Below are 53,183 nucleotides of genomic sequence, written 5' to 3' on the forward strand. Positions count from 1 at the left end.
CCTCGGGGTAGAAGATCCCGTAGACGAACAGGTGGCGGCCCGGCGTCAGCATGTCGCGCACGTGGTCGCCCGCGTCCACGTACGGCTCGCCCAGGTTGCGCAGCAGCTCGGCCGAGACCTCGCCGTCCAGGCGCACCTCGACCGTACGGCCGTCGATGGTCGCCAGCCGGAAGGAGCCGGAGCCGGCGTCGAACCGTTCGACCCGCCCGGCCACGGTGTCCATGAAGGTGAAGTTCATCGTTGCTCCTACAGCGTCTCGGCGAGCTGGCCGATGATGGTGTGGGCGAACAGATGGCAGTGGTACACGCTGCGCCCGGTGATGAGGTTGCCGTCGATGACCACGTCCTGGTCCACGTACTCGGCGCCCATGTTGCGCACGTCGCCCACGAGGTTGTTGTGCGCGACGACCTTGCGCCCGCGCATCGTCTCGGGGGCGGCGGCCATCAGCCACAGGCCGTGGCAGATCACGCCCGTGATGATCGACGGCTCCTCCAGCGCCCGCCGCACGAACGCGGTGGCCGGCGCCAGCCGGTTGACGTCGTCGGTGTAGCGCAGCCGGTCCGAGACGATCCCCGAGGGCACGATCACCGCGGCGTAGGAGCGCAGCTCACGGTCGCTGATGCCCTCGAACCCGCGGTCCACGGTGAACGGCACCCGCCACTCGTGGCCGGTGAAGGTGATCGACTGCTGCCCCCACAGGCGGGTCATGAAGTGCACCTCGGCGCCGGCCTCGGCGAAGCGCCGCTCGTAGTAGAAGATCTCCGGCTCGACGTAGTCGCTCTCCATCAGGACAGCGATCTTGCGGCCGTTCAGCGCCGCGCCGGCCCGTGGCTCGATGCCGCTCACAATGGCCTCCCCGGTTCGGTGACGAGGTCGATGAGGAAGGGGCCGTCGTGGCCGAGCAGCCGCTCGACGGCCTCCTCGATCTGGTCGGCCTTCTCCACCCGCAGCCCGTCCACGCCGCAGCCCCTGGCCAGGTCGGTGAACTGGAGGTCGGGATAGGAGAGGTCGAACGAGCGAGGAAAACGGTGACCGGGGATGCCCCGGCCGCGCCAGTACTCCTCGATGTTGTTGTCCAGCAGCCGGTAGCTGTGGTTGTTGCAGATCACGAACTTGGCGGCGATGTCGTACCGGACGGCGGTGGCCAGCGCCTGGAAGGTGTACATGCTGCCGCCGTCGCCGGTGAAGCCGATCACCGTGCGGTCCGGACGGGCGAGCTTGGCGCCGATCGCCCCAGGGATGCCCACGCCGAGCGAGCCGCCGCGGGTCAGGAACCAGCTGCCCGGCCCGCGCGGCGGGAAGTAGGAGCCGATCACGCCGGAGGCGGTCAGCCCCTCGTCGAAGACGATCACGTCCTCGGGGGCCCGCGCCGCCAGCTCGCGCATGAACGCGTTGAGTATCGAGTCCTCGGCCGGCGCCGGGCGCGGCGCCGCCGTCCGCCGGGCCAGCCGGGCCGCCGCCGCCCGCTGGTCGGCCTTGCTCAGCGTGCCCTCCAGCTCCGCCGACAGCGCCGCCAGCGTGAGCCGGGGGTCGGCCACCAGGCCCAGCGTGACCGGGTGGTTCTTGGCGATCTCGTACGAGTCCAGGTCGATGTGCACGATCCGCGCGTCCTTGCCGAACGGGCTGCTCAGCGACGGGAACACCTCGGGGAACAGGTACGTGCCCACCACCAGCACCGCGTCGGCGTCCTTGACCGCGTCCGCGCTGACCTGGCCGAACATGTGGCCGAGCTGGCCGCGGAAGAGCGGGTGCCGGCCGTCCATGTTCGCCTCGGAGAACTCCACGCCCCACACGTCCGCGCCGAGCTGCTCGGCCACCCGGGTCAGCTCCGCCTGCGCGCCGGAGACCGACACGCCGTCGCCGGCCAGGATGATCGGGGACCGGGCGCCGGACAGCAGCCCGGCGGCCCGGCGGACCAGCTCGGGGGCGGGCAGCGCGGCCGAGTGCGGCACCACCGACGGCTGGACCGGCTCGTGGTTGGGCTGGTCGAGCACGTCGAGCGGGAGCGCCACGAACACCGGGCCGCGCGGCGGCGTCATCGCCAGCTTGACCGCCCGGCGCAGCACCCGCAGCACCGAGCCCGGGTCGATCACGCGCATGGCGTGCTTGGTGACGGGCCGGGCCATGGCCACGAGATCGGCGGCCATCTGGGCGTCCATCGCGTCGTAGCCGACCCCGGCCTCACCGGCGACGACCACCAGGGGGGAGTGCCCCCGCTTGGCCTGGTACAGCATGCCGATCGCGTTGCCCAGCCCCACACCGCTGTGGAGCTGCAGCAGCGCCGGGCCGCCCGTGGCGCGGGCGTAGCCGTCGGCGATGCCGGCCGCCACCGTCTCCTGCAGGGTGAGGATGTAGTGGAAGTCCTCGAAGCCCTCCAGCGCGTCCAGGAAGCCCTGCTCGACCGTCCCCGGGTTGCCGAACATGTACGTGATGCCGTCGCTGAGGAACTGCTCGATGATCGCGGTGTTGCCGTCCCTGGCCATGGCCCGCCATCACCAGCCGAAGCGGCGCAGGCCGCCCTCGAGCACTTCGACGATCTTCTGCCCGGTCAGGAACGAGTCGGGCGTGGAGCGTCCGGTGACGAACGGGAAGTCCACGATGACCGAGGTCTCCCTGCCGAAGTTGCCGATGTAGCGGCCCTGCGGCCCGGTGGCGTCCCGCAGGATGTACTCCAGCGGGTACGGCGGCGGCCCCATGTTGAAGTCGGGCACGCCGAGGAACCCGGTGCCGTCCTTGTAGTCGTACTCCTTGCAGTGGCCGGTGACGTGCTTGCCCCAGATGATGCTCTTGCGGTCCTCCCAGTCGCGGGCGAAGGCCAGGCAGGCCACGCCGTAGCACTCGGCGGCCACCGGCTTGCCCGCCCGCACGAACGCGAGCACGATCTCGTGCACCCGCTCGTTGTTGGCCAGGTCCACGATCGGCCCGCTGCCGCCCACGATCAGCACCGCGTCGTAGGGCACCAGCTCGGCCTCCAGCTTGGCCACCGCCCGGTGGTAGGACTCCAGCCGGCGCAGGTAGTCGGGGCTGCTGGTGTAGGGGCGCTCGGGCGCCCAGGCCGACAGGTTGAGCGGGTTGGCCAGGCGGCCGGACTCGTCCAGGTCGCGGGTCAGCTTGGCCACCTCGGGCGTGGTGACCGAGCGGCCGAGCGGCGGGTCGACGTAGTCGGGGTCCATGCTGGGCGGCAGGGCGTGCGGCTGCTTGCCGGTCGGCGTGGCGAACACGACGTCGTAGCCGCGCTCGTCGAAGGCCGACAACGGGCCGACGAGCTCCTCCCCCCAGTAGCCGAACTCCGAGAGGATCACGAGAACGCGCTTGGTCATGCCGACTCCCCGGGGATGATCCAGTTTTCCTTGCAGGTCATGGAGAACACGTGGGCCGGGTCGGCGATCGCCTCCAGCTCCGGCTTGACCCGGCGGGCGTGGTGGGCCGAGGCCAGCGCGGCGCGCAGCGCGTCCACGTCGTCGAACCAGAGCTGGTCCACGGCGTCGAAGCCGGCCTCGCCGAAGGTGTACGCGCCGTCCACGGTGTGGCAGTGCAGGTGCCTGCGCAGGCCCGGCAGCCCGGCCACCGCTGCGGCGTAGGACTCCAGGGACTGCTTGCGGTAGGTGTCCAGCGGCATGCCGGGCCGCCGCTTGATCAGCGTGGTGACCTTCACCCAGCTGTCCGGCCGCGGCTTGGGGCCGGGCACCAGCTCGTGGGCGACGGTGTCCACCACGATCGTCGACCAGAACGCCGCCCAGTTGGGCTCGTCCAGCCGGGCGCCCTGGAGGAACTCCTCGCTCTGCAGCGAGGCGAGCTGCTCCTCGGCGCTGGCCAGCCAGATCTCGGCGATGCCCTGGTGCGGCAGCGGCGGCCGGCCCACGTCGCCGTCGAACGGGATGCGGGTGTCGACCAGGTACTGCCTGATCTGCTTGATCTTGCTCGCGTACTTCACCGCGTGCACGTCGACCCAGTAGTCCTGGAACTGCTGGGCGGTGAAGCCGGGCTTGGGGGCGCCGAAGATGAACTGGTGGATCATCGCGTGGCCTCCTGTCGGGCCGGGAGGAAGTCCGCCGCGACGAACTCGGCCGCGCGCTCGCCGATCATCACGGTGGTGGTGTGGGGGTTGGCCGAGACGATCGTCGGCATGATCGAGGCGTCGGCGACGCGCAGCCCCTCGACGCCGCGCACCCGCAGCCGGGTGTCCACCACGGCGAGGCTGTCGGAGCCCATCTTGCAGGAGCCGGCGAAGTGGTAGTACGAGCCGACGTTCTCCACCACCCAGGCGCTGAGCTGCTCCCGGGTGCGCACGTCCGGGCCGGGCGCGACCTCGGTCAGCCCCCAGTCGCGCCGGAAGGCGGAGCTGGCGTAGATGTCGCGGGCGATCTGCACCATCGTCACCGTGCGCTCCAGGTCCGAGCGTTCGGCGAAGTAGTTCGCGCTGACCCGCGGGTAGGCCGTCGGGTCGGTGCCGGCCAGCCGGACGCTGCCCCGTGACAGCGGGCGGACCAGCCCCGGCAGGGTGAGCACGATCTTCGGGTCGACCAGCTCGCGCACCGGCGTGAGCGGCTGCCCGGTCTCCACCCGCTTGATGACGTTGGCGAAGAACTGGTCGCCGAACGGCGCCCGGTGCACCAGGCAGATCTCCATGTCGGGCACCGGCAGCCCCGGCTCCGACCCCCAGAACAGGCCGACCTCGGTGACCTGGCCGCGCGGGTCGGGCGCGGCCTCCTCCATGTACCCGATCGGGCCGATGACCAGCGGGTGGTCGTGGAAGTTGGCGCCCACGCCGGGCAGGTCGGCGACCACCGGGATGCCGAGCGCGGCCAGCGCGCCGGCCTCGCCGATGCCGGACAGCTGCAGCAGCTTGGGCGACTGGATCGCGCCCGCGCTGACGATCACCTCGTGCGCGGCCCTGACGGTCCGCAGCTCGCCGTCCTTGAGGTACTCCACGCCCACGCAACGCTCGCCCTCGAACAGCAGCCGGGTGGCCAACGCGCCCACCTCGACGCTCAGCCGCTCCAGCGCCGGCTCCAGGTACGAGGCGCGCACCCCGCAGCGGGTGCCCTTGTCGACGTCGATGTCGACGTGGTGCCAGCTGACGCCGAAGCTGTCGGCGTTGAAGTCCTCGACCTGCGGGTAACCCAGCTCCACGCAGGCGTCCACGAACGTCTGGGAGACCGGGTTGCCCATGTCCCGGGCGTTGACGATCTTGATGGGGCCGTCGTGGCCCGCCGTGGGGTTGGTCGCGTCCCGCTGCCCCTCCAGGCGCTGGAAGTAGGGCAGGACGTCGGCGTAGGACCAGCCGGGGCAGCCGTCGTAGGCCCAGGCGTCGAAGTCCGCAGGACGGCCGCGCGTGTGGATCATGTGGTAGACGTTCGAGGTCCCGCCCAGGCCGCGGCCCGCCGCCGAGTAGACCTGGCGCCCGCCGAGCCCCGGCTGCGGCTCGCTCATGTAGGCCCAGTCCAGCTCGGTCAGCAGCACCTCGTTCCACCGGCTCGGGTCCTCGACCGCGTCCGTGACCTTCGTGTCGCCCGCCTCCAGGACCAGCACGCTGGCCCCGGGCAGCTCGCTCAGCCGGGCGGCGATGACCGATCCGGCCGTGCCGCCGCCGACGACGACGAAGTCGAAGCTCTGTGTCATCTCAGCTCACCTCCGCGCCGATGCGGCGACCAGGTCGGCGGCCTTCTCGGCGATCATGATCGTGGCCGCGTTGGTGTTGCCCCGGGTGATGACCGGCATGACCGAGGCGTCGGCCACGCGCAGCCCGTCCACGCCGCGCACCCGCAGGTCGGGCGTGACGACCGCCTCGTCGTCGCGGCCCATCCGGCAGGTGCCGGCCGGGTGCCACACGGTCGAGGCGCTGGCCCGCACGTACTCGGCCAGGGCGGCCTGGCTCGTCACGCCGGGGCCGGGGGCCAGCTCCCGCCCGCGCAGGGAGTCGAAGGCCGCGTCCGAGACCAGCTCCCTGGCCAGCACGACGGCCTCGGTCAGCAGCCGCAGATCGGCGGCGGCCGCCAGGTAGCGCGGGTCGATGATCGGACGCAGCGGGTCGCCGGGACGCAGCCGCACCTCGCCCCTGCTCTCCGGCTGCAGCAGGATCGGCGCGAAGGTGAACCCCGGGCCGTCCGTCTTGTACCGGTCGTCGATGAACTGCACCGGACCGAAGAAGAACTGCAGGTCCGGCCCGTCGCCGCCCAGGACGTTGGTGAACAGCCCCGCCTCGGCCAGCAGCTCGGGGAAGGGCAGCTCGCGCAGGCTCTCGTAGCCGATGCCGAACAGCACGTGGTCCTGCAGGTTGCGGCCCACGCCCGGCAGGTCGGCGACCACCTCGACGCCGTGCTCGCGCAGGTGCGCGGCCGGGCCGAGGCCCGAGCGCAGCAGCAGCGCCGGCGAGCCCAGCGCGCCGCAGGCCACGACGACCTCCTGCGCGGCCGTGGCCCGGTGCGCGCGCCCGTCCCTGACGTACTCCACGCCCGTGGCCCGGCCGCCCTCGACGGTGAGGCGGGTGACGACGGCGCCGGTCTCCAGCGTGAGGCCGGGCTCGCCGAGCACCGGCGCCAGGAACGCCTCCGACGTGCTGGAGCGGCGGCCGTCCTTGTCCCGGGTGGACTGGTAGAAGAAGGCCAGGCCCTCCTGCCGGGGGCCGTTGTAGTCGCCCGTGCCGTCGGCGCGGCCGCGGGCGATCGCCGCCTGCACGAAGGCGCGCGAGGCGTCCGACGGCGAGCCGTAGTCCACGACCTTCAGCGGGCCGCCGCCGCCCCGGTACTCCGGCGAGCCGCCCGGGTAGTCCTCCGAGCGCCTGAAGTAGGGCAGCACCTCGTCGTAGGACCAGCCGTCGTTGCCCAGCGCGGCCCAGCCGTCGAAGTCGCGGCGGTTGCCCCGCACGTACATCATGGCGTTGACCGAGCTGCCGCCGCCGGTCACGCGGCCCTGCGGGATGGGCACGACCCGGCCGCCCAGCTCCGGCTGCGGGGTGCTGGCGTAGCCCCACACGAACTCCGGCGAGCCCCACATCGACGTCATCGACGGCACGTCCGTCCGGTGCACGCACTCGGCGTCGTCCGGGCCGCCGGCCTCCAGCAGCAGCACCCGGCAGCCCAGCGCGTCCAGCAGCCGCCTGGCCAGGACGCACCCGGCGCTGCCCGCGCCCACCACGATGTAGTCGTAGGCGCTCACGACGGCTCCAGCAGCCGGGCCCGCTCCAGCGCGGGCAGCAGGTCGCCGACCAGGAACTCCAGGTAGTGCTGTCCCCACATCGTCCGCCAGAGCGGGAAGGTGGCGTCGAAGGCGTCGCCGCGCAGGTCGGCCAGACGCTCCTCCAGCTCCCACACGACGCCGTTGAAGTCGGCCTCGGAGAACGGCAGCCCGTGCTCGGCCGCGGCGGCGATGACCTCCGCCTTGCTCTTGTCCTTCAGCGACTCCAGCACGTCGGCGCGCGAGCCCGCCAGGCGCAGGAACGCGATCAGGTTCGTCCCGCTCATGCCACCGGCCGCCTCTCGTCGGCCGCGAACCCGCGCAGCTCCTCCGCCCCGAACCTGGCCACCACGTGATCGAGCAGGTAGTCCAGGTAACGCCTGCCCCACATGTGCCGCCAGAGCGTGCTGCCGCCGTCGACGGACTCGCCGTCCTTGGCGACGATGACCTCGATCTCCAGGGCACCGACCACCGACACCAGCTCCTCGGCGGTGAACCGGAAGCCCTCGTCGGAGGCGTGGAACAACAATTGACTGAGATTTCTCGCGCTATACTCAGCGCGTCTTTGCGGATTCTCCCGGAGATCGCCGAGGAATCTCACGAATTCGCTCTTCGCCATTGGCACCACCATTTCGTCCGGCGCTACGGAAGAATCATGTTCAGCCGCCGGAAAACGCGTCAACGCGCCGTCCGGCGGTGACCGGGCGGTATGGAGGTAGCCGGTCCCATTCCGTCAAGTCCGAACCCGCATTCACCGGAATTCCGGCGAATCCACTTGACTTGGATCGCGCTCGAAGGGCGACAATGATCGGTATGAGTCAGAGCCTGACGATCGCGGAAGTCGCAGCCGAGACCGGCCTCAGCGCCCACGCGCTGCGCTATTACGAGAAAGCCGGCCTGATGCGGGAGACGCCGCCGCGCGGCGGGAACGGGCACCGCCGCTACACCGAGCGTGATCTGGCCTGGATCCGCTTCCTGACCAGGCTGCGCGGCACCGGGATGTCCATCGCCGACGTCCGTCGCTACGCCGAGCTGGTGCGCGCCGGCGAGAGCACGACCGCCGAGCGCAAGCAGATCCTGCTCACCCACCGCGAGGAGGTGGCCAAGCGCATCGACCAGCTCAAGGACGACCTGGCCGCCATCGACTACAAGATCGACATCTACGAGAAGCTAGAGGAGAAGTACCAGCTGTGACCGCGCCGCCGCGGCCGGACAGCGAGCCAGGCCAGGCCGCCTTCGGCCCCCGCTTCGTCACGGCGGTCTCGGTCGGCTCGCTGCTCAACCCGATCAACTCCTCGATCATCGCCATCGCGCTCGTGCCCATCGCCCACCACTTCGGCGTGGGCGCCGACGCCACCTCCTGGCTGGTGTCGGCCCTGTACCTGGCCACCGCGATCGGCCAGCCGGTGCTGGGCCGGCTGGCCGACCGGCTCGGCCCGCGCCGCGTCTACCTGGCCGGGCTCGTCACGGTCGCGGCCGGCGGGCTGCTCGGCTACTGGGCGCCGACCCTCGGCCTGCTCGTGGCCGCCCGCGTGGTGATCGGCCTCGGCACCTCGGCCGCCTACCCGGCCGCCATGAGCATGGTCCGCCGCAGGTCGCAGCGGTCCGGCGGCGCCGCGCCCGCCTCGGTGATGGGCGCGCTGGCCATGGCCGGGCAGGTCAGCATGGTGCTCGGGCCGCCGCTCGGCGGGCTGCTCGACGCGCTCGGCGGCTGGCGCTGGATCTTCCTGGTCAACCTGCCGATGGCGGTGGCCGGGGTGGTCTCGGCGCTGCTGTGGCTGCCGCGCGACGAGCCGTACGAGCGAGCCGGCGCGGACGGCGGCGGCAGCCTGCGCGACCTGGCCGGCAACCGGCCGCTGCTGGTCACCTACCTGCGCAACGCGGTGACCTTCATGGCCACCTACGGCTTCCTGTACGGCTGGACCCAGTGGCTGGAGCAGGGCAGAGGGCTGACGGCGGCGATCGCCGGGCTGCTGCTGATGCCCACCTCGGCCGTGGGCGCGGTGGTCTCGGGGCTGGCCGCGCGGGCCGACGGCGCCTCAGGCAGGGCGCGCTGGATGTTGCCGGCCGGCGCCGCGGCCCTGCTGGCCGGCTGCGCCTGGCTGCCGGCGCTCGACGGCGGCGCGTCCATCCTGTCGTTGTGCCTGCTCAGCATGGTCTTCGGGGTGCAGAACGGGCTCAACATCGTGGGCAACCAGGCCGCCATGTACGCCCAGGCGCCGCCCGGCCAGATCGGCATGGCCGCCGGCCTGCTGCGCACCTCGCAGTACGCCGGGGCCATCTGCTCGGCGCTGCTCATCAGCGTGACCTACGGCGAGCGCGCCACCGACGAGGGGCTGCACCGGCTGGGCGTGGTCCTGACGGTCACCTCGGCGCTGCTGCTGGCCGGCACGCTCGTCACGGCGATCCGCCAGGGCCGCGCGGGCGGCGGGCGCGCGTGAGCGGGGAGGGGCCTGCCGCCCCTCCCCGCTCACGGGGTCCGCGCCGCCCGGCTCAGCGGGGGCTGATCACGTCACTGATCGCGAATCCGGTCAGGTTGGTCACGTTGGCGCCGCCCACCGACAGGATCGTGGACGTGCCGGGCACGCGGTCCAGCGCGTACGCGCCCGCGTACCCGGCCGACGGGCGGGCCGGGCCGCTGACCCGGGTCCACGAGGCGCCGTCGAAGTACAGGTAGGCGGGCGAGGTGGTGCCGCCGCCGGTCGGGATGACCAGGTGGCCCTCGCCGTCGCCGCTGATGCTGGCCGAGCCGTTGCCCGGGGCGCCGGGCAGCGCCGAGACGGTCCAGCGGGCGCCGTCGTAGCGGGCGATCGCCGGGGTCGCGGGCCGGTTGGGACGGGGCTGGTAGCCGCTGACCCAGATCCTGCCGGGGCCCTCGACGTACACGCCCCGCGGGTTGACGCCGGGCCTGCCCAGCGAGCGCAGGGCCGTGCCGTCCCACAGGACGACGCCGTTCTCGGCGGCGAAGACGATCTGGTCGCCGCCGTCCACGGCGCGCAGCAGGCCCAGGTTCTCGGTGCGCGGGTAGACCGTCCAGGAGCCCTGGCGCAGGCGCAGGATGTCGGTGCCGCCGCTGCTCTTGTACCTGATCGACCAGAGCGAGCCGTCCTTGGTGGCGGCGAGCGGGCCGGTCCACTCGTCGCCGGGCACCGGGGGCGTCCAGCCGGGCGGGGGCGGGATCTCCGACCAGGTTGAGCCGTTCCAGAACGCCGAGCGCGGCCAGGAGACGTCGGCGATGCTTCTGCTGCCGGTCACGTACACCTGGTCCGGCGCGACGGCCGCGACGCAGCACGGGCTCGGCACGTCGTACCCGGCGGTGAGCGGCAGCCTGCTCCAGGACGAGCCGTCCCAGCGCAGCACGGAGGTGTCCGGCGAGCCGTCGTAGCCGCGCCAGCCGACGGCGTAGGCGTGGGCGGCGTCCAGCACGTCGACGCTCCAGAGGGTGGTGGGGTCGCCGGGCGGGTCCACGGCCCGGAAGGACGGGGCCAGGAGCGCCTGGGCCGGCGTCGCCGCCGCCAGCGCGGCGGTGACGGCCAGGGCGGCGGCGGAGGCGCGGAGGACGCCACGCAAACGGGTCATGTCTTCTCCTGTGGGCGCGTTCCTGCGGAAAAAGGGGCACGAAGGAAGGCCGGGACGGGCCGCGGGCACGAGAAAGCGGGCCGGTACCGACCGGCCCGCCGGGGATCGCCCGCTCAGTCGTCGGATCTGCGCCCGTCGGGGCCGATCGGGCCGAAGAACGAGCTGAAGTTGGCGGTCCCGTCGCCGAAGATGCCGCCGCGGCCCTCCACGATGCGGCCGTTCTCCCACCGCATCAGGTCCACCCCCTCCATCTGCAGGTGCTCGTAGAAGGAGGTGCCGTCCGAGCCGGTGCGCTTGCGCACGGCGGTGCACCGGTTGACGTCGATGGTGTAGCCGTCCACCGGGTTGACCAGGCAGGCGATCTGCTCCATGCGCAGGGTGCCGCCGGCCAGCCGCTGCCAGGTCTTGATGAAGCCCATGAAGGCGTCCAGGCCGTCGTGCCATCCGGCGTACGGGTGGTTGCCGGGGGACTGGAACCGCACGTCGGGGTGCCAGTACTCCAGCGCGCGCTCGCGGTCGCCGGACCGCAGCGCCTGGTGTGCCGCCGCCAGTCGCTCAGCCGTCAGATCCGACATCGCTCTCCTCTCACTGCATCGGGTGCTACTGCATCGGGTGCTTGGCGAGGAAGGCCGAGACGCCTTCGCCGACCGCTCTCGGGTTCATGATCTGCAGGCCGTGGGTGGCGCCGACGATGCCGCAGCGCTCGGCCTGGGGCAGCCAGTTCATGAGGAAGTGCTGGGCCTCGCGGAAGCCGGGCATGGCCGCCTCGCTGTCCAGGCCCATCACGGCCAGCACCGGCATCCGCGGCTTCTCCGGCACGAGCTGGTCGGCCTTGGACATGCGGAAGCCCCAGCCGCCCAGCGCCGGGAAGTCGACCTTGAACGTGACGTCCGCGCACTCCTCGACCCGCTCCCACACGTCGAGGGGGCAGGTCATGTCCACGGAGCCGAGGTAGCTCGGGCCGCAGACGGCGGCCATGAAGTCGCAGGCGGCGGTGAGCTTGTCGCCCTTCTGCACCAGCTCGATGGCCGTCATCACGGCGTCGTTGTTGGCCTTCTCGGCCTCGGCGCCCTCACGCGGCAGGTACGGCTCCAGCAGCACCGCCGAGTGCGTGCGCTCGGGGTAGGAGAGCATGAACTGGAAGCCGATCACCCCGCCGAAGGAGTACGACATGACGTGCGCCTTGTCGATGCCGAGGTGGTCGAGGAGCTGCTTGGCGTGCTCGGCGCCCTCCTCGATGCTGAGGCTGTCCTTCTCCAGCGTGCTGCCGTTGTAACCGGCGCGGTAATAGCTGATGAACTGGTACTTGTCCAGCAGCTCCGGGTTGTACTTCAGGAGCGGCGTGATGAGACCGTCCGAAATGGAGGTGCAGTGGATGCACAGGACGGGCTCGCCGCGCCCCACGACGGTGTAACGAAGTTCCGCGTTGCTGACCTTGACTCGCTTGTCGTGGTCGAGTTTCCAGTCTCGACCGGCGTACAAAGCATTCGCGCTCATGCCATTCCTCTCACGCGATCACTCGACCGTTTCTCGTGCCCGCTTGGCCATACTCAAGAATGGTTGCCATGGGCCGTGGAGACGGTCAACGAGAGAGCCCGCGCCGGGGTATTCACCGCGAAATACGCCGGGGAACTCTGTCAAGTCGGCACGCGTGGGAAGGGCGCTGCGGTCAGGGGAAGGACAGCTCGTACTCGACCTGCTCGACGGGGTTGCCGTCGCCGTAGTCGTGGGTGCGGGCGGCGCCGGACTCGGTGAAGCCGCTCTTGGCGCAGAACCGGCGGGCCTGCGGCATGTCGCGCGGCGTCCACAGGTGCACCCGGGTGAAGCCCTCGTCGCGGATGCGGCGCAGGGTGTCGGTCATCAGGGCGGCGGCCACGCCCGTGCCCCAGCCGTCGGGGTGGCCGTAGAAGCCGAGGATCTCCGCCGCGCCCGCCCGGGACGGCGAGGGCCCGAAGGAGGAGAAGGCCAGCCGGCGCCCGTCGAGCGCGGCCAGCACCAGGCCCGCCGGGGTCTCGGCGAGCACGTCGTGCCATTTGCCGCGCCGGTGGCGCACGGCCCGGTCGAAGAAGTCGGGGGAGAAGAAGCCGGCGTAGGCGGCCTTCCAGGATTCGGCGTGGATCTCTCCCAGCGTCTCACCGTCGCCCGGCGAGGCTGGGAACACTGTGAAAATTCCGGTCACAAGATCACACTAGTCGAGAGGTCCCGCGGGTGTCCGGCGGCGGAGCGCGGGCACGTACGGGTATGCACGCACGCGGGGCGGCGCTCGGCGCGTCCGCCGCCGCACGAGGCGTTCGAGGCGTTCGAGGAGGTGCGGGCGGACAAGCTGCGCGAGACGGCCGTCCGGGCGTGGCGGCCGGGTCGGTCGATCACGCGATCCCGGCCGCCGTGCCGCGGCCGGAGGTCATCCATAGCGCGGGAGCGCGGAATGGAGGCTCGATGAGGTGGCTGGCTCGCGGGGAGGGGCAACTCCCGGCGGGGGAGGACCGGACGGGCGACGGGCGGCCCGCCGAGCACCCGCTCGCCCGCTGGACCGTCAGTCAGGCGCTGCACCTGGTCTGCCCCGGCCCCGCCGGCGACCCCGACGTGCGGCGCCGCCCCGACGGCGCGGCGCAGGCGTGGCGGGACGGCCGCCCGCTGCCGGTGGGCATCTCGATCACCAGCCGCGCCGGGTGGGCGGTGTGCCTGCTCGGCCTGGAGCCGGGGGCCGTCGGCTGCGACCTGCAACTGGTCGAGCCGCGCGGACCGGGGTTCGTCGCCGACCGGTTCACCCGCCAGGAGCAGCGGATAGCCGGCGACGACCCGCTGCTGGGCAGCCTGCTGTGGTCGGCCAAGGAGAGCGCCGCGCAGGTGCTGCGCCGCGCCGAGCACCGGGCGCTGGAGGTGTCGCTGGGCTGCGGCCGGCCCCGCGACGGGTGGAGCGGGCTGACCGTGCGCGCGGGCGGGCGCGGGGTGGCGCACGGGTGGTGGCGCCGGTTCGGGCCGCTCGTGCTGACCGTGGCGGCCGACCGTCCCACGCCGCCGCCGCGCGGACTGGAGGAGCCGTCGGCGCTGGCGTCGGCGGAGTCCGTCTCCTCACCGGCCGGTTCGTACGCCGGGTGCGCCTCGCGGGCCGGCTGACCCGCCACGGCGCTCAGGCCGTCTGCGACCGGTAGGAGTGGCCGAGCTCCGGGCCGAGGCCGAAGTAGTGGCGGAAGTTGTACAGCAGCGGGCTCCACGCCGACGGGTCCACGTGCTGGGTGCCGGGGACCACGATCCGCGGGTCGGCGTGCACCCTGCGCACGACGGCCTCGACGATGACGAAGTCCTCGGACTCGTTCGGCAGGATCCGCGCGGCGGCCGCCTCCAGCTGCAGGGGGCACTCGGCCACGCGCGGCGGCCGTACGGTCTCCGACGGCTCGGGGCGCAGGCCCGCCGCGCCGAACTTGTCCGGCTCGAAGCGGCAGCCGGCCGCCTTGGTGTCGGGCACCGGGTCGCGGCCGGTGAGCGGCGCGAGCCGTTCCACCTGCGGCCACAGGTGCGGGGCCGGCAGGTTGACGACCAGTTCGGGCCGGTCGGCCAGGTTGCGCGCGGTCTGCCCGTCGGCGCCGAGGCCGAGCACGACGGTCCGGCCGAGCGCCCAGGCCGACGACATCGGGGCCAGGTTGGCCGAGCCGTCGGGGTTCTCCGTGCTCAGCAGCACGACCGGGGTGCCGAAGTAGAGGATGCTGGGTTCGATGGCGACGTGGCCGAGGGTTGCCGTGTTCATGGCAGGAGCCTAGGAAGACGACGTTCAACCGCCGGCCGAAATGTCCCCGTCGTGCTGATCTACATCGTAAAGGCGCCTGGCTGGGCCACGTACGCCACACCCTTGCCGGACAGGCCGGCGCCCGCGACGGCCGGCACGAACGCCGACTCGCCCGGCCGCAGCGTCAGCTCGCCCCGATCCGGACCGAGGCGAGCCTCGCCTTCCAGGCACAACACGATCCGGGGCAGTCCGCCGGGCAGCTCGAAGGAGGCGGCCTCGCCGAGGTCGTAGCGCGTGAGGGCGAACTCCGGGGCGGGCGGGACGTAGCGACGCTCCCCGTCGGCCGGACGCTCGGGCTCGACCAGGTGCGGCTCGGCGGGGGTGAAGTCGACCACCCGCATCAGCTCGGGCGCGTCGACGTGCTTGCTGGTCAGCCCGCAGCGCAGGACGTTGTCGGAGCTGGCCATGATCTCCACGCCGACGCCGCCCAGGTAGGCGTGCGGCACGCCGGCGCCGAGGTAGAGGGACTGGCCGGGCCGCAGGTCGACGTGGTTGAGCAGCAGCGCGGCCACCACTCCCGGGTCGCCGGGGCAGGCCGCGGCGATGTCGGCGTACGGGGCCAGGTCCGGGTCGGAGCTGCCGGCGAGGGCGTCCTCGACCTGGGCGCGCAGCGGCGCGGAGGCGTCGTCCAGCATCTGCGCGAAGACCGCGCGCAGGGCCTGCCCGGCGGGCCGGACGGCGAGCGCGTCGATCCAGGGCTGCAGGCCCGGCACGCCGAGCCGGCCGAGCAGCCCGGCGGTGACCACGGGGGAGCGGAAGCCGCACAGCCCGTGGAAGGGCGTGACCGCGCAGACCATCTCGGGCTTGTGCGAGCGGTCCTTGTAGGTGCGGGCCGGGTCGCCGATCGGCACGCCGCGCGCCTCCTCGGCGGCGAACCCGGCCTCGGCCTGCGCGATCGTCGGGTGGACCTGGAGCGACAGCGGCCGGGCGACCGCGAGCACCTTCAGCAGGTACGGCAGCGCGGGCCCGAACCTGGCGACCACCGGGGCGCCGAGGGCGGCGACGGGGTCGCCCGCGATGAGCCGGTCGAGGGGCACGCCGCCGGCGATCGACGGGTCGGCGGGATGGGCGCCCATCCAGAGCTCGGCCTGCGGGCGGCCGGTCGGCTCGGTGCCGAACAGCTCGGGCATGGCGGTGACGGAACCCCAGTCGTAGGGCCGGATCGTGGTGTCCAGGCGCAGGGGCAGTTCGAACGTCGGCACAGGGCAGGAGCGTAGTCGCCGGCGGCCCTTCCCGTGCGGCCGGGGCCAGGCGGGGCTGCACGCCGGTATAGGATGCTTGTCCGGTGAACAGTCCGCTGTACGAATCGGTGGTGTGATGACAACCGTCCAGGACCCGGAGGACCTCACCGCGCGGGCCCGCATCCGCGACGCGGCGATCCGGCACATCGGCGAGCACGGGTTCGAGCGGGCCACGATCCGCGACATCGCCGAGTCGGCGGGCGTCTCGCTCGGCCTGGTCCGCCACCACTTCGGCTCCAAGCAGGCGCTGCGCGAGGCGTGTGACGAGCACCTGATGAAGACGGTGCGCCGGCTCAACGCCGAGGCCGCCGGCCGCCCGCCGGCCGGCTTCAACCCGGTCGCCGCGCTCGGCCCCTACCGCGCCTACCTGGCGCGGGCGCTGACCGAGGGCTGGGCCGCGCCGCTGTTCGACGAGATGACCCGGCTCGGCGAGCGCTGGCTGGCCGCCGCCGACCAGGAACGATCCGATCCGCCGGACGTGCCGCCGCGGGCGCGGGCGGCGGTGATGGCCGCGATGGCGCTGTCGGTCACGGTCCTGTACCCGCACGTCTGCCGCGGCATGGGGGCCGACCTGTCCACGCCGGAGGGCGAGCGCCTGCTGATGCGCACGCTGATCGAGGTCTACTCCCAGCCGGTGCTCGGCCCGGAGGCCGCCGCCGAGGCGCGCGCCTGGCTCGGCTGACCCTCGATCAGCGCGGCCCGGCTGCGCTCGTCCGGCCAGACCGACGCGAGGTCCACGTACGGACGGAGCAGGCCGGTCAGCTCGGGGTCGCCGCGGCCGTTGAGCTCCTCGGAGGCGATCTTGCGTGCCACTCCGGCGACGATGTCGGCCACCTGGACGCGGGGGTCGAGATGCGAGGCCACCAGCGTCAGGCTGGTCAGCACCAGCGGGCCGACGGGGCCGTTCGGGCGGGCGAGCAGCTGCCGCAGCCGCTCGACGCGCTCCTCGGTCAGCGTCGTCTGCCGGTCGTGCACCACCGAGACGGGCCGGCCGCCCGCGCCCCAGTGGGCGACCGCGTGCGCGATGGCCGGGATCAGCGGGTCGAGGGCGGGGAAGACGTGCGGGTCGTCGAGCAGGCGCGCGGTGAAGGCGTCCACGAGCGGCCGGGCGGCCCACAGCTCGTCCATGATCTCGCCGGCCGGGCCCGGGGTGGTGCGCAGGTCGGCGACCAGCTCGAAGGCCGCATCGGCGGAGATCTCGGGGCCGCGGCCGTTCCTGGCCCGCAGCAGGTGGTTGAAGGCGTCGAGGAAGGCCGTCCAGCGGGCGGGGCCGAAGGCGCGGCGGCCCTCCTGGTAGAGGGTGACCGCCCGGGCGGCCGAGCGTTCGTCCTGGTCGAGGCCGAGGCTGGAGTGGTGGCCGGCGAGCAGGTCGGTCACCTTGCTCACGGCGAAGTACGCCTTGTCGGTCAGGTGCACGCGGGCCCGGCCGAGGATGGGGCCCGACGGGCCGAGCAGCCAGACCAGGGTGGCCCGGTTCTTCTCGCGCAGCACGTGCCCGGCCTTGTACTCGGTGACCGGTGAGGGCGCCCTGAGGCGCAGCTCGCGTACGCAGTCGGCCGCGGCGGCGACGTCGAGGGAGACGCCGGCGTGGGCGAACACGTCGGTGTTGCCGCCGACGAGCTTCTCGCCCTCCGCGCCGGACTCGTCGCAGGCGATCTCGACAGGACGGCCGTCCGGCGGGACGCCTGCCGGCGCGCGGCTTCGCATGACTTCCATGGTCACTGGCGAACCTACCCAAACCGTCCTTGCTCCCGCGAGACATTTTCCGCCCGCCCACCGGAGGCGGAACCGGCGGGCGGACGGGTAAGGACCGGACGGTAGGTGCGGCAGGTCCGGAGGGAGAACATCGCGCGTGAGCATCAACGTGACCGTCTGGGGCGAGAACGTACACGAGCAGCGGGAGGAGGAGGTGCGCCGCCGCTACCCCGAGGGCATGCACGGCGCGATCGCCGGCGGCCTGCGCGAGCATCTGGGGGAGCGGGTGCGCGTGCGCACCGCGACGTTGCAGGACCCCGAGCACGGCCTCGACGCCGCGACGCTGGCCGGCACCGACGTGCTCACCTGGTGGGGGCACGCGGCGCACGAGGAGGTGGACGACGAGGTCGTGGCGCGGGTGTGCGAGCGCGTCTGGGCCGGGATGGGCCTGCTGGTGCTGCACTCCGGCCACTACTCCAAGGTCTTCCGCGCCCTCATGGGCACCACCTGCACGGTCAACTGGCGCGACAGCGCCGACCGCGAGCTGGTCTGGACGGTGGAGCCGGCCCACCCGATCGCCGCGGGCGTGCCCCAGCCGCTGGTCATCCCCGAGCAGGAGACCTACGGCGAGCCGTTCGGCGTCCCGGCGCCCGACGAGCTGGTGTTCGTCAGCTCCTTCTCCGGGGGCGAGGTGTTCCGCAGCGGCTGCTGCTACCGGCGCGGCAAGGGACGCGTCTTCTACTTCAGCCCCGGCGACCAGAACTACCCGGTCTTCCACCAGCCGGGCGTGCGGCGGATCCTGGCCAACGCCGTGTCGTGGGCGGCGCCCGCCGAGGGCTCGGGCGAGCCGCTGCGCAACACCCGCGTCGAGGCCGGCGACTGGTGACCTACCTCGTTCCGGGCATGACGATGACGACCTTGCCGGTCGCGTGGCCCGTCCGCAGGTGATCCATCGCGTCGGGGAAGCCGGCGAGCGGGAACGTCCTGCCGACCACGGGGGTGAGCTCGCCGGTGGCGGCGAGGCCGGCCAGGTGGCGCAGGTCCGCCGGATCGGTCCGGGTGATCGGGGCGCGCAGGGTGTGCCGGACGAACGGCGACAGCGCCGTCGCCCGGAGCTGGCGGCCGGTGCCGTGCAGCCACCGGCCGGAGGCGTTCTCGCCGCCGACGATCACGAGCGTGCCCCGGCGGGTGAGCAGCCGCCGCAGGTCCCGCAGGGGACGGTTGCCCGCGGTGTCGATGACGACGTCGTGGCGGCCGGCGGGCGGCTCCTCGCGGGTGTGGTCGACGACCTCGTCCGCGCCGAGTGAGCGGACGAGGTCGCCCTTGCCGGGGCCGCAGACGCCGGTGACGTGCGCGCCGCGCGCCTTGGCGAGCTGGACGGCGAACGTCCCCACCCCGCCGCCCGCGCCGATGACCAGCACGCGCTGCCCCGGCCGGAGGCGGGCGTGGTCGCGCAGCGCCTGGAGCGCGGTCAGGCCGCTGGTCGGGACGGCGGCGGCGGCCTCGAACGACAGGCCGGGCGCCTTGGGGACGAGGCGGTCGGCGCGGGCGACGGCGTGCTCGGCGAGCGCGCCGTCGCAGACGCCGAAGACCTCGTCGCCGGCCGCCAGGCCGGTGACTCCCCGGCCGACGGCCTCGACGGTCCCGGCGACGTCGCGGCCGAGGAGCGGCGAGCGGGGGCGGCGCAGCCCGGTGGCCAGGCGGACGGGGTAGGGCAGCCCGGCGCCGAGGTGCCAGACGCCGTGGTCGAGGCAGGCGGCGTGCACGCGCAGGAGCGCTTCGCCGGGGCCGGGGGCGGGACGGTCGAGGTCGGTGAGGGCCGGAGGGCCGTAGACGTGCCGGGTGATGGCCTTCAAGGCAGGTCTCCATGTCAAAGAAAGTAGACATGATGAACGTAAAAGAAGGCGGACATCGTGTCAATGATTTTGTACATCGCGCCGCTCGGGCCGGGCTGGTGGATGTGACGCACTAGAGCTTTCCGCCCGATAACCCGAAATATCGGTATCGCTACCGATAACGGTACGGATGGGAGGCGGAGTTACCCTCTGCCCACCCCCCACCACGGCGGGCCGCCTGTTCGCCGGCTCCGCCGGCCCCTGGCCGGCGCGGCCTACGCGCCCGGACCGGGCCCGGCTCCCGGCGACCGGCGGCCTGCTTCGGTCACCCCTCACGTGGAGGTGTCCCCCGCATGAGTCCTTCCCGATGGAGAGCGGCGGCCACGGCGTTGATCGCCGCGCTGGCCGTCGTCGCGCCGGCGACCCCGGCCCCCGCCCTCGCGCAGACCCCCGCCGCCGCACCGCTGCGGGCGCAGATCGACAGCCGGGTCTCCCCGGCCGGCGAGGAGGTGCTCGCCGACCTGTCCCTGCCCTACGGCGCCGCCGGACGGAGCTGGAGCACGCGCGTCACCCGCCCCGGCTCCCGCTACGTCAAGGTGCACTTCGCCGCGCTCACCCTCGTGCCCGGCGACTACGTCACCGTCTCCTCGCCGGACGGCCGCGAGGTCCACACCTACTACGGCGACCCCACCCGCGGGCGCTACCCGGCCGGCTCCGGGTACACGCTGCACGGCGTCCCCGGCTTCGCCGCGCTCTCCGTGGACGGCGACACGGCGGTCGTCACCCTGCACGCGTCCGGGCCGCGCAACGCCGTCCGGCTGGCCCGGCAGGGCTTCGGCGTGCGCATCGACCGGTACTTCCGCGGCTACACCACCGCGGAGGCCGCGGCCCGGACGCCGCGGACGTTCAGCGTCTGCGGCACCGACGCGCGGCGCGACGTGGTCTGCTACAAGGACAGCAACCCCACCGAGTACGCCCGCAGCCGCGCCGTGGCCCGCCAGCTGCTCAACGGCCTCGGCTACTGCACGGCCTGGCGGGTCGGCAACACCAACCGCATGCTGACCAACCACCACTGCATGGAGAGCGCCGCCGACCTGAGCGCCAGCGAGTTCCAGTTCGACTACGACTGCGCCACCTGCGGCGGCAACAACCCCGGCGCCGGGACGAAGGTCGGCGGCGGCCAGTTCCTGAAGACCAGCGCACTCGAAGCGCTCGACTACACGCTCTTCAGCGTCGCCGACTTCGCCGCGATCCAGCAGTTCGGCACCCTGTACCTCGATCCGCGGCCCCCGGTGGCGGGCGAGCGCATCTACATCCCCGGCCACGGCGACACCCTGCCCAAGCGTCTGTCCCTTTACGAGGACACGCAGGGCGGCGCGGCCTGCAAGATCGACGTGGTGTCGTCGGGCGTCAACACCGGCTACCGCTGCGACACCTCCGGCGGGAACTCCGGCTCCCCGGTGATCGCCGCCTCCAGCCACAAGGTGATCGCGCTGCACCACCTCGGCGGCTGCCCCAACTGGGGGACGCGCATCACCGAGGTGTACAACGAGATCTCCGGCCTGATCGACAACACCCCGCCGAACGGCGGCGGCGACGACTTCGCGATCTCGCTCTCGCCCACGAGCGGCGGCGTCACACCGGGCGGGTCGACCACGAGCACCATCTCCACCGCCGTCACGCGCGGCGGGCCGCAGCAGATGCAGTTCGCGGCCTCCGGGCTGCCGGCGGGGGCCGCCGCGACGTTCGCGCCGTCCACCGTCCAGTCGGGCGGCACGTCCGTCATGACGGTCTCCACCTCCGCGCAGACGCCCGGCGGCACGTACACGATCACGGTCAGCGCCACCGGCCCGGCCGCCACCCACACGGTCTCCTTCGCCCTGTCCGTGGCCGCCGCGGGCGGCTGTTCCGGCTACGAGACCACCAAGTCCGGGACGCTGGCCTCCGGGGCGGAGCAGTACCAGCCCGACGGCGGGTACCTGCAGACCACCGTCACCGGCCCGCACCAGGCGTGCCTGGCCGGCCCGTCCGGCGCCGACTTCGACCTTTACCTGCAGCGCTGGAACGGGTCCACGTGGGCGACGGTCGCCCAGAGCGCCGGGGCAGGAGCCGACGAGACGCTCACCTACACCGGCGCGGCCGGGTACTACCGCTACCGGGTGCACTCCTACTCCGGGACCGGTCCGTACACCTTGGGCTACAACGCTCCCTGACCCACGGGCAGACGGCCGGGCACCCCGGCCGCCTGCCCCATGGGCCGGCGCCGGGGCGTGTTCCGGGCAGCCATTCCGGTTGACGCCGGCCCATGGACAGGCGGCCGGGCGCTGGAGCGTGTTCCGGGCGGCCATTCCGGTTGACGCCGGCCCATGGACAGACGGCCGGGCGGCGCCGAGATTGGGCGGCAGGCACGGTTCGCACGGACGCGGGGAGCGCGGATGAGGATCATGGAACTCGTCTCGGTGGACGGCTGCATCGCCTTCGACCTGGACTGCCCGGTCAGCGCGGGCGGCACCCGGCTGGCGCCGGACGTCACCCGCGAGGAGGCGGGGCTGCTGGCGCGGGCGATGACGTACAAGCTGGCCGTGCTCGGCGAGCGGATCGGCGGGGCCAAGGCGGTGCTGCGGGCCTCGCCGACCGACCGGGCGGCCACGGTGGCGCGCTTCTGCCGGGAGGTCGCGCCGCTGGTCGAGAAGGGCACCTTCCTCACCTCCTCGGACCTGGGCACGCGGACCCAGGACTTCGCGCCGCTGCCCGGGTACCGGGCCGACTCGATCATGCACGGGGAGGCCGGCGGCGAGCTGGTGGACACCGTCGTGACCGGGCTGGGCGTGGTCGTGGCCGCCGCGACGGCGCTCGGCGGGCTGGCCGGGCGGACGCTGGCGGTGGAGGGTTTCGGCAAGGTCGGCAGCGCCGTCGTGCGAGAGGCGGCGCGGCGCGGCGCGCGCCTGGTCGCCCTGTCCACCCTGCACGGGTGCGTCAGCGACCCCGCCGGACTGGACGTCGCGGCCCTGGAGGAACTGCGCGCCGAGCACGGCGACGCGTGCGTGACCCGGCTCGGCCTGCCCGTGCTGCCGCCGGAGGCGTTGTACGAGGTGCCCGCCGACGTGCTGGTCCCCGGGGCACGGACCGGCACCCTGTCGGCGCGGCGGGCGGCGACGCTGCGGGCCGGCCTGGTCGCGCCGGCCGCGAACGTGCCCTACACCGCCCAGGGGCTGCGGACCCTGGGGGAGCGGGGCGTGGTGGCGCTGGCGGACTTCGTCTGCGGCGCGGGGGCCACGATCGGCTACCTCGCCGAACGGGCGGGGACGGTCGCCACCGCGGACGAGGTCGGCCACCTGGTCGAGAACCGCGTCACGGAGATCACCGCCGCCGCCCTGTCCCATGCCGAGGGGCCGTACGCCGGCGCCTGCGCCCTGGCCGAAGCCTTCCTGACAACCTGGCAACCCCGACCCACCCCACCCTTGGCCCCCGACCCAGCGAACTCCTGACACTGGAACGGCCCTCGAACAGGCGTGGTGCCCTGGCAGCCCCCCGTCCGGCCAGCCCCCGGCCCCGCCCCGGAGTCCGGCGGCTCCCGGAGTTCGGACGGCCCCGGGAGTTCGGCGGCTCCCGGAGTCCGGGGCAGCCGGAGTCCGGTGGCCCTCTGGGGCTGGAGGCCTCCTGGGTTTGGGGTGGGCCTTCAGGCGGTGGTCATGCGGCGGCGTAGTTGGAGAGGGCGGGTTCGAGGAGGTCGAAGGCGCGGGTGGCGTCGGTGGCGATCGTGTCGGCGATGCGGTCGTTGGGCAGGCCCGCAAGGGTCAGTTCGTGGATGCGCTGGAACAGCACCCGGTGCACGGTTCCCAGCAGCCCGGCGGCGGTCTGGACGGTGATGTCGTCCGCCGTCGTGCCGGTGGCGTCGGCGAGGGCCCGGGCGAGGTGCTGTTCGCGCTGGTCGTGCAGGCCGCGCAGGCAGGACGTCAGGGTGGGGCTGTCGGCGATCATGCGGGCGAACTCCGGACCGGAGAACCCGGCCACCGGATCCTGGGCCGCGACAGAGGCCAGGAAGGCATGGCGTAGAGCCGACAGGGCCGACTCGCCGGGATCGCGGGCGGCGACGGCGTCCGCCAGCGCGGAGGTGAACGCCTCCTGATGGTCGAAGGCCAGGTCCTCCTTGCGCGGGAAGTAGTTGGTCACCGTCTTCTTGGCGATGCGGGCGGCGGTGGCGATCTCGGCGATGGTGGTCTGCTCGAACCCTTGGGCGATGAACAGCCTGGTGGCGTGGTCGGAGATGAGCTGCCGGGTCTCCTGCTTCTTGGATTCGCGGAGGCCGGGTGCGGGCGAGGTCTCGTAAGCCATGAGGAAATCTTACCCTCGTCGTATTTTTACGTTGACACCCCTCGGAGTCTCTGGCTATATTTACGTCCGTCGTAAGTTTGCGACCGACGAACGTTAAGGAGAACCTGCTTGGAACTCAAGCTCATCCCGGCTGTAGCTTTCAAGATCGACCTCGGGGCGTCGGAGGGCCGCGACCGCACGTCGCAGCCGATCTCCGTCCCGGACGGCGGGCTCCGCAGAACGTCCGCCGACCATGGCGCACGGGGATGGCGGGACCCGCAAGTGACCCGCAACCTTCCCCGCCGCCGCCCTCACTGATCCCCGCCCCCCCCGCGACACCGCCCCTCGCCCCTCGACCGCGTCCGCCACTGACGACGTTCGCTGCGTCACGCCCATGGCGGGCCACGTCCATGGCGGTCGCGTCCACAGCGGTCGTCGGCCGTCGTGGTCAACGTCGGCCTGGGCCGTTCGAACCGGCCACTCGCGTTTCGCTCAGCCGTTCTCATCTCTCACGGAGACCTTCTTGCAGATCACCACGTCCACCGTTTCGCTCACCGTTGCCGACGTCGCCGCCTCCCAGGCGTTCCTCACCGAGCACCTGGGCTACACCGTCCGGGTAGCCGCGGACGGCTTCGCCTCGCTCACCCGTGCCGACGCGATGGACATCGTGCTGCTCGCCCGCGGCATCGAGGTCCTGCCGCCGGAGCAGCGCGACCAGCACGCCTCCGGCCTCATCCTGGCCTTCACCCTGGACGGCGGCCTGGACGGGCAGGAGAAGCTCCTTCGTGACGCGGGTGTCGAGATCACCATGCCGTTGCGCGAGGAGCCCTGGGGCGAGCGCCTGTTCCAGGTGACCGACCCCAACGGGATCGTCATCCAGTTCGTCGAGTGGGTGGCTCCCGCCTGACCGGAGCCGCCTCAGCCGGTCTCGCGGGCCTGGCCGTCGAGGAAGTCCGCCACGAGCGCCGCGAACTCCGCCGCCTGGTGCTCCAGCGGGATCACGCCGCCCTTGACCACGGCCCGGGTGCTGTGGGGAAGGGCGGCGGCCAGGCGTTCCAGCTCGGGGAAGGCGAAGGGGTCGTCGGTGGCGCCGACGACCAGCACCGGGCAGCGGACCAGCCCGACCCGCTCCTCCATCCGGTACGCGGCTACCGCCTCGTGCCCGCGCTCCACCTCCGGCAGGACCGTCAGCGCGTCGCGAACGAAACGGGTCAGCAGCGGCCACGGGTAGTAGGGAGCCCGCCGGCTCCACAACTCGCCCAGGTGGGAGCCGTCGGACTGCTCGCGCACGGCGTCGATCGAGGGACGGCCCGCACGCCGCCGCCGCCCTTCGGGGTCGACCATCGGCGTGGACGACAGCACCAGGGCGGTGACGCGGTCGGGTGCGCGCGCCGCTGTCTCGACCGCGATGACGCCGCCCGTGTGGTGCCCGGCCACGGCGGCTCGCGGCAGGCCGAGGGCGTCCATCAGGGCCAACACGCCGGCGGCGTAGGTCTCGATCGAGTGCTCGGACGGCCGGGCGGAGTTGCCGAAGCCGAGCGTGTCCATGGCGATGGCCCGGCGGGTGCGGCCGAGCAGGGGGAGCACCTCGCGGTATTCGTCCCAGGAGCGGGGGGTCTGGTGCAGCAGGAGCACCGGGTCTCCCGTGCCGCACGAGGCGTGGTGGATCTGGCCGAACGGGGTGTCGGCATAACCGAATCTGATCACGGCGTTCTCCTCCTGCCTGTTCACAGGGCGGCCCGGCCCCGTCCGGCGGACGATCACCGTCGGGGCGCGCCCCTGGCCGTCCTCACGCCCTCACGATCGCAGACGGAACCCCGCCGCGCATCAGCCCCTGGTGGCCCCGCGCAACGTACGCGGCCGGGCGCCGGGCCGGCCCGCCGCCCGCCCGCCGCTCACGCCCCAGGCCGTGGAACCGGTCACGCGGGCTCGGCGAGTGCCTTGTCGCGGTCCCAAAGGTCAGGCGGGCGTGAGTGCCTAGTCGCGGTCCCCCGGGTCAGGTGGGCTCGACGAGGGCCTGGCTGCGCTCCCACAGGCGGCGGGCCAGGTCGGGGTCGTCCGCCAGGCGGTGGACGGCCGAAGGGCGGCGCTTCTCGTAGTGCCCGCCGGGGGCCCAGTCGGCGCCCGGCCGCGAGGTGGCCAGCCAGACCAGGGTGTCGGCGCCCTGCTCGGGCGTGAGCAGGAACCGCTTCAGCGGCGTGTGGTAGAGCAGCCGCGCCGCGCTGTCGCCGCCGCCGGAGAAGTTGGTGGCCACCACGCCGGGATGGAAGGAGGCCGCAGCCAGGCCGTCCGCGCCGTGGCGGCGCTGAAGCTCACGGGTGAACAGGATGTTGGCCAGCTTGGAGTTGGCGTACGCCCGGCTGCCGGAGTAGCGGCGCACCGCGTCGAGGTCGTCGAGGTCGAGCCGGGCACGGGTGTTGAGCAGGCTGGACGTCGTGACGACCGTGCCGCCGGCGGCCAGCAGCCGGGGCAGCAGCAGCGTGGTCAGCAGGAACGGCGCCAGATGGTTGACCTGGAAGGTCGCCTCGTGGCCGTCGGGCGTGGTGGTGCGCGAGCCCATGATGGCCCCGGCGTTGTTGACCAGCACGTCGATGGCCGGGTGGCGGTCGAGCAGGGTGGCCGCCAGGTCGCGTACCTCTGACAGGCGCGCGAAGTCGGCCACGTGGTGGTCGGCCGCCAGCTCCTTGGCCAGCGCCGCGGTCTTGCCGGCCGACCGGCCGACGAGGACGACCTCGTCGCCCCGCTGTCGCAGGGCGCGTGCAGCGGCGCGGCCGATGCCGTCGCTGGCGCCGGTCAGGACGATGGTCTTTCCCGCCATGGGCCCGATCCTTCCGCATCCGGCCTCCACCATAGATCGCAATGCGGCGCACCCGCCACGCCGGGGCGGCCCGTGGCCACGGCGTCGGGGTCCGAGCGGTCAGGGTCCGAGCGGTCAGGGGCCAAGCGGTGAGGGCCGAGTGGTCAGGGGGTGGTGGTGAGGAAGCGGGCGGCCGGGTCGTCGCCGAGGGCGGCGTCGAGGCGGGCGCGCATGTCGGGGCTCAGGTCCGGCAGCTCCCGCAGGGGGAACCAGCGGGCCTCGCTGTTCTCGCCGTCGGCCGGGTACGGGTCGCCGGACCGCCATCGGCAGCGGAACACCAGGTCGAGATAGCGGGCCCGGTCGCCGTTGGGGTAGGTGACCTCCCGCGTGACGTGCACCAGGGCCAGCCGTTCCGCGACGGCCCGTACGCCGGTCTCCTCGGCCACCTCGCGCACCGCGGCGTCGGCGGGCTGCTCGCCGGGGTCGATGATGCCGGTCACGGGCGTCCAGGCGCCGGTGTCGCTCCGGCGGACCAGCAGCACCTGGTCCTCGTGCAGCACGACCGCGGTCACCCCGGACAACCACAGCGGCTCGGTGCCGATCTTCTCGCGCAGCGCGAGCACGAACTCAGGGGTTGGCATCGGTCCAGCATATGCACCGGACGCCGGCCGCCGGAGGCCCGCTGCGCGCCGGGCGCCCCCGGGGAGCGAACACGTTTCCGGCGTGCCGGGCATGCGCCGGACGGCCATAACCCCATAAAGTCTATAGGTAATAAGGATAATCCCAAGGAGAGGTAAGCAGCCATGTCCGGCTTCACGTCCTGGCCTAGCCTCGGTTCCATGTCGATCGACGAGAACGCCCTGCTCCCCGATCCCGGCCGCGCCGTCGTGGCGGTCGAGCCGCCGGTCGCGGCGCACGGCCACTGGGCGGGGGCGCCGAGCGCCGTCGCCGCGGACGGGCTGATCTACCTCGCCTACCGCCTGCGCCGCCCGGTCGGCGAGGGCCGCGGGTACGCGGTCGTGGTCGCCCGCTCGTCCGACGGCGAACGCTTCGAGCCGCTGACCACGATCACCCGCGAGGAGATGGACGCCGAGTCGCTGGAGCGGCCCTCCCTGGTCCGCACCCCGCAGGGACGCTGGCGGCTGTACCTGAGCTGCGCCACGCCCGGCACCAAGCACTGGCGGGTGGAGGTCGTCGAGGCCGCCGACCCTGCCGCGTTCGACCCGCGCACCCGCACCACGGTGCTGCCCGGCGACCCCAAGACCGGGGTCAAGGACACCGTGATCGTACGGCGCGGCGACGTGTGGCACCTGTGGGCCTCCTGCCACCCGCTGGCCGACCCCGACGAGGCCGACCGGATGGTGACCGACTACGCCACCAGCGCCGACGGCCTGGACTGGACCTGGCACGGCACCGCCCTGACCGGCCGGCCGGGCCTGTGGGACGCCCGCGGCGTCCGGATCAGCGCCGTACGCTTCGACGGCGACCGGGTCGTGGCCTTCTACGACGGCCGTGGCAGCGCGGAGGAGAACTACGAGGAGCGCACCGGCGTGGCCGTGGGCGCCGACCCCGACGCGCTGGCCGCCCTGGGCGACCGGCCCGCCGCGATGTCCTCGCACCACGGCGGCGGCCTGCGCTACCTCACCTTCGTCGACCTGCCGGACGGCGGCCTGCGCCTCTACTACGAGTACACGCGCGCCGACGGCGCCCACGACCTGCGCACGGAACTCCGCCCAGCCCGCTGACCGACCCGCTGACCGGCCCGGTCCGGCCCGGACCAGCCCGACCGCCACGGTCGGCGTCGCGGCCAGAGATCGCGGTCAGGCGTCGCGTCCAGGCGTCGCGTCCAGGGGTGCGTCCAGGGGCGCGGTCAGGTGGCGTGGCCAAGGGGCCTGTGGCCGTGGGGCCTGTGGTCAGGGGGCGCGGCCGTTTCTGGCCTGGCGTTGGCCGGGCGGCCGGCTGCCGACCAGCCCGCCTGACCGTTCCCGCGGCCGCAGCCAGTCGCTGAAGTCCTCGCCCGTGACCTGCTGGAGCAGCTCGACGTCCGCCGCGAAGTAAGGGATCAGCCGCTGCCGCTGCGCCCACTCCAGCGGCCGGCGGGCCCGGCCGCGCCGCTGGAGCAGCCGCTCCAGCGGCCCGGACAGGGACGCGGGAAGGGTGCGGCGCAGGGCGGACAGCAACGCGTGCCGCGCGCCGGGGTCCGGGTGCGCGGTCACGTTCTCCCTCGGGACGCCGGTGAGCAGGCCCTGTCGTACGCCGAGGAAGCCGCAGATGCGGTCCAGGGTCTCGGCGGGGCGGTCCACGATGTCCCGGTAACGGAAGATCAGCACCTGGTCGCGGGGGAACAGGGTGAACAGGTGGGCGAGCTGCTCGCCGTACCGGCCGAGGGCGGTGTAGTGCCAGAAGTGCGCCCAGCCGGCCGCGATGCGCTCCGGCTCGGCCTCGCAGGCGCGGACGAGGTCGCCGATCGGCTCCAGGCCGGCCGACCACAGGTGGGTCCAGTTGGAGTGGGCGCGCTCGACCGGGTCGCGCAGGCTCACGATGAGCCGGACGTGCGGGATGGTCTCCCGGATGCGGCGTTGGGCGTCCAGGTCGTACAGGTAGAAGGGGGTGGACTCGCCGGCGAGGGTGCCGGGGGGAGCGGCGGCGAACAGTGCCTCGTAGTCCGCGCGCCGCCAGACGTGTTCCCGGTAGGTCTCGGCGTCGCCCGGTCCGCCCCGGCCGGGCGGTGGCCCGTCGGTGAGGAAGAACTTCGGCTCCTTGATGGGCGACAGGAACAGGTCGGGGTGCGGGTGCAGCGCGGTGTGCAGCGCCGTCGTCCCCGCTTTGGGCACTCCCGCGATCAGGAAATCGGGCAAGGGCACCGTCGTCCTCCCAGTGACGAGAACCGATATTGCCTGATTTTCCTACCAAAAGTGTAGGAAGCCAAGAGGCTCCCGCGATGTCACCGGCGGGCGGGCGAGACGGACGCGGCGGTCTCGTCCCCGGCCCTCCGGCCGCCGCGACGGCCGGGCAGCGCCATGGTGACGGCCGCCGCGGCCAGCGCCGCCCCGCAGCCGACCAGCATCCCGGTGCGGAAGCCGGCCTCCGACGGCAGCGTGTGCGCGCCCAGCCGGATCGTCAGCTGCGACAGGATCACGCCGACGACCGCCGCCGAGACCGTCGTCCCGATCGAGCGCATCAGCGTGTTGAAGCTGTTGGCGGCGGCCGTCTCCGTCCGGGGCACCGCGCCCATGATGAGGGCCGGCATCGCCCCGTAGGCCAGGCCCACGCCGAGGCTGCACACGCAGGTGACGACCAGCATGCCCCAGGCCGAGCCCAGCAGGCCCAGGGAGGAGCCATAGCCGAACGCCATGACCAGGCTCCCGGCGATCAGGGTGACCTTCGGGCCGCGGGCGGCCGACAGCCGGGCGCCGAGCGGCGAGACCGCCATCATCATCAGGCCCGAGGGGGCCATCCACAGGCCGGCGGCCAGCATCGACTGGCCGAGCCCGTACCCGGTGGCCGCGGGAAGCTGGAGGATCTGCATGACGATCAGCGCCTGGGCGTACATCGAGAAGCCGACCATGATGGAGGCGAGGTTGGTCAGCAGCACCTGCCGCCGGGCGGTCACCCGCAGGTCCACCAGCGGCTCCGCGGCGCGCAGCTCCCACAAGGCCCATGCCGGCAGGATCAGCGCGGCCGCGCCGAGCAGCCCGAGCGTGGCGCCGCTCGCCCAGCCCCAGTCGGCGCCCTTGGAGACCCCCAGCAGCAGGCACACCAGCCCCGCGCCGAGGCCGAGCGCGCCCGGCACGTCCAGCCGCCCGGCCGCGCCCGCGCGGGGCGGCGGGGGAGTGGGCGGCACCAGCACCCGGATCAGCACCGCGATCAGCACGCTCAGCACGGCCGAGCCCCAGAACAGCACCCGCCAGCTCGCGTACTCGGCGACCGCGGCCGAGACCGGCAGGCCGAGGGCCCCGCCGATGCCCATGGACGAGCTCATCAGCGCGATCGAGGGGCCGAGCCGGTCGGGCGGCAGCAGGTCGCGCAGGGCGCTGATGCCGAGCGGGATCAGGCCCATCCCCATGCCCTGTAACCCGCGCCCGACGATCATGGGGCCGAGCGACCCGGCCAGCGAGCAGATCACCGACCCGGCGATCAGCGGCGCGGTGCAGACGAGCATCATGCGGCGCTTGCCGTACAGGTCGCCGAGGCGTCCGGTGACCGGCGTGGCGACCGCGCCGGCCAGCAGGGTGGCGGTGATCACCCAGGAGGCGTCGGAGGCGGTGCTGCGCAGCAGCCGCGGCAGCTCGCCGATCAGCGGCACGACCAGGGTCTGCGTGAGTGAGGCGACGATGCCGGCCACCGCCATCACGCTGACGATGCCGCCGGGCCGGGCGGTGGATGTGGGGCCTCCCACGGTGTTCTCCCGTCGCCGAAGGGTGTGCACGCTACACATCATGTGTTACGTACACAATTCATGTAAGGTGCACATATCTCGCGAAAGGGGGGATTGGGATGGAAAAGCCCACACATCTCATCGAGTTCGAGACGATGTTGCTCGGCCGGCACCGGCACTACGACCGCAGTGCCCACCTCCTGCTGCGGCGGCTGCACGGCTCGGGCCCGATGTCCATCGGGCAGCTCAGCGACGCCTTCGGCCTGGACGTCTCCACGCTCAACCGGCACACCTCGGCCCTCCTGCGCGCCGGCCTGGTCGAACGCATCCCCGACCCCGAGGGCGGCATCGCGCGCAAGTTCCGCCTCACCCCGGAGGGGGAGCGCAGCCTCACCGAAGAGCGCGAGAGGAACGTGCGCGGCCTGGAGAAGGTGATGGCCGACTGGTCGCCGGAGGACGTCACCGCCTTCGCCGACTACCTCCGGCGTTTCAACACCGACATCGAACGCCTGGCCGGCCGCCCCTGGCCGCGTTCCTGAACCGAGCCGGGCGTACCTGAGCCGGGCGTACCTGAATCGGGCGTACCCGAGCCGGGCCGCCCGGCCCCGGACACGCGTGAGGGCCCCCTGCCGGGACGGGCGGGGGGCCCTCACGCGTGCGCACCGGTGTGCGTGTCGCCTCTCGGCGAGGGGCACAACGCGGCTCCAGCCGAACGGTAGTCCGCGAAGGCGATAGGTGAGGCCCGGGGACACTGGGCACACCGGCCACGAGGGATGTAACGGCGGCCGCCGCCGGGATGTTCCCGGCAGATCAGGCGAAGTGCATGACGATGGCCAGGCCGACGAGGTGCGTGACCACCACCACGACCAGCAGCGTGACGAACACGAACTTGGCCGGGCCGTGCTCGAAGTGCTTGCCCTCCTTCAGCGGAGGCAGCTTGGCCTGGCGCTCGGCGATGCGCTCCTCCAGGGGCTTGCGGTGAAACATGAGGTGTCCCTCTTTCGGCGGCCCGGCCACGGGTACGATTTGTGTGGCATCGATTTGCAGGCTATTAGTTTGTACACAAAGTAAGTTACCAGACGGCATCGGAGGCGTACACGCATGGAGCCTGTGACAGAGGCGACAGACCTGCTGGCGCTCGACCGGCAGGTGTGCTTCGCCCTCAGCATCGCCTCGCGCAGCGTGATCGGCCTCTACCGGCCGCTCCTGCAACCCTTCGGGCTGACCCACCCCCAGTACCTGGTGATGCTGGCCCTCTGGCAGCACGAGCCGCTGTCGGTCAAGGAGCTGGGCGAGCTCCTGCAGCTCGACCCCGGCACGTTGTCCCCGCTGCTCAAGCGGCTGGAGGCGCTGGGCTACGTCCATCGCGAGCGCAACAGCAAGGACGAGCGCGCCCTGGCCGTCACCCTCACGCCCGCCGGCCGGCAGCTCAGGGCCGAGGCGGAGAAGATCCCGCCGGCCATCGTCGCCCGGCTCGGCATGGACCTCGACGAGCTCCAGGACCTGCACGCCGCGCTGATGCGACTGATCGCCGCGGCCCGCCGCGACACCTGACCCCGCCCGCCGCGGCCCGCTGCGACACCTGACCCCGCCCGCCGCGGCCCGCCGCGACGCCTGACCCCGCCCTCCACGCGCCGCCGACAAGCAACTTCAGTTGACTATCTTCCCGATAGTCAACTACGGTTGCTCGCGTTCGCGGATCCCCTTCGTGTCGCTGGAGGCAGCATGTCCATGGTTCACGCCGATCGTCCGAGGTTGCGGCAGGTGCTCGACCGGCTGGTGGCCGACGACCGCGGGCCCGGCGTCGTGGCCGAGGTGCGGGACGGCGACGACCCGCCGTGGTTCGGCGCCGCGGGCGTGGCCGACCTGGAGACCGGCCGCCCCCGCGGCCCCGGGGAGCACTTCCGCGTCGGCAGCTTCACCAAGGCGTTCGTCGGGACCGTCGTGCTGGGCCTGGCGGCCGACGGCGACCTGGCCCTGGACGCCCCGGTGACCACCTGGCTGCCGGGCGTCGTCGAGGAGTACTTCCCCGGCGCCGACGCCGCCCGCATCACCCTGCGGCTGCTGCTCAACCACACCAGCGGCCTGCCGGACGCGATCCCCGGCCAGGAGACCCCGCCCGCCGGGGAGCCGGGCGGGCGGTTCGTCTACTCCAAGGTCAACTACAACCTGGCCGGGATGATCGTCGAGGCGGCGTCCGGCTCGACGCTGGCCGAGCAGATCGACCGCCGCGTCGCGGCCCCGCTGGGGCTGACCGGGACGTACCTGCCCGCGGCCGGCGAAGGGCTGCGCGACCCGCACGCCCGCCACTACTCCGGCCAGGACGACACCGGCCAGGAGACCGTCCGCCACGACGTGACCGACGCCGACCTGTCATGGGCCTGGGCCGCCGGCGGCATGGTCTCGACCACGGCCGACCTCCACCGCTTCCTGGCCGCCCTGCTGGGCGGGCGGCTGCTGCCGCCCGCCCAGCAGGAGGAGATGTTCACCACCGTGCCCACCGAGGGCGCCGGCTGGGTGCCCGGCGCCCGGTACGGGCTCGGCGTCTACTCCCAGCGTTTCCCGTCCGGGGTCACGCTCTGGGGCGGGGGCGGCTACATCCAGGGGTCGATGACGTACGCGATGGGCGACCGGCAGGGCAGCCACACCCTGGTCGCCAACGTGAACGGCGACTGGGGCGACTTCCTGGCCACCTGCGCTGACCTGTTCCAGGCCGAATTCGGCTGACGGCGCGGGTTCCAGGCCGAATTCGGCTGAGGGCGCGGGTTCCAGGCCGACTTCGGCTGAGGGCGCGGGCCCCCACCGGCTCAGACGAGCCCGGGGACGGCCACGTCGGCCGTCCTGACCTCGCCCGTCCGGCCGGCGAACATCTCCGCCATCCGCTCGACGCCCGGGAACACCGCGACCGTCATGAACAACGTCCGGCCGTCCGGGCCGCCGAGCGCGGCGGCGAAGCAGGACCGGTCGAGCTCGATCCGGTCGGTCACCTCGCCGCCCTCGCGCACCCGTACGCAGGCGGCCCCCTGTTCGTCGTCCACCTGGGTCCAGATCGCGCCCTCGGCGTCCATGCAGATGCCGTCGCCGCCGACGGGCGCCCACACCCGGCGGCCGGACAGCCCGCCGTCCGCGCCGATGTCGAACGCCGTCAGCCGCCGCGTCCAGGACTCGGCGACGACCAGCGTGGAGCCGTCCGGGGTCACCGCCATCCCGTTGGGGAAGTACAGGTCCTCGGCGACCACCCGGGCCTGGCCGCCGGGGCCGACCAGGGCGATCACGCCGGGCGCGAAGTCGGCCCGGCCGAAGTCGAAGCCGACGCAGTTCACGTAGATCCGGCCGCGGCCGTCCACGACGACCTCGTTCGGCCCGGGCGGCAGCTCGCCCAGGTCGGCGTGGACGGACGTCGTGCCGTCCGGCTCCACGCGCAGCAGCTCGCGCTCGCCGGTCACCAGCAGGCGGCCGTCGGGCAGCCAGGCGAGGCAGAACCCGGCGGGTTTCGGGCCGCGGCCGACCACCTCGCGCTCGCCGTCCGGGCTGACGGCGACGATCTCCTGCACCCCCCAGTGGGAGAACCACAGCCTGCCCTCGTGCCAGCGCGGCGACTCGCCCACGCACAACCCGGTCACCAATGTCTTCGTCTCGGTCATGTCGTCATGCCTCCTTCTGCCCCCTACACGAAGGGCGGGGGCCCGGATCGACATCGCCGGGAAGAAAAGATGCGCGCCGGATCTACAGGGCGGCGCGGGCGCGCTCGGCCAGCGCGGCGCGGTCGATCCCCGCCAGGGCCAGCGCCCGCGGGACCGTGCCCACCTCGGCCTGCAGGACGCCGAGCAGCACGTGGACAGGCCGCAGGTCCTTCTTGCGATGGGCGGCGGCCAGCCGCTCGATCGCCAGCTTGACCGACGCCCCGAGCTGCGGGCGCCGCTCGGGGTCGGGCGTCGAACGCAGGTCGAAGGCGGCCGCCGACACCCCGGCCGCGGCCAGGCTGTGCTCGAACTCCCGCCGCAACGCCGCCCGCAGCCCCGCCTGGTCGAGCCCGGCCGCGGCCAGGACCGCCCGCGCCGCGGTGTCCTGCGGCGCCGCCATGGCCAGCAGCACGTGATGGGCCTCGATCGTGGGGGAGCTCTCCGCGCGCGCCTCGGCCTCCGCCCGGATCAGCACGTCGTGCAGGTAGCGGTCGAAGGCGCCGCTCATGCCCGCCTCCGCAGCTCGACCCCGGCCGCGATGAGCCGCTTGGCGTGCTTCTTGTGGACCGCCTGGCGGGTGACGCCGAGCGCCTCGGCCACCTGCGGCCAGCTCCAGCCCGCCCGCATCGCCTGCTCCACGGCGGCGTCCTCCAGCTGGTCGGCCAGGCGGCGCAGCGCGACCACGGCCGCGAGCGCGTCCGCGGGCTCCTTGACTGACATTCCAGCCACCCTAGGCGTCCGGCCCCGGAACAGGCAATTCAGGTTGCTTGGCGAGGAGCCGAGGCGTCATGCCGGGAGCCATCGGGTAGGGCCAGGGATGTCATGAGCACGATCGAGAGCGCCGGGGCGGCCGCCTACCGCATCCCCACCGACCAGCCCGAAGGCGACGGCACGCTGGCCTGGCGGTCCACCACCATGGTCGTCGTCACCCTGACCGCCGCGGGCGTCACCGGCACCGGCTGGACCTACGCCCCGGCCGCCGCCGCCTCGGTCGTCACCGAGCTGCTGGCCGGCGTCCTGACCGGCGCGGACGCCGCCGACATCCCCGCCCTGCACGCCGCGATGGTCCGGCAGGTGCGCAACGCGGGCCGTCCCGGCGTCGCCGGCTACGCCGTCTCGGCCGCCGACGTGGCGCTGTGGGACCTCAAGGCGCGCCTGCTCGGCCTGCCGCTGACCCGCCTGTTCGGCGCCGCCCGGCCCGAGGTCCCCCTGTACGGCTCGGGCGGCTTCACCACCTACGACGACGAGGCCACCACCGCCCAGCTCGCCTGCTGGGTCCACGAGCAGGGCATCGGCCGCGTCAAGATCAAGATCGGCGAGTCGTCCGGCAGCCGCCCCGACCGCGACCTGCACCGCGTGGCCCTGGCCCGCCGCGTCATCGGCGACCGCGCCGAGCTGTACGTCGACGCCAACGGCGGCTACACCGCCAAGCAGGCCGTCCGCCTGGCCGCGCGCATGGGCGAGCACGACGTGACCTGGTTCGAGGAGCCCGTGTCCTCCGACGACCTGCCGGGCCTGCGGCTGGTGCGCGAGCGGGCCGCCCCCGACGTCACCGCCGGCGAGTACGGCTGCGACCCCGCCTACTTCACCCGCATGTGCCGGGCCCAGGCCGTCGACTGCCTCCAGGTCGACGCCACCCGCTGCGGCGGCTACACCGGCTGGTTCGCCGCCGCCGCGATCGCCGCGGGCCACAACCTGCAGGTGTCCGCCCACTGCGCGCCCAACCTGCACCTCCCGGCCGCCGCGAGCACCGCCAACCTGCGCCACGTCGAGTGGTTCCACGACCACCAGCGCATCGAGGCCGAGCTGTTCGACGGCGCCGCCGACCCCTCCGGCGGCTCGGCCCGCCCCCGGCCCGACGCCCCCGGCCACGGGCTGGAGCTGCGCGCCGCCGCCGCCGAACCCCACCGCGTGGCCTGACGGAAGGAGCCGGCGCCGATGCGGATCGAGGACTACGCCCTGATCGGCGACATGCACACCGCCGCGCTCGTCGGCCGCGACGGCTCGATCGACTGGTTGTGCCTGCCCCGCTTCGACTCGCCCGCCTGCTTCGCCGCGCTGCTCGACGGCCCGTCCGCCGGACGCTGGCTGCTGGCCCCCGCGGGCGGCGGCCGGGCCACCTCCCGCGGCTACCGCCAGGGCACCCTCATCCTGGAGAGCACCTGGGACGGCCCCGGCGGCAGCGTCCGGGTGGTGGACTTCATGCCGCCCCGCGGCCAGGCCCCCGACGTGGTGCGGATCGTCGAGGGCGTGCGCGGCCGGGTCGAGATGACGATGGAACTGGTGCTGCGTTTCGACTACGGCCACGACGTCCCCTGGCTGCGCTACGAGCCCGGCGTGCTGGCCGCGGTCGCCGGCGGCGACGCCACCTGGCTGCGCACCCCCGTCGAGCTGTGCCCGGACGCCGACCGGCACCGCACCACCGCCTCCTTCACGGTGGGGGAGGGGCAGCGGGTGCCGTTCGCGCTGACCTGGCAGCAGTCGTGGCTGCCGCGCCCGGAACCGGTCGACCCGCCCGAGGCCCTGGCCGACACCGAACGGCTGTGGCACGAGTGGGCCGGCCGGTGCGGCTACCAGGGCGACTACGACGAAGCCGTCCGCACGAGCCTGCTCACGCTCAAGGCCCTCACCTACGCCCCCACCGGCGGGCTCGTCGCCGCCGCCACCACCTCGCTGCCCGAGCAGCTGGGCGGCTCGCGCAACTGGGACTACCGCTACTGCTGGCTGCGCGACGCCAGCTTCACCCTGCAGGCCATGATGACCGCCGGCTACGACGCCGAGGCGCGCGCCTGGCGCGAATGGCTGCTGCGGGCCGTCGCCGGGCACCCCGCCGACCTGCAGATCATGTACACCGTCGAGGGCGGCCGGCGCATCCCCGAATGGACCGCCGACTGGTTGTCGGGCTACGAGGCGTCCCAGCCCGTACGCGTCGGCAACGCCGCCTCCGGCCAGCTCCAGCTCGACGTCTACGGCGAGACCCTCGACTGCCTGCACCTGGCCCGACGCTCCGGCCTGGCCGTCGACGACGAGGCCTGGGACCTGCAGAACACCCTGATGAACTACCTCGAAGGCATCTGGGACCAGCCCGACAACGGGCTGTGGGAGACCCGGGGGCCGCGCCGCCCGTTCGTGCACTCCAAGGTGCTGGCCTGGGTCGCGGCCGACCGCATGATCCAGGCCGTCGAGACGTTCGGCCGCGACGGCCCGGCGGGCCGCTGGCGCGCCCTGCGCGAACGCATCCACCAGGACGTCTGCGCCCACGGCTACGACGCCGAACGCAACACCTTCACCCAGTACTACGGCTCGACCGGCCTGGACGCGGCCCTGCTGCTCATCCCGCGCCTCGGCTTCCTGCCGCCCGGCGACCCGCGCGTCGTCGGCACCGTGGACGCGATCGCCCGCGACCTCGTCCACGACGGTCTCGTCCTGCGCTACCAGGCCGAGGAGGAGAACATCGACGGCCTGCCCGGCGGCGAGGGCACCTTCCTGGCCTGCTCCTTCTGGCTGGCCGACGCCCTGGCCGCGACCGGCCGCCGGCGCCGGGCCACCGAGCTGTTCGAACGGCTGCTCGGCCTGCGCAACGACGTCGGCCTGCTGGCGGAGGAGTACGACACCGTGCACCACCGGCAGGTCGGCAACTTCCCGCAGGCCTACAGCCACGTCTCGGTGATCAACAGCGCCACCGTCCTGTCGGGCAGGTTCAGGCCTGGGCGCCCTCGGCATCAAGACGGGTGAAGGTGGCCCCGTGCAGCACGGCGCGGGCGCCGAGCACGTGCCCGTCGCACATCCTGGTCACCGTCCCGGCCTGGTCGGTCACCTTCCACCGGACCAGCTCCTGGCAGGGCCGGCCGGCCCGGTCCTGCGGCCAGGTGCGGTGGCAGACCCGGCACTCGGTGATGTTCGCCCGGTAGGACAGGGTGTTGCCGTGCTCGGGGCAGACGCCCCACGGCATGCCGCAGACCTGCTCGCGCTGCGCCCGCAGCCTGGCCAGGTCGCCGGCCGCCCGTTGCAGGTCCTCGCCGCCCCGGTCCAGCCAGTCGGCGGCGTGCCGCGCGGCCCGGAGCTGGTCGCCCTCGGGGGATCCGGCGGGCTCGCCGTCGCACAGCGAGCGCACCTCGGCGGCGAGGTCCTGAGCGCGGCGCGCGAGGTCGCGCAGCTGGGCGGGGGTGACAGTCATGAGGGCTCTCATCTCGTCAGGGCCGGGCGGCAACGGTGGGCGACGGTCACGCGACGGGAACGGCCGGGCGGCCGCTCCCGCCCTCCAGTCTCCTCAGCCCGGCGCGCTCGTGGCGCGCTCGCGGCCCACGAGTTCGCGCGCCCGACGGCCGAGGGGCGTCAGGACGTGGGGACGCCGCTGTAGGCGGGCCCGAAGAACACCAGCGTCACCAGGTCCTCGGTGACGTCGTGGAAGCGGTGCTCCTCGCGGGCCGGGACGAACAGGGTGGTGCCGGGGCCGACCTCGACGGTGACGCCGCCCGCGGTGAAGGAGGCGCGTCCGCTGGTGACGACGTAGATCTCGTCCTCGGCGTGCGGCGACTGGCCGTCGACGGCGCCGGCCGGGATGGAGTACGTGCCGAAGCTGAGCGCGGGCACGCTCAGGTGCTCGGCGAAGTTGGCGGAACCGTCCGGGGCGGGCTCGAACCGGCCGCTGTCGATGATCTCCATGGCCGGTGATCCTCTCATGCCGCCGCGAGCCGCGCCGTCGGCGGGGAGATGCTTGCGGCTTGCCCTAAATGTGAGTAAATGTCACGTCATGTGGAGTGGCTGGAGTGGCCGGATGTCCGCGGCCGTCAAGCGTGAGCTGGCGTACGTGCGCGGGCAGGCCGCCGGGCTGGCCAAGCCGGGGTCGTACCAGCGGTTGCAGGCGCTGCAGATCGCCAAGGCGACGCTGGCGGCGGTGCTGGCCTGGCTGACGGCCAGCCGGCTGCTGGCGCTCGGCGCCACCTGGATCGCCCCCGCCACCGCGGTGATCATGGTGCACGCCACCGTGTACCGCACCCTCACCAACGGCCTGCGCCGGGTCGCCGCGGTCGGCGCCGGGGTCATCCTGGCCGGCAGCATCGGGCACCTGCTCGGCCTGGGCGTGCTCAGCCTGGTCCTGGTCGTGCCGCCCGCACTGATCGCCGCCCGCTGGCACCGGATGGGCAACCACGGCTCCGACGTCGCCACCACCGCCGTGCTGCTGCTCTCCTTCGCCGCCGCCTCCCAGGAGCGCTACCTGCTGGCGTACGTGCTGGCCACGGCCATCGGCGCGGTGAGCGGCGCGGTGGTCAACAGCGTGTTGTGGCCGCCGCTGTACCGCGACCGGCCCGACGCCGCCGTCCGCCGCCTGGCCCGCGAGACGGCCGCGCTGCTGACCTCCGTCGCCGAGGGCTTACGGGACGAGTGGAACCTCTCGGCGCTGCCCGACTGGGAACGCCAGGCCGTCCGGCTGGACGAGCACCTGGCCGACGCGGCCGCCGCCGTGGCCGACGGCGCCGAGAGCCGCCGCTACAACCTGCGCCACAGCCTCCACCCGGTCACGGCCGCCCAGGACCACGAGCAGGTGCTGCGCCGGCTGACCACGCTGGCCGCGCACGTGCACACGATCGTGCACGCCCTGGCGCACCTGGAACACCACGACGGGCCCTCGACCGACGTCAGCCCCGACTACGCCCGCGACTACGCCGACCTGCTGGACCTGCTGGGCGACGCCCTGACCGCCACCGTACGGCGCGACCCGGACGCCGGAAAGGCCCGCACCCTGCTCGGCCGGGCGGAGGCGCAGGCGAGCCGCATCCACGACCAGATGACGACGGAGATCCAGAAGGGCGAGGTCGCCCACCCGGCCGGCTGGGCGCTGAGCGGCAGCCTGCTCACCGACGCCGAACGCATCCTGGCGGTCCTGACCGACATCCTGGCGGCCACGCCCGCCGGCCAGGACGACGACAACCGCCCCTCCTCGCCCGCCGGCCAGGACGACGACAACCGCCCCTCCTCGCCCGCCACCCACCCCTGACCCGCTGACCGGCCCCCGTTTGCGCCGGGGGGCCGTCGCGCGGCACACTCGGGAGCCATGCTCATCAGGTCGTTCCCCGAGCCGGACGTGCCCACGGCCCTGCTGGCCCAGGTGCGCGACCTGCAACGGGAGGCCTGGCCGGGCCACGACTTCCCCGCGCCCGACGGCGGCGGCCCCGCGCACGACCCCGCCCTCGCCCCCCGGACCATGATCCTCCTCGACGAGGGCACGGTCCTGGCCGCCCTGGACATCCTGTCCAAGACCCTCACCCACGCCGGCCACCGGTTCCGCGCCGCGGGCCTGAGCACCGTGGTGACCAGGAAGGCGGCCCGCGGCCGGGGGCACGGCCGCCGCCTGGTGGGCGCCGCGCGCGCGGCCGTCGCCGAGGCGGGCTTCGACGTCGCCCTGTTCACCTGCGACCGGCCGCTCCAGGGCTTCTACGAGAGCGCCGGCTGGTCGGCCGTCCCCGGCGCGGTGCTGGTCGGCGGCACGCCGCAGGCGCCCTTCCCCAGCGACCGGCCCGGGTTCGACAAGGTCACGATGGGCGACTTCCCCTCGGCCCACGGCCGGGCGCACCGGCTGTCGTTCCACCACGCGCGCGTCGAGCTCCACCCCGGGGAGATCGACCGGCTCTGGTGAGCCTGCCTCAGGCGTCCCGGCCTCGCCGGACCAGCGGCAGGAAGACCTCGTCCACGATCTCCACCAGGACGTCGTCCGGGGCGTTGGGCGCACCCCGCACCACGAACTCGTTGCGCAGCAGCACGATGGCCACCGTGGCGACCCTCGGGCGCAGCGACTCGGGGTCGGCCTCGCCGCGGGCCACCGCCCGTTCCAGGACGGCCAGCCAGGGCGCGGCCACCGCGTCGTCCGACTGCTCCTGGAGCTGGGCCAGCAGCTCGGCGGCGCCGCCGGCGGCGGCGATCAGGTCGCGCAGGATCGCGCCGAGCGGCGAGCTCCAGTAGCGGTTGGCCCGGCGCAGCAGCTCCAGGGCGTCGCCGCGCAGCTCGCCGGTGTCGGGCGGCGAGACCGTCGTGGCCAGCCGCTTGTAGGCGGCGACGCCGAGGGCCAGGCGGCCCGGCCAGCGGCGGTAGATGGCGTTCTTGTTGGTGCCGGCGCGGGCGGCGACCTTGTCCATCGTGAGCCCGGCGAACCCGGACTCGGTGAGCTCGTCGGCCGCCGCGCTCAGGATCGCCTCCTCCAGCGCGGCCCCGCGCCGCCGTGTCCGCACGCCTGCCTCGGCCATCGCCACCCTCCTCGGTCTGAGGGTACCGACCGTACCTCACATAGGCTAAGGTACGGGCAGTACCGTAAATCTGGAGGGAACAGCCATGCGTGCCAAAGGCATCAGCTACGACACCGGTTTCGTCGTCAACGGGACGATCGGCCACCCCGGGTTCGACCCCGACGTGGTGGCGCGCGAGATGCGCGTCATCCGGGACGACCTGCACTGCACGGCCGTCCGCGTCATGGGCGGCGACCCCGAACGCCTGGAGATCGCCGCCCGCCACGCCGCCGACCTGGGGCTGGAGGTCTGGTTCTCGCCCTATCCGCTGGAGCTGACCGAGGAGGAGATGCTGGCGCTGTTCGCCGACTGCGCCGAGCGCGCCGAACGGCTCAGGCGGCGCGGCGCCGAGGTGGTCTTCGTCACCGGCGCCGAGCTGTGCCTGATGAGCAAGGGCTTCCTGCCCGGGGACGACATCGACGAGCGGGTCGCCCTGCTGAGCCGTCCGGAGCGGGTGCGCGAGCTGGTCGGCGGCGTCCGCACGCGGGTCAACGACTTCCTCGGGCGGGCGGTGGCCGTCGTGCGCGAGCGGTTCGGCGGCCGGGTGACCTACGCCTCCGTGCCGCTCGAAGGCGTCGACTGGACGCCGTTCGACCTGGTCTCCGTGGACCTCTACCGGTCGGCCGAGATCGTGGACGTCTTCGAGCAGGGCGTGCGCGGCCTCGTCGCGGAGGGCAGGCCGGTCGCGATCACCGAGTTCGGCTCGGCGACCTACCGCGGCGCGGGCGACCGCGGCGCGCTCGGCCTGGAGATCGTCGAGTACGCCCCGGGCACCCGCGAGCCGCTCCGGCTGACCGGCGAGCACGTCCGCGACGAGGAGGGCCAGGCCGCGTACGTGCGCGAGCTGCTGGAGATCTTCGACGCCGCCGGCGTGGACAGCGCCTTCGTGTTCACCTTCGCGCTGCGCGACCACCCGCACCGCCCCGACGGCGACCCCCGCGACGACCTGGACCTGGCCAGCTACGGCGTCGTCAAGGTCTACGAGGACCGCTCCGGCACCGCCTACCCCGGCCTGCCCTGGGACCCCAAGGCCGCCTTCGCCGCCGTCGCCGGCCACTACGCGAAGCACTGACGTGACCCTGCCCACCGCCACCCTCGGCCGCACCGGCCTGCGCGTCAGCCGCCTCGGCTACGGCGCCATGGAACTGCGCGGCCCCCGCGCCTGGGGCCCGCCGGTGTCCGACGACGCGGCCCGCGCCGTGCTGAACGAGGCCCTCGACGCCGGGGTGAACCTCATCGACACCGCACCCGACTACGGCGACGCCGAGGAGCACATCGGCCGCTGGATCGCACACCGCCGCGACGAGTTCGTCCTGGCGGGCAAGTGCGGCTGCTCCCTCACGGACGGCGACCCCGCGCACGACTACACGAGGGCGAACGTGCGCGCGGGCGTCGAGCGCAGCCTGCGCCGGATGCGCACCGGCCATCTCGACGTGCTGATGGTGCACCTCAGCCCGAGCGTCTCGGTGATGGCGGCCGAGGACACTGTCGCCGGGATGCGGGCACTCCAGGACGAGGGACTGATCCGCTTCACCGGCATGTCGGGGGAGCTGCCGCACCTTCCCGACCACATCGCGACGGGCGCGTTCGACGTGTTCCTGCTGCCCTACTCGGCGCTCGACCGCTCCCACGAACGGCTCGCCGGGGCCGCCGCGGCGAGCGGGGCGGGCACGATCGCCCGCGGGGCGGTGGCCCGCTCGCTCGCGCCGCCGCCCGAGACCGTGCCCGAGCCGGTGCGCCGGCCGCTGGCGCAGCGCCACGCCCGGCTCGCCGCCGCCCGCCTGGAGGAGCTGGCCGACGGCGCGCCGGTGACCGAACTGCTGCTCCGGTTCATCCTCGGCCATCCGGAGCTGCACTCGGTGATCGTCGGCTCGGCCCGGCCGGAACACCTGCGGGCCAACGTCGCCGCCGCCCGCAAGGGCCCGCTGCCGCCCGACGTGGACGCGGCCGTCCGCGTCCGCCTGGGCCCGGCGTAGGGGAGGCGGGTCACTGGTCGTCGAGGAAGGTGAGCACGGCCATGACCCGGCGGTGGCCGCCGTCCGAGACGGCCAGGCCGAGCTTGGCGAAGATGCTGCCGATGTGCTTGTGCACCGCGTTGTCGGTGATCGTCAGCCGCTCGCCGATCTCGGTGTTGCTCAGGCCCTGGGCCATCCAGGACAACACCTCCCGCTCCCGGCCGGTGAGGCTGTCCAGGCCGTGGCCCCGCCCGACCATGAGCTGGGCGATGACCTCGGGGTCCATGACCGTGCCGCCCGCGGCGACCCGGCGGACGTCCTCGACGAACTGGCTCACCCGGCTGACCCGGTCCTTCAGCAGGTAGCCGACGCCGCCCGAGCCGTGCGCCAGCAGCTCGCGGGCGTAGATGCGCTCGACGTACTGGGACAGGACCAGGATGGGCAGGGCCGGGTCGGCGCGCCGGAGGGCGACGGCGGCCCTGATGCCCTCGTCGCGGAACGACGGCGGCAGCCGCACGTCGGCGATCACCAGGTCGGGCCGGTGCTCGGTGACGGCGTCCAGCAGGGCGCCGGCGTCCGTCACGACCGCGGCCACCTCGATGTCCTTGCTGGTCAGGAGCAGTTCCAGCCCCGTGGACAGCAGGACGTTGTCCTCGGCGATCACGACGCGCACGGCAGCTCCACGACGAGACGGGTGGGCCCTCCGGGAGGGCTGTCGATGGACAAGGTACCGTCGAGCGCGGCGGCCCTCCTGCGGATGCCGGTGACGCCGGTGCCGCGGCTCTCGTCGACGCCGCCCCTGCCGTCGTCGCAGACCTCGATGCGCAGCACGCGGCCGGACGCCAGCCGTACGGTGACGTGGCCGGCGCCGCTGTGCTTGGTGGCGTTCGTGACCGCCTCGGCCACGATGAAGTAGGCCGCCGTCTCGACCGCGGCGGGCACCGCGCCGAGGCCGCTCACGTCCGTCTCGACGGGCAGGCCGGCCTTGGCCGTCACGGCGGCCACCGCGCCGGCCAGCCCCCTGTCGGCCAGGACGGGCGGGTACATCGTCCGGATCACCTGCCGCAACTCGGTCATCGCCTCCTCGGTGCCCTCGTGCGCGTCCTTCAGCAGCCGGCCGACGGGCCCGCCGTCGTCGTCGAGCGCCTCGCGGGCCATGGCCAGCCGCATCGCGATGGCGACCAGACGGGCCTGGGTGCCGTCGTGCAGGTCGCGCTCGATGCGGCGCAGCTCGGCGGCGTGCGCGTCGAGGACGTTCGACCTGCTCTCGGTCAGCTCGCCGACCCGCTCGGCCAGCCGGTCGGCCTCGGAGGGGGCGAGCGCGGCCAGGCAGGCGCGGGCGTGCAGCCGGGCCAGCCGGGGCAGCGCCCACCAGGCCAGCGGCGCGGCCAGGACGACCTGCGCGACGCCCATGCCGATCGCCTGCTCCCATCCGGTGACCGGGAGGGCCACCAGCAGCCGCAGCGGTTCGTCCGCGGGGAACAGCCACCACAGCGGGGCCTCCAGCACGGGGTTCACCAGCAGCCCGGCCACCCCGAGGGCGGCCAGCGCGGCGGGCAGGCCCACGACGACGTGCAGCGCCGTCCAGCGCAGATCACGCCTGGCCCGCGTGCCCGTGAGGAGCTGCCGCCACTGGTCGCGCACCCCGGTCCTGGCCGGCGGCGCCGGGCGCGCCGGCACGTCGACCCCCAGCACCGCGCCGGCCTGCACGCGCTGCCACTCGGTCCACCGGTGGAGCACCGCCATCATGCGCGGCACCAGGACGAGCCCCACCCCGCCCACCGGGACGAGTGCGACGCCCACGGCCAGCACCGCCAGCGAGACCATCGCCGCCACGGCCGACGCGAACACCGTCAAGTGATACCGAACGAACCGCCACAGAGCTTTCACGTCACGTCATGATCTTCCGGGCGGGTAGCTCCATGGCGAGGGACACAATCGTCATCACTGCCAGGATAGAGGCCGGGACCAGCCACAACGGCCCGGCAGGCAGCGGGCGGGCCAGGAAGCCCACGCTCAGCAGCACCAGCGGCACCGCCGACAGCACCAGCCCCGACACCGACGCCCCGGCGCCCACGAGCAGCGCCTCCCAGCGCACCACGCGCCTGAGCTGACGCGGGGTCAGGCCGATCGCGCGCAGCCCGGCGAACTCCTCCCGGCGCGCGGTCGTCGTCGCCACCAGCCGGTTGGCGACCGCCACCAGCACGTAGCCCAGCAGCACGGCCAGCACGGCCACGTTCACCAGCGTCTGGGCCGAGGCCATGGCGGCCTGCGGTCCGGCGGCCTGGTGGTCGAAGCGCAGCTCGGGGCGGTGCGCGAGGTCGCCGAAGTCGGCCGGACGGGCCAGCACCGCGCTGTCCAGGCCGGTCGTCGTGTGCGCGGCGGCCAGGTCGCGGGAGACCACGATCGGGCCGAACCCGAGGCCGCGCCGGTAGGTGGCGGCCACCCGCGCCCGCACCCGCGCGCCGTCGCCCATGATCAGGTCCATGCTCCCGCCGACCCGGCCCAGGCCCTCCTCCACCGCGACGGCCGCGCCCTTGAGGCCGGACAGGCCGCCGTCGGCGAGGTCCAGGTCGACCAGGCCCTCGGCGTCCGGGCCGAGCGCCATGGCGGGCGTGGCCATCAGGGCGGGGCTGTCGCCGGTCAGCATCGGCTCGGTCACCACGGTCGTCATCGCCATGCCCGCCGCCTTCGTCCGCGAGCGTACGTCGGCCAGCAGGCCGCGCGGGACGCCGCCGAGGTCAGGAGCGGTGATCGTGACGAGGCCGCGCAGGCCCACGGCGACCTCGTCGGCGCGCGCCTTGGCCATCGTGGTCTGGCTGAGCACCACGCTGAGGCCGAGCGTGACGACCATGCCGAGCGCGGCCACGGCCCCGGCGGTGCGCAGCGCGTACCCGTGGGAGTTGTGCACCGCCAGCCACAGCGGGCCGGGCAGCCGCGTCATGAGCCGCGACCCGGCCACCGCCCTGGCCGCCCCCTGCACCAGCCGCGGACCGGCCAGCGCCAGGCCGATCACCGCGACGATCGACGCGATGCCCGGACCGATCATGCCCGCCTCGCCCCGCATGAACAGCGGCGTCACGGACAGCGCCAGCGCACCGAGCATGAGCAGCAGCCCCGCCCGGGTCCGCGCCGGCGACGGCATGCGCGGCTCGGGCAGCCCGGAGACCACCGGCATGCGCGACACCCGCAACGACCCCGCCCACGCGGCCACCCGCGTGACGCCGAGCAGCAGCAGCGTCGCGGCCACGGCCGGCAGCGGCCCGTACACCAGCGGCTGGTCGGCGCGCACCAGCCCGATCCCGGCCAGCAGCTCGCCGAAGCGGGCGGCCAGGAAGTAGCCGAGCGCGGCCCCGAACGGCACGGCCGGCAGCGCCGCCGCCGCGGCCTGGACGGCCACCAGCCTGCGCACCTGACGCGGGGTCGCGCCGGCCGCGCGCAGCAGGGCGAGGTCGCGGCGCTGCCGGTTGACCGACAGCGCCAGGCCGCCGCCCACCACGAACCCGACCACCAGCAGGCTGATCCCGCCGATCGAGGAGGGCAGGATCAGCAGCAGCCCGCGGCCGGCCGCCGCGCCCGGCGACTCCGCGTCGGCCCGGTCCCGGCCCGTGGCGTACGCGTAGCCGTCGCCCAGGCGGGCCTTCAGCCGGGCGGCCAGCGTCTCGGGGGAGACGCCGGGCGCCGCGCGGACCGCGACGAGGTCCACCGTCCGCGGCCGGCCCGCCGTCCGGGCGGCCAGGGCGGTGGCGACGGCGTCGGTGAAGTACACGCCGGGGGCGTCCACCACGGCGCTCACCCGGTAGGTGCCCGGCGTGCCGGCCGCCGTCAGCCGCAGCCGGTCGCCGACCCGCCCGCCGCTCACCGCGATCTCGTCGGCGGCGCGCGGCGCCCGTCCGGCGGTGATCCGGCCGCTCAGCGCGAGGGACGACCAGCCGTGCCCGGCGGTGGCCGGGTCGGCGGTCCGCCCGGCCGTCCCGGACCCGACGGCGGCGGGAAAGGCGAGGTCGCCGGCCGCGGCCGCCACGCCGGGCACCCGTGACGCCGCGGCGACCAGCGAGCCGGGGATCCTGGCGCGTTCGGGCAGCGCGAGGTCCGGCTCCTCCTTCAGCGGGATCGTCTGCCGGGCCGAGACCAGCACGTCCGCGCCCGACAGCCGCAGGGGCGGCTGCGCGCGGAAGGCCGAGTCCACCAGCACCCCGGTCCCGGTCACCAGCGCCATCCCGCCCAGCACCGCGGCGAACACCACGGCCAGCCCGCCCGCCTTGGCGAGCGCCAGCGCGAGCCTGATCATGCCACCCGCTCCTCGCTCAGCCGGGCCAGCCGCACGGCCAGGTCCTCGGCGGTCGGGGCGGGCAGGATGTCGAGGACGCGCCCGTCGGCCATGACCACGGTGTCGTGCGCGCGGGCCGCGGCGGCCGGGTCGTGGGTGACCATGACGACGGTCTGGCCCAGGTCGTCGACCAGCTCGCGCAGCAGGTCCAGCACGTGGGCGGCGCTGCGCAGGTCGAGGGCGCCGGTGGGCTCGTCGGCGAACACCACGTCCGGGCGCGCGGCCAGGGCGCGGACGATCGCCGCCCGCTGCTGCTGGCCGCCCGACAACTCCGTGGGCAGGTGCCGCATGCGGTCGCGCAGGCCCATCCGGTCGACCAGCTCGCCGAGCCAGGCCCGGTCCGGCCGCACCCCGGCCATCCGCAACGGCAGCGTGACGTTGTCCTCGACGGTCACGGTGGGCAGCAGGTTGTAGGACTGGAACACGTAGCCCAGGTGCTTCCTGCGCCACTCCGTGCGCCGGGTCTCCGACATGCGGGTGACCTCGACGCCGCAGATGGTGATCTCGCCGGACGTCGGCGGCTCCAGGGCCGCGGCGGCCTGCAGGAGGGTGCTCTTCCCCGAGCCCGACGGCCCCATCACGGCCACGAACCGGCCGCGCGGGAAGGCCAGCGAGACGTCGTCGAGGGCGACCACGCCACCGTAGGTCTTGCTCACCCGCTCCAGCGTGACGACCGCCTCCATCGCGGGCCTCGCGACGGCGCTCACGACCGGCCTCCGGCGTAGCGCAGGATCAGCAGCCCGGCGATGCCCGCCACGCCCACCACGCCCGACGCCAGCCCGACGGGGTTCAGATCGCCCCGCGTGACGATGCCGGCCGCCACGTTCACCGAGACCCCGACCACCGCCGTGATCCACAGCAGGGCGCGCAACGCCGGTCGCCGCGGCTGGGTCCGCGGCCGGGTCCGCGGGCTGTGCGCCGCCCGCTCATATGTGTCAATTCTGTACGGATCGCTCATGGGGACAACGCTATGGACGCCGGTCTCCGCGCTGAATCCCGCCAGCAACCGAAGTGACGGTACAGACTGCTGTAGTACGTACGGCCACGGATCGGGAGGAAGACTTGGTGCAGCGGATCGGGGTCATCGGGGTGGGCGAGATCGGCCGGGCCTTGGTGACGGGCCTGTGCGAGGGCCCTGGCGAGCGTCCGGAGGTGTTCCTCTCCCCGCGGGGCGCCCGCGCGGCGGCGGAGCTGTCCCAGCGTTACGCCGGCGTGCACGTGTGCGCCTCCAACCAGGAGGTGGCGGACCGCGCCGAGCTGCTCGTCATCGCCGTACGCCCGCCGGACCGGCACGACGCGCTGGCCGGCCTGCGCGTGGCCGACGACACGATCGTGGTCAACGTGATGGCCGGCGTCGCCGTCGAGGAGCTGCGCAAGCTCCTGGACACCGGCGCCACCCTGGTACGCGCCATCCCCCTGCCCGCCGTCCGCGAACGCGACTCGGTCACGGTGACCTGGCCGTCGCACCCGGTGACCGACGCCCTGTTCGAACGGCTGGGCGGGGTGCTCGCGGCCGAGGACGAGGCGGCCTTCAACGTCTTCTCGGCGCTGACGGCCACGCTCACCACCCACCTGTCCTACCTGGCCACGCTCAGCACGTGGGCCGCCGGGCACGGCGTGCCGCCCGAGGTGGCCGAGGGCTACGTCCGCGGCCTGTTCCAGGGGCTCGGCCGGGCCCTGGGCGACGAGAGCCGTTCGCTGGCGCGGCTCGCGGCCGACCACGAGACCCCGAACGGCAGCAACGAACGCGTCCGCACCACCTGGTTCACCCCGGCCAGCTCGCAGGCCCTGGCCGAGACGCTCGACGACCTGCTCGACCGCCTCACCTGACCGCGGCCTCCCAGTCGGGCGGTCACCGGCAGTCCTTCCTCCCCGGCGCGCAGAACCGCACCTCCGGATAGCGCGCCGACGGCCCGTCCAGCAACGGTTGCGGCCTGCCGCGCAGGTGCAGGTCGAGGAAGGCCAGGACGTACGCGCGGACGATCTGCGTGGGCCGGGCCGCGCCCAGGGAGCCCGGCGCGCCCAGGCCGAGCGCCCCGGCCAGCAGCGGCACGTCGGTGAAGGACTGGTGGTCCGCGCCGGGCAGGGTCAGCCACCGCTTCCAGCCGGACAGCAGCCTCCAGTCGCGGTCCCAGGAGGTGTCGCGCCCGCCCGGCCGGTGGTCCGCCGACCCCAGGAACAGGAACGGCCGCGACAACCCGCCCTTGGGGATCCGGGCGTACGTGGTGCCGTCCATGTCGAGGCCGGCGCGGATCCGGCGGTCCTTCAGCATGGCCGCCACCGCCGCGGCCCCGCCGATCGAGTGGCCCGCCATCGCGATCCTGCTCCGGTCGATCAGCCGCGCGCCCGGCCACGCCGGGTCCGGGCCGGTCAGCCGGTCGAGCACGAAGGAGACGTCGGCCGCCCGCACATCGGTCACCCTCGGCCCGAACCCCGGGTCGGTGTCGCTGTCGCAGGCCACGCACGCGGCGACGCGCCCGCCGGGGAAGGTCGTGGCGTAGTTCTCGTAGGTGTGGTCGACGCCGGCGACGACGTACCCGTGCGAGGCCAGGTCCTCGGCGAGGGCGGTCAGCGTGCCGCGCGGCAGGGTGAACCCGGGGGAGAGCACCACCAGGGGCAGGCCGCCGGTCCGCCCGTCCGGTTCCGCGCCGGTGCGGGCGTTGGTCCGCACCTTGCTCAGCACGTCGGAGGGCGCGCCGGTCACCCGCTTGCCCCGCAGCGTCAGCTCGGACTCCTTGGCCGACATGTAGGGCGCGGGCGTCCCGGTCCCCGTCCGCGCCGGGTACCACAGGGTGACCATCAGCTCCCTGGCCTTGGCCTCGGGCACCCACGGGTCGGCGCGGGAGGCGTCCTTCAGGTACAGGACGGTCGCGCCGACCGCCCGGCCGCCGGTCGGCGGGGGCAGCGCCGGGGGAGCGGCGGGCGCGGTGGTCGCGGCAGCCGGGCGGGCGGCGGCCCTCGGCGGCGCGGGCGCGGCGCACGCCGACAGCAGGCACGACACGGTCAAGACGGTCGACACGGCGTGGGAGATCGGCTTCGGTACGACGGCATGGCTCATGGGATGGTCCGTCCTCGTCGGCGCGGGGGATCGTCAGGGGTGCAGCAGGTTCAGCGCCGCGGCCAGGGCGGGGTCGCGCCCGGCGGCGGCGTCGCGCGGGGTCAGCGGCACGTGCACGTCGGGCGGCACGCCGACCCGGTCGATCACCTCGCGTCCCGGCGCCAGGTGACGCCTGGACGGGAACGCGAGAACGGTGTTGTCGCCCAGCGCGTACGGCTGCGCCGGCCCCGACACGGCCCCGGCCGTCCGCGTCCCGACCAGCCGGCCGAGCCGCAGGTCCTTGACGGCTGCGCTGAAGTGCTCGCACGCCGAGGCGCAGCCCCGGTCGGTCAGCACCACCAGCGGCAGCCCGACCAGCGGCACGTTGTCGTCGGTCCGCATGGCCTCGCACGAGCCGTCCGCCGCGCACTGGTAGGCGGTCACCGCGCCGTGCGCGAAGCCGCCCAGCAGCCGGTTCACCTCCCCGGGGCTGCCGCCGGCGTTGCCGCGCAGGTCCAGCACGACCCCGGCGAGCGTCCTGCCGGTCCGCAGCCGGGCGATCGCCCGCAGCACCCGATCGGCCGAGTCGGGCGCGAAGCCGCTCATCCGCACGCGGGCGACGTCCCCGGCGAGCAGGCCGGCCGCCACGACGGGCAGGGTGTCCGGATCGGGCCGGAACAGGCGGGGCCTCAGCGTCACGGTGCGGCGGTGGCCGGTGCCGGGACGCAGCAGCCGCAGCCGGACCGGCGCGGCCTGCGGGTAGCGCGGCTGGAGCGCGGCGACGACGGCGGGGGTGACCTGGGTGCCGACGAAGGGCGCCGAGCCGTCGACCGACTCGATGACGTCGCCGGGGCGCACCCCCGCGGCCTTGGCCGGTCCGCCCGGCACGGCGGTCACGAACAGCGGGGGCAGCAGGGCGGGCAGGAGTGGGGGCAGCGGTGGTGGCGGGGCCGTCGCGGGGTCGCCGGACGGGCCGGCGCCGATCCTGAGGCCCAGGCCGTACTGGTCGCCGTCGTAGGCGTCGGGCGGGCGGCGCGTCCCGTGCGTCCAGCGGGCGTGGTCGTCGCCGAGCGCGGCCACGATCGCCTCCAGGGTGGCGGCGGCCAGCCGGGCGGGCAGGGCGTCGTCGCGCGGCAGCCGGTCGGCGACCCGCCGGTAGGCCGCCTCGAACGCGGCCCAGTCGGCCGTCCTGTCGCCGGTCAGCGCCGGCATCGTGGCCTCGGGCAGGTCGTGGCCGGCGCGGTTGAGTTCCCGGACGAAGGCGGCGAATCCGGCGGTGAGCAGCGTCCGGTGGTCCAGGGTGGCGGCGCCGTAGTAGCGGGCGAGGACGCACCGGTAGGCCTGCCCCACCACGTCGATCGTGGTCGGCCGTTCCGCGCCGGGGGGAGCGCCGCCCTTCGGCGGCGCGCACACGGCCGGGGCGGCCGCGGCCGCGCCGCCGGGCCGGGCGCGCGGCGGCGTCTGCCCTGCGCAGGCCGTCGCCAGGACCAGGACGAGCCCCGCCGCCAGCGTCCCGCCCCTCATGACAGCCTCCTTCTGAGCCGGTCGAAGCAGAACGCGGTCAGGCCGAGGGCGAGCAGGACGTAGAGCCCGGTCTCGATCCACTGGAACGGCCAGAAACGCTCGAAGGGCTGGTACACCGCCCGCTGCCGGTACCCCAGCCGGTTGACCTCGGCCAGGCACGCGCTCATGGCGCCCTCGGCCTGTTCCCGCATCGCGGACGGCCCGCACGGCCCGGAGGTCAGGGACACCGGGACGAGGACGCCGGCGCCCTCGTCGCCGAGCACGCGGCCGGAGCCGTCCACGAGCTCGCCGGACAGCACCCACGCCCCCGGATGGCCGGGGATCGCCGGGGTGAGCATCACGTGCGCGCCGGGGCCGGCGCCGCCGCCGGGCACGAGGAAGTCGCCGACGTTGTCGCGGCCGAGCTCGAACGACGCGCTCACCGGCGGCAGCAGGTGCGGCCTGACCAGCAGCGGCACGGCGATCTGGAGCGCGGCGAAGACGGCCAGCGTGACCGCCATCGCCGGCAGCGTACGGCGGACCAGCATGCCCACGGTCACGCCCAGGACGAACGCGAAGGCCGCGTACCCCATCGG

At 73.9% G+C, this 53,183-nt stretch carries 57 protein-coding genes (2 of these 57 running past the window's edge); 19 read left to right on the plus strand and 38 right to left on the minus strand.

Annotated features, from left to right (window positions below):
• The 9 genes in view from ACFYYW_RS17485 to ACFYYW_RS17525 are tightly spaced (at most 9 nt apart) and all read right to left on the minus strand, a layout consistent with a single transcriptional unit that may run on beyond the window.
• A protein-coding gene (locus ACFYYW_RS17485; protein ID WP_352327036.1) for an AGE family epimerase/isomerase crosses the window boundary here: on the minus strand, window positions 1-238 show its beginning. It extends 1,565 nt beyond the left edge of the window; 238 of the gene's 1,803 nt are visible here — the first part of the coding sequence; its start codon is at window positions 236-238; the stop codon falls past the left edge of the window.
• A gap of 8 nt (window positions 239-246) precedes the next feature.
• Window positions 247-846: a DJ-1/PfpI family protein gene (locus ACFYYW_RS17490; protein ID WP_352327035.1), complete on the minus strand. Its 600-nt coding sequence runs from the start codon at window positions 844-846 to the stop codon at window positions 247-249.
• On the minus strand, window positions 843-2,483 hold the full coding sequence (locus tag ACFYYW_RS17495) for a thiamine pyrophosphate-binding protein (protein ID WP_387649893.1): 1,641 nt from the start codon (window positions 2,481-2,483) through the stop codon (window positions 843-845). The genes ACFYYW_RS17490 and ACFYYW_RS17495 overlap by 4 nt, the downstream gene beginning before the upstream one ends.
• A 9-nt stretch (window positions 2,484-2,492) precedes the next feature.
• Window positions 2,493-3,320: a type 1 glutamine amidotransferase domain-containing protein gene (locus tag ACFYYW_RS17500; RefSeq protein WP_358297542.1), complete on the minus strand. Its 828-nt coding sequence runs from the start codon at window positions 3,318-3,320 to the stop codon at window positions 2,493-2,495.
• Complete coding sequence (locus tag ACFYYW_RS17505) at window positions 3,317-4,018, minus strand: EthD domain-containing protein (RefSeq protein ID WP_352327032.1); 702 nt, start codon at window positions 4,016-4,018, stop codon at window positions 3,317-3,319. The genes ACFYYW_RS17500 and ACFYYW_RS17505 overlap by 4 nt, the downstream gene beginning before the upstream one ends.
• Entirely contained in the window at window positions 4,015-5,622 is a 1,608-nt protein-coding gene (locus ACFYYW_RS17510; RefSeq protein WP_364420359.1) for a GMC family oxidoreductase N-terminal domain-containing protein, read from the minus strand. The genes ACFYYW_RS17505 and ACFYYW_RS17510 overlap by 4 nt, the downstream gene beginning before the upstream one ends.
• A 6-nt stretch (window positions 5,623-5,628) precedes the next feature.
• Window positions 5,629-7,158 carry a GMC family oxidoreductase gene (locus tag ACFYYW_RS17515; RefSeq protein ID WP_387649898.1) on the minus strand — a complete coding sequence of 510 codons (1,530 nt, stop codon included), beginning with the start codon at window positions 7,156-7,158 and terminating at the stop codon, window positions 5,629-5,631.
• A complete protein-coding gene (locus ACFYYW_RS17520; RefSeq protein ID WP_387649901.1) occupies window positions 7,155-7,463 on the minus strand; it encodes a Nif11-like leader peptide family natural product precursor in 309 nt (102 codons plus the stop codon). The genes ACFYYW_RS17515 and ACFYYW_RS17520 overlap by 4 nt, the downstream gene beginning before the upstream one ends.
• Window positions 7,460-7,705 (minus strand): hypothetical protein, encoded by a 246-nt coding sequence (locus ACFYYW_RS17525; protein WP_352330859.1) that lies wholly within the window; start codon window positions 7,703-7,705, stop codon window positions 7,460-7,462. The genes ACFYYW_RS17520 and ACFYYW_RS17525 overlap by 4 nt, the downstream gene beginning before the upstream one ends.
• Before the next feature lie 284 nt (window positions 7,706-7,989).
• On the opposite strand from ACFYYW_RS17525, the gene ACFYYW_RS17530 reads away from it, so the two are divergent.
• On the plus strand, window positions 7,990-8,370 hold the full coding sequence (locus tag ACFYYW_RS17530) for a MerR family transcriptional regulator (protein WP_352330857.1): 381 nt from the start codon (window positions 7,990-7,992) through the stop codon (window positions 8,368-8,370).
• Entirely contained in the window at window positions 8,367-9,617 is a 1,251-nt protein-coding gene (locus tag ACFYYW_RS17535) for an MFS transporter (RefSeq protein WP_387649905.1), read from the plus strand. The genes ACFYYW_RS17530 and ACFYYW_RS17535 overlap by 4 nt, the downstream gene beginning before the upstream one ends.
• A 52-nt stretch (window positions 9,618-9,669) precedes the next feature.
• On the opposite strand, the gene ACFYYW_RS17540 is transcribed toward ACFYYW_RS17535, so the two are convergent.
• From ACFYYW_RS17540 to ACFYYW_RS17555, 4 genes are all read right to left on the minus strand, one after another.
• Entirely contained in the window at window positions 9,670-10,755 is a 1,086-nt protein-coding gene (locus ACFYYW_RS17540) for a hypothetical protein (RefSeq protein WP_387649907.1), read from the minus strand.
• 113 nt (window positions 10,756-10,868) lie between these two features.
• Window positions 10,869-11,330 carry a nuclear transport factor 2 family protein gene (locus ACFYYW_RS17545; protein WP_352328301.1) on the minus strand — a complete coding sequence of 154 codons (462 nt, stop codon included), beginning with the start codon at window positions 11,328-11,330 and terminating at the stop codon, window positions 10,869-10,871.
• A gap of 25 nt (window positions 11,331-11,355) precedes the next feature.
• A complete protein-coding gene (locus tag ACFYYW_RS17550; protein ID WP_352328300.1) occupies window positions 11,356-12,252 on the minus strand; it encodes an alpha/beta hydrolase in 897 nt (298 codons plus the stop codon).
• Between the two features lie 172 nt (window positions 12,253-12,424).
• On the minus strand, window positions 12,425-12,916 hold the full coding sequence (locus tag ACFYYW_RS17555) for a GNAT family N-acetyltransferase (protein WP_352328299.1): 492 nt from the start codon (window positions 12,914-12,916) through the stop codon (window positions 12,425-12,427).
• A 275-nt stretch (window positions 12,917-13,191) separates the two neighbouring features.
• Here ACFYYW_RS17555 and ACFYYW_RS17560 point away from each other — a divergent pair, with 275 nt between their 5' ends.
• Window positions 13,192-13,872, plus strand: coding sequence for a hypothetical protein (locus tag ACFYYW_RS17560; RefSeq protein ID WP_387649911.1), 681 nt, complete (start codon window positions 13,192-13,194; stop codon window positions 13,870-13,872).
• Window positions 13,873-13,885: 13 nt separating this feature from the next.
• Here ACFYYW_RS17560 and ACFYYW_RS17565 read toward each other — a convergent pair whose 3' ends face one another.
• Together ACFYYW_RS17565 and manA are read right to left on the minus strand one after the other, a co-directional pair.
• Complete coding sequence (locus ACFYYW_RS17565) at window positions 13,886-14,500, minus strand: flavin reductase family protein (protein WP_352328297.1); 615 nt, start codon at window positions 14,498-14,500, stop codon at window positions 13,886-13,888.
• 59 nt (window positions 14,501-14,559) lie between these two features.
• Window positions 14,560-15,741 (minus strand): mannose-6-phosphate isomerase, class I, encoded by a 1,182-nt coding sequence (manA, locus tag ACFYYW_RS17570; protein WP_387649914.1) that lies wholly within the window; start codon window positions 15,739-15,741, stop codon window positions 14,560-14,562.
• A gap of 115 nt (window positions 15,742-15,856) precedes the next feature.
• Between manA and ACFYYW_RS17575 the strand changes: the two genes are divergently transcribed.
• Complete coding sequence (locus ACFYYW_RS17575) at window positions 15,857-16,462, plus strand: TetR/AcrR family transcriptional regulator (RefSeq protein ID WP_387649917.1); 606 nt, start codon at window positions 15,857-15,859, stop codon at window positions 16,460-16,462.
• Here ACFYYW_RS17575 and ACFYYW_RS17580 read toward each other — a convergent pair.
• Window positions 16,402-17,487 (minus strand): hypothetical protein, encoded by a 1,086-nt coding sequence (locus tag ACFYYW_RS17580; RefSeq protein ID WP_387649919.1) that lies wholly within the window; start codon window positions 17,485-17,487, stop codon window positions 16,402-16,404. The genes ACFYYW_RS17575 and ACFYYW_RS17580 overlap by 61 nt on opposite strands.
• Window positions 17,488-17,632: 145 nt before the next feature.
• Between ACFYYW_RS17580 and ACFYYW_RS17585 the strand changes: the two genes are divergently transcribed.
• Window positions 17,633-18,361 carry a ThuA domain-containing protein gene (locus ACFYYW_RS17585; RefSeq protein WP_352328293.1) on the plus strand — a complete coding sequence of 243 codons (729 nt, stop codon included), beginning with the start codon at window positions 17,633-17,635 and terminating at the stop codon, window positions 18,359-18,361.
• Window position 18,362: 1 nt separating this feature from the next.
• Here ACFYYW_RS17585 and ACFYYW_RS17590 read toward each other — a convergent pair whose 3' ends face one another.
• A complete protein-coding gene (locus ACFYYW_RS17590; protein ID WP_387649922.1) occupies window positions 18,363-19,331 on the minus strand; it encodes an NAD(P)-dependent alcohol dehydrogenase in 969 nt (322 codons plus the stop codon).
• Between the two features lie 332 nt (window positions 19,332-19,663).
• On the opposite strand from ACFYYW_RS17590, the gene ACFYYW_RS17595 reads away from it, so the two are divergent.
• Both ACFYYW_RS17595 and ACFYYW_RS17600 read left to right on the plus strand, forming a co-directional pair.
• Complete coding sequence (locus tag ACFYYW_RS17595) at window positions 19,664-21,523, plus strand: trypsin-like peptidase domain-containing protein (protein ID WP_387649924.1); 1,860 nt, start codon at window positions 19,664-19,666, stop codon at window positions 21,521-21,523.
• 222 nt (window positions 21,524-21,745) lie between these two features.
• Entirely contained in the window at window positions 21,746-22,798 is a 1,053-nt protein-coding gene (locus ACFYYW_RS17600; protein ID WP_387649927.1) for a Glu/Leu/Phe/Val dehydrogenase dimerization domain-containing protein, read from the plus strand.
• Between the two features lie 202 nt (window positions 22,799-23,000).
• On the opposite strand, the gene ACFYYW_RS17605 is transcribed toward ACFYYW_RS17600, so the two are convergent.
• Entirely contained in the window at window positions 23,001-23,645 is a 645-nt protein-coding gene (locus ACFYYW_RS17605; protein WP_387649930.1) for a TetR/AcrR family transcriptional regulator, read from the minus strand.
• A gap of 502 nt (window positions 23,646-24,147) precedes the next feature.
• On the opposite strand from ACFYYW_RS17605, the gene ACFYYW_RS17610 reads away from it, so the two are divergent.
• Complete coding sequence (locus tag ACFYYW_RS17610; RefSeq protein ID WP_364420908.1) at window positions 24,148-24,531, plus strand: VOC family protein; 384 nt, start codon at window positions 24,148-24,150, stop codon at window positions 24,529-24,531.
• An 11-nt stretch (window positions 24,532-24,542) separates the two neighbouring features.
• On the opposite strand, the gene ACFYYW_RS17615 is transcribed toward ACFYYW_RS17610, so the two are convergent.
• The 3 genes from ACFYYW_RS17615 to ACFYYW_RS17625 all read right to left on the minus strand — a co-directional run bounded on the left by ACFYYW_RS17615 (window position 24,543) and on the right by ACFYYW_RS17625 (window position 27,062).
• On the minus strand, window positions 24,543-25,331 hold the full coding sequence (locus tag ACFYYW_RS17615) for an alpha/beta hydrolase (RefSeq protein ID WP_352330848.1): 789 nt from the start codon (window positions 25,329-25,331) through the stop codon (window positions 24,543-24,545).
• 289 nt (window positions 25,332-25,620) lie between these two features.
• A complete protein-coding gene (locus ACFYYW_RS17620) occupies window positions 25,621-26,442 on the minus strand; it encodes an SDR family NAD(P)-dependent oxidoreductase (protein WP_387649933.1) in 822 nt (273 codons plus the stop codon).
• A 143-nt stretch (window positions 26,443-26,585) separates the two neighbouring features.
• Window positions 26,586-27,062, minus strand: a complete 477-nt coding sequence (locus ACFYYW_RS17625; RefSeq protein ID WP_387649936.1) for an NUDIX domain-containing protein — start codon at window positions 27,060-27,062, stop codon at window positions 26,586-26,588.
• Window positions 27,063-27,260: 198 nt separating this feature from the next.
• Here ACFYYW_RS17625 and ACFYYW_RS17630 point away from each other — a divergent pair, with 198 nt between their 5' ends.
• On the plus strand, window positions 27,261-28,166 hold the full coding sequence (locus ACFYYW_RS17630) for a hypothetical protein (protein ID WP_387649938.1): 906 nt from the start codon (window positions 27,261-27,263) through the stop codon (window positions 28,164-28,166).
• Between the two features lie 168 nt (window positions 28,167-28,334).
• Here ACFYYW_RS17630 and ACFYYW_RS17635 read toward each other — a convergent pair whose 3' ends face one another.
• Window positions 28,335-29,285, minus strand: a complete 951-nt coding sequence (locus ACFYYW_RS17635; protein WP_364391796.1) for a sulfotransferase — start codon at window positions 29,283-29,285, stop codon at window positions 28,335-28,337.
• 80 nt (window positions 29,286-29,365) lie between these two features.
• On the minus strand, window positions 29,366-30,820 hold the full coding sequence (locus ACFYYW_RS17640) for an MFS transporter (RefSeq protein WP_387649941.1): 1,455 nt from the start codon (window positions 30,818-30,820) through the stop codon (window positions 29,366-29,368).
• A 98-nt stretch (window positions 30,821-30,918) separates the two neighbouring features.
• On the opposite strand from ACFYYW_RS17640, the gene ACFYYW_RS17645 reads away from it, so the two are divergent.
• Window positions 30,919-31,338 (plus strand): MarR family winged helix-turn-helix transcriptional regulator, encoded by a 420-nt coding sequence (locus ACFYYW_RS17645; RefSeq protein WP_387649944.1) that lies wholly within the window; start codon window positions 30,919-30,921, stop codon window positions 31,336-31,338.
• 271 nt (window positions 31,339-31,609) lie between these two features.
• On the opposite strand, the gene ACFYYW_RS17650 is transcribed toward ACFYYW_RS17645, so the two are convergent.
• Window positions 31,610-31,786 (minus strand): hypothetical protein, encoded by a 177-nt coding sequence (locus tag ACFYYW_RS17650; RefSeq protein ID WP_189650423.1) that lies wholly within the window; start codon window positions 31,784-31,786, stop codon window positions 31,610-31,612.
• 114 nt (window positions 31,787-31,900) lie between these two features.
• On the opposite strand from ACFYYW_RS17650, the gene ACFYYW_RS17655 reads away from it, so the two are divergent.
• Window positions 31,901-32,353, plus strand: a complete 453-nt coding sequence (locus ACFYYW_RS17655) for a MarR family winged helix-turn-helix transcriptional regulator (RefSeq protein ID WP_387649947.1) — start codon at window positions 31,901-31,903, stop codon at window positions 32,351-32,353.
• Between the two features lie 171 nt (window positions 32,354-32,524).
• Window positions 32,525-33,526: a serine hydrolase domain-containing protein gene (locus ACFYYW_RS17660; protein WP_387649950.1), complete on the plus strand. Its 1,002-nt coding sequence runs from the start codon at window positions 32,525-32,527 to the stop codon at window positions 33,524-33,526.
• Window positions 33,527-33,606: 80 nt separating this feature from the next.
• Here ACFYYW_RS17660 and ACFYYW_RS17665 read toward each other — a convergent pair whose 3' ends face one another.
• The 3 genes from ACFYYW_RS17665 to ACFYYW_RS17675 form a co-directional block, all read right to left on the minus strand.
• Complete coding sequence (locus tag ACFYYW_RS17665; RefSeq protein WP_387649951.1) at window positions 33,607-34,443, minus strand: SMP-30/gluconolactonase/LRE family protein; 837 nt, start codon at window positions 34,441-34,443, stop codon at window positions 33,607-33,609.
• A gap of 82 nt (window positions 34,444-34,525) precedes the next feature.
• Window positions 34,526-34,990, minus strand: coding sequence for a Clp protease N-terminal domain-containing protein (locus ACFYYW_RS17670; RefSeq protein ID WP_387649954.1), 465 nt, complete (start codon window positions 34,988-34,990; stop codon window positions 34,526-34,528).
• On the minus strand, window positions 34,987-35,202 hold the full coding sequence (locus ACFYYW_RS17675) for a hypothetical protein (RefSeq protein ID WP_352324434.1): 216 nt from the start codon (window positions 35,200-35,202) through the stop codon (window positions 34,987-34,989). The genes ACFYYW_RS17670 and ACFYYW_RS17675 overlap by 4 nt, the downstream gene beginning before the upstream one ends.
• Before the next feature lie 102 nt (window positions 35,203-35,304).
• Here ACFYYW_RS17675 and ACFYYW_RS17680 point away from each other — a divergent pair, with 102 nt between their 5' ends.
• Together ACFYYW_RS17680 and ACFYYW_RS17685 are read left to right on the plus strand one after the other, a co-directional pair.
• The gene (locus ACFYYW_RS17680) at window positions 35,305-36,402 is read left to right on the plus strand and encodes an enolase C-terminal domain-like protein (protein ID WP_387649957.1); all 1,098 of its coding nucleotides are present in this window, start codon (window positions 35,305-35,307) and stop codon (window positions 36,400-36,402) included.
• Window positions 36,403-36,420: 18 nt separating this feature from the next.
• Window positions 36,421-38,217, plus strand: a complete 1,797-nt coding sequence (locus tag ACFYYW_RS17685) for a glycoside hydrolase family 15 protein (protein ID WP_387649959.1) — start codon at window positions 36,421-36,423, stop codon at window positions 38,215-38,217.
• Here the strand turns inward: ACFYYW_RS17685 and ACFYYW_RS17690 are convergent.
• A complete protein-coding gene (locus ACFYYW_RS17690; RefSeq protein ID WP_352324431.1) occupies window positions 38,183-38,659 on the minus strand; it encodes a hypothetical protein in 477 nt (158 codons plus the stop codon). The genes ACFYYW_RS17685 and ACFYYW_RS17690 overlap by 35 nt on opposite strands.
• A gap of 158 nt (window positions 38,660-38,817) precedes the next feature.
• On the minus strand, window positions 38,818-39,147 hold the full coding sequence (locus ACFYYW_RS17695; RefSeq protein WP_352363649.1) for a cupin domain-containing protein: 330 nt from the start codon (window positions 39,145-39,147) through the stop codon (window positions 38,818-38,820).
• 112 nt (window positions 39,148-39,259) lie between these two features.
• Between ACFYYW_RS17695 and ACFYYW_RS17700 the strand changes: the two genes are divergently transcribed.
• On the plus strand, window positions 39,260-40,480 hold the full coding sequence (locus ACFYYW_RS17700; RefSeq protein WP_364420226.1) for an aromatic acid exporter family protein: 1,221 nt from the start codon (window positions 39,260-39,262) through the stop codon (window positions 40,478-40,480).
• A 57-nt stretch (window positions 40,481-40,537) separates the two neighbouring features.
• Entirely contained in the window at window positions 40,538-41,119 is a 582-nt protein-coding gene (locus ACFYYW_RS17705) for a GNAT family N-acetyltransferase (protein WP_352324428.1), read from the plus strand.
• A 7-nt stretch (window positions 41,120-41,126) separates the two neighbouring features.
• Here ACFYYW_RS17705 and ACFYYW_RS17710 read toward each other — a convergent pair whose 3' ends face one another.
• Entirely contained in the window at window positions 41,127-41,723 is a 597-nt protein-coding gene (locus ACFYYW_RS17710) for a TetR/AcrR family transcriptional regulator (protein WP_387649960.1), read from the minus strand.
• 85 nt (window positions 41,724-41,808) lie between these two features.
• On the opposite strand from ACFYYW_RS17710, the gene ACFYYW_RS17715 reads away from it, so the two are divergent.
• On the plus strand, window positions 41,809-42,834 hold the full coding sequence (locus ACFYYW_RS17715; protein WP_364420222.1) for a hypothetical protein: 1,026 nt from the start codon (window positions 41,809-41,811) through the stop codon (window positions 42,832-42,834).
• Between the two features lies 1 nt (window position 42,835).
• Window positions 42,836-43,738: an aldo/keto reductase gene (locus ACFYYW_RS17720; RefSeq protein WP_387649962.1), complete on the plus strand. Its 903-nt coding sequence runs from the start codon at window positions 42,836-42,838 to the stop codon at window positions 43,736-43,738.
• A 10-nt stretch (window positions 43,739-43,748) separates the two neighbouring features.
• On the opposite strand, the gene ACFYYW_RS17725 is transcribed toward ACFYYW_RS17720, so the two are convergent.
• From ACFYYW_RS17725 to ACFYYW_RS17745, 5 genes are read right to left on the minus strand one after another with little or no spacing between them, the layout of a single operon-like run.
• A complete protein-coding gene (locus tag ACFYYW_RS17725; protein ID WP_364420218.1) occupies window positions 43,749-44,390 on the minus strand; it encodes a response regulator transcription factor in 642 nt (213 codons plus the stop codon).
• Complete coding sequence (locus tag ACFYYW_RS17730; RefSeq protein ID WP_352324423.1) at window positions 44,378-45,568, minus strand: sensor domain-containing protein; 1,191 nt, start codon at window positions 45,566-45,568, stop codon at window positions 44,378-44,380. The genes ACFYYW_RS17725 and ACFYYW_RS17730 overlap by 13 nt, the downstream gene beginning before the upstream one ends.
• Before the next feature lie 40 nt (window positions 45,569-45,608).
• A complete protein-coding gene (locus tag ACFYYW_RS17735; protein WP_387649963.1) occupies window positions 45,609-48,008 on the minus strand; it encodes an FtsX-like permease family protein in 2,400 nt (799 codons plus the stop codon).
• Window positions 48,005-48,730 (minus strand): ABC transporter ATP-binding protein, encoded by a 726-nt coding sequence (locus tag ACFYYW_RS17740; RefSeq protein WP_352324445.1) that lies wholly within the window; start codon window positions 48,728-48,730, stop codon window positions 48,005-48,007. The genes ACFYYW_RS17735 and ACFYYW_RS17740 overlap by 4 nt, the downstream gene beginning before the upstream one ends.
• 20 nt (window positions 48,731-48,750) lie before the next feature.
• The gene (locus ACFYYW_RS17745) at window positions 48,751-49,005 is read right to left on the minus strand and encodes a hypothetical protein (protein WP_364420216.1); all 255 of its coding nucleotides are present in this window, start codon (window positions 49,003-49,005) and stop codon (window positions 48,751-48,753) included.
• A 107-nt stretch (window positions 49,006-49,112) separates the two neighbouring features.
• Between ACFYYW_RS17745 and ACFYYW_RS17750 the strand changes: the two genes are divergently transcribed.
• The gene (locus tag ACFYYW_RS17750; protein ID WP_387649965.1) at window positions 49,113-49,877 is read left to right on the plus strand and encodes an NAD(P)-binding domain-containing protein; all 765 of its coding nucleotides are present in this window, start codon (window positions 49,113-49,115) and stop codon (window positions 49,875-49,877) included.
• Between the two features lie 22 nt (window positions 49,878-49,899).
• On the opposite strand, the gene ACFYYW_RS17755 is transcribed toward ACFYYW_RS17750, so the two are convergent.
• The 3 genes in view from ACFYYW_RS17755 to ACFYYW_RS17765 are tightly spaced (at most 33 nt apart) and all read right to left on the minus strand, a layout consistent with a single transcriptional unit that may run on beyond the window.
• A complete protein-coding gene (locus tag ACFYYW_RS17755; RefSeq protein ID WP_387649966.1) occupies window positions 49,900-51,105 on the minus strand; it encodes an alpha/beta hydrolase family protein in 1,206 nt (401 codons plus the stop codon).
• A 33-nt stretch (window positions 51,106-51,138) separates the two neighbouring features.
• A complete protein-coding gene (locus ACFYYW_RS17760; protein WP_387649968.1) occupies window positions 51,139-52,608 on the minus strand; it encodes a S41 family peptidase in 1,470 nt (489 codons plus the stop codon).
• Window positions 52,605-53,183: the 3' portion of an ABC transporter permease gene (locus tag ACFYYW_RS17765; protein WP_387649970.1), read on the minus strand. It continues 273 nt past the right edge of the window; only the last 579 of its 852 coding nucleotides appear in the window; its start codon lies beyond the right edge, outside the window — the gene reads right to left on this strand; the stop codon is at window positions 52,605-52,607. Before ACFYYW_RS17765 ends, ACFYYW_RS17760 begins: the two co-directional genes overlap by 4 nt.

The sequence above is a fragment of the Nonomuraea sp. NPDC001831 genome (assembly GCF_042892035.1).
In the GTDB taxonomy this organism is placed as follows: Bacteria; Actinomycetota; Actinomycetes; order Streptosporangiales; family Streptosporangiaceae; genus Nonomuraea.

Coding starts and splice junctions, on each gene's coding strand:
- ACFYYW_RS17495 (WP_387649893.1), bottom strand. CDS start 2,483: ATGGCCAGGGACGGCAACACCGCGATCATCGAGCAGTTCCTCAGCGAC.
- ACFYYW_RS17500 (WP_358297542.1), bottom strand. CDS start 3,320: ATGACCAAGCGCGTTCTCGTGATCCTCTCGGAGTTCGGCTACTGGGGG.
- ACFYYW_RS17505 (WP_352327032.1), bottom strand. CDS start 4,018: ATGATCCACCAGTTCATCTTCGGCGCCCCCAAGCCCGGCTTCACCGCC.
- ACFYYW_RS17510 (WP_364420359.1), bottom strand. CDS start 5,622: ATGACACAGAGCTTCGACTTCGTCGTCGTCGGCGGCGGCACGGCCGGA.
- ACFYYW_RS17520 (WP_387649901.1), bottom strand. CDS start 7,463: ATGAGCGGGACGAACCTGATCGCGTTCCTGCGCCTGGCGGGCTCGCGC.
- ACFYYW_RS17530 (WP_352330857.1), top strand. CDS start 7,990: ATGAGTCAGAGCCTGACGATCGCGGAAGTCGCAGCCGAGACCGGCCTC.
- ACFYYW_RS17540 (WP_387649907.1), bottom strand. CDS start 10,755: ATGACCCGTTTGCGTGGCGTCCTCCGCGCCTCCGCCGCCGCCCTGGCC.
- ACFYYW_RS17545 (WP_352328301.1), bottom strand. CDS start 11,330: ATGTCGGATCTGACGGCTGAGCGACTGGCGGCGGCACACCAGGCGCTG.
- ACFYYW_RS17550 (WP_352328300.1), bottom strand. CDS start 12,252: ATGAGCGCGAATGCTTTGTACGCCGGTCGAGACTGGAAACTCGACCAC.
- ACFYYW_RS17560 (WP_387649911.1), top strand. CDS start 13,192: ATGAGGTGGCTGGCTCGCGGGGAGGGGCAACTCCCGGCGGGGGAGGAC.
- ACFYYW_RS17565 (WP_352328297.1), bottom strand. CDS start 14,500: ATGAACACGGCAACCCTCGGCCACGTCGCCATCGAACCCAGCATCCTC.
- ACFYYW_RS17575 (WP_387649917.1), top strand. CDS start 15,857: ATGACAACCGTCCAGGACCCGGAGGACCTCACCGCGCGGGCCCGCATC.
- ACFYYW_RS17580 (WP_387649919.1), bottom strand. CDS start 17,487: ATGCGAAGCCGCGCGCCGGCAGGCGTCCCGCCGGACGGCCGTCCTGTC.
- ACFYYW_RS17595 (WP_387649924.1), top strand. CDS start 19,664: ATGAGTCCTTCCCGATGGAGAGCGGCGGCCACGGCGTTGATCGCCGCG.
- ACFYYW_RS17600 (WP_387649927.1), top strand. CDS start 21,746: ATGAGGATCATGGAACTCGTCTCGGTGGACGGCTGCATCGCCTTCGAC.
- ACFYYW_RS17605 (WP_387649930.1), bottom strand. CDS start 23,645: ATGGCTTACGAGACCTCGCCCGCACCCGGCCTCCGCGAATCCAAGAAG.
- ACFYYW_RS17620 (WP_387649933.1), bottom strand. CDS start 26,442: ATGGCGGGAAAGACCATCGTCCTGACCGGCGCCAGCGACGGCATCGGC.
- ACFYYW_RS17625 (WP_387649936.1), bottom strand. CDS start 27,062: ATGCCAACCCCTGAGTTCGTGCTCGCGCTGCGCGAGAAGATCGGCACC.
- ACFYYW_RS17630 (WP_387649938.1), top strand. CDS start 27,261: ATGTCGATCGACGAGAACGCCCTGCTCCCCGATCCCGGCCGCGCCGTC.
- ACFYYW_RS17645 (WP_387649944.1), top strand. CDS start 30,919: ATGGAAAAGCCCACACATCTCATCGAGTTCGAGACGATGTTGCTCGGC.
- ACFYYW_RS17650 (WP_189650423.1), bottom strand. CDS start 31,786: ATGTTTCACCGCAAGCCCCTGGAGGAGCGCATCGCCGAGCGCCAGGCC.
- ACFYYW_RS17655 (WP_387649947.1), top strand. CDS start 31,901: ATGGAGCCTGTGACAGAGGCGACAGACCTGCTGGCGCTCGACCGGCAG.
- ACFYYW_RS17660 (WP_387649950.1), top strand. CDS start 32,525: ATGTCCATGGTTCACGCCGATCGTCCGAGGTTGCGGCAGGTGCTCGAC.
- ACFYYW_RS17665 (WP_387649951.1), bottom strand. CDS start 34,443: ATGACCGAGACGAAGACATTGGTGACCGGGTTGTGCGTGGGCGAGTCG.
- ACFYYW_RS17670 (WP_387649954.1), bottom strand. CDS start 34,990: ATGAGCGGCGCCTTCGACCGCTACCTGCACGACGTGCTGATCCGGGCG.
- ACFYYW_RS17675 (WP_352324434.1), bottom strand. CDS start 35,202: ATGTCAGTCAAGGAGCCCGCGGACGCGCTCGCGGCCGTGGTCGCGCTG.
- ACFYYW_RS17680 (WP_387649957.1), top strand. CDS start 35,305: ATGAGCACGATCGAGAGCGCCGGGGCGGCCGCCTACCGCATCCCCACC.
- ACFYYW_RS17685 (WP_387649959.1), top strand. CDS start 36,421: ATGCGGATCGAGGACTACGCCCTGATCGGCGACATGCACACCGCCGCG.
- ACFYYW_RS17690 (WP_352324431.1), bottom strand. CDS start 38,659: ATGACTGTCACCCCCGCCCAGCTGCGCGACCTCGCGCGCCGCGCTCAG.
- ACFYYW_RS17695 (WP_352363649.1), bottom strand. CDS start 39,147: ATGGAGATCATCGACAGCGGCCGGTTCGAGCCCGCCCCGGACGGTTCC.
- ACFYYW_RS17700 (WP_364420226.1), top strand. CDS start 39,260: ATGTCCGCGGCCGTCAAGCGTGAGCTGGCGTACGTGCGCGGGCAGGCC.
- ACFYYW_RS17705 (WP_352324428.1), top strand. CDS start 40,538: ATGCTCATCAGGTCGTTCCCCGAGCCGGACGTGCCCACGGCCCTGCTG.
- ACFYYW_RS17710 (WP_387649960.1), bottom strand. CDS start 41,723: ATGGCCGAGGCAGGCGTGCGGACACGGCGGCGCGGGGCCGCGCTGGAG.
- ACFYYW_RS17715 (WP_364420222.1), top strand. CDS start 41,809: ATGCGTGCCAAAGGCATCAGCTACGACACCGGTTTCGTCGTCAACGGG.
- ACFYYW_RS17735 (WP_387649963.1), bottom strand. CDS start 48,008: ATGATCAGGCTCGCGCTGGCGCTCGCCAAGGCGGGCGGGCTGGCCGTG.
- ACFYYW_RS17740 (WP_352324445.1), bottom strand. CDS start 48,730: ATGGAGGCGGTCGTCACGCTGGAGCGGGTGAGCAAGACCTACGGTGGC.
- ACFYYW_RS17745 (WP_364420216.1), bottom strand. CDS start 49,005: ATGAGCGATCCGTACAGAATTGACACATATGAGCGGGCGGCGCACAGC.
- ACFYYW_RS17755 (WP_387649966.1), bottom strand. CDS start 51,105: ATGAGCCATGCCGTCGTACCGAAGCCGATCTCCCACGCCGTGTCGACC.
- ACFYYW_RS17760 (WP_387649968.1), bottom strand. CDS start 52,608: ATGAGGGGCGGGACGCTGGCGGCGGGGCTCGTCCTGGTCCTGGCGACG.